Here is a 54,258-nt window from a genome sequence, read left to right as displayed (position 1 = left end):
CGACGAGCGGGGTGAACTCCTCGAAGATCGCCATCACCTGACGCGAGGCGCGACGGTATTTCTCGAAGGTGGGCGGCACGAGCACGAGCTGCGGGCAGAGTTGCTTGGCGCGCGCGACCGGCATCGCGGATCGCACGCCGAAGCGGCGGGCCTCGTAGCTCGCGCTGGAGACGACCGATCGACCCGTGTCGTGGGCCGCGGCGACCGGCAGGCCGCGCAGCTCGGGACGGTCGAGCAGTTCGACGGATACGAAGAACGAGTCCATGTCGACGTGCAGGATCGTGGCGCTGTCGCGCGTCTGCGATCCCGAATCGGCTGGCATGCCTCCATTGGACCACACCCCTCCGACACCGCGCGGCCCGCCCCGCTGGACGCGCGAGTCTTGTAGCGTGGAGGTGACCGAATCCGCGTGCGTCCACGGAAGGCAGGCCGGAGTGTCCGAGCAGCGAGCCACCACCCCGCAATCCACCCCGCGGCGGGCTGTCGCCCGCCTGCGCGACCGTCCCGAGGCGGATGTGCTCGTCATCGGCGGCGGCATCAACGGCATCGCGACCTTCCGCGAGCTGGCCCTGCAGGGCGTCGACGTCGCGCTCGTCGAGCGTGCCGACTACGTCTCCGGAGCCTCAGCGGCGTCGAGCCACATGGTGCACGGCGGCATCCGGTATCTCGAGAACGGCGAGTTCCGCCTGGTGCGCGAGGCCGTCCAGGAGCGCAACCGCCTGGTGCGCAACGCCCCGCACTACGTGAAGCCGCTGCTGACCACGATCCCGATCTTCTCGACCTTCTCCGGCGTGCTCACCGCGCCCCTGCGCCTGCTCGTCACCCACGGCCGCGGCAAGCCCCGCGAGCGCGGTGCGCTGCTCATCAAGATCGGCCTGCTGCTCTACGACACCTTCTCCCGGGGCGGCGGCAGGGTCCCCCGGCATCGCTTCCGGGCGCGGGATCGCTCGCTGCGCGAGCTGCCCCGGCTCAATCCGTCCCTCAAGTACACCGCCAGCTACTTCGATGCCTCGATGCACAGCCCCGAGCGGCTCGCGCTCGACGTGCTCTCCGACGGCCTCGCGGCCGGCGGGGAGCGGGCCCGGGCGGCCAACTACCTCGCCGCCGCCGGCGCGGGCGACGCGGGCGTGCGGCTGCGCGACGAGACGACGGGCGAGGAGTTCGACTTCGCAGCGCGCGTCATCATCAACGCGAGCGGCCCCTGGACCGACCTCACCAATGCGGATCTGGGCCGTCCGACGGCGTTCATGGGCGGCACGAAGGGCTCGCACATCGTGCTCGACCACCCAGAACTGCTGGCCGCCACCGGCGGGCGCGAGATCTTCTTCGAGCACTCCGACGGCCGGATCGTGCTGATCTACCCGCTCAAGGACCGGGTGCTCGTGGGGACGACCGACATCGACGCCGACCCGCGCGAGCCGAGCCGCTGCACCGACGAGGAGGTGGACTACTTCTTCGAGCTGATCCGGCACGTCTTCACCACCGTCGCGGTGGAGCGCTCGCAGATCGTCTACACCTTCTCGGGCATCCGGCCGCTCCCCCGTCACGACGACACGGCGCCGGGATTCGTCTCGCGCGACTACCGCATCGAGCACGGCTGGGCCGGGCGGGTCCGCACGCTCAGCCTCGTGGGCGGCAAGTGGACCACCTTCCGCGCGCTGGGCGAGCATCTGGCCGACGAGGCGCTCGCGCTGCTCGGCGTCGCACGCGTCGGCGACACCCGCACCACCCCCATCGGCGGCGGCGCAGGCTTCCCCACTGATCGCTCCTCGCGGCGCATCTGGCTCGCCCGGCACGGTGGCGGCCACGATCCCGAACTCGTCGAGCGCATGCTGGACCGCTACGGCACGAATGCCGCCGAGCTGCTCGCCGCGCTGCCGGACCATCCGACCGAGCTGGCGCTGCTCCCCGGAGTCCTTGCCGAGGAGCTCGCGTGGCTCGCGGAGCGGGAGGCCGTCGTGCACCTGGACGACCTGCTGCTGCGCCGGAGCTCGCTCGCCTTCGTGGGCGGGCTGAGCCGCGAAGCGCTGGCGGAAGCCGCCGAGGCCATCGCGCCCGTGCTGGGCTGGGACACGGAGCGGGTCACCGCGGAGGTGGGCCGCACCGCCGGGATCCTGCTCCGCGAGCACCGGGTGATGCTCGGCGAGCCGGGGCTCGCGCCTGGGGGTGCCGCGGGGGGCTACTGCGAGGACGGGCGGGCCCCCGCGGCGGCCGTGTCTGCCGCCGCGGGCGGTGGAGGCGAGCGGCGCCCCAGCAGATCCGCGGGGCGTCATCTCGCCACACCGCAGCCGACGCAGCAAAGGAGCACCGCATGGCCGAGCACGTCATCGCGATCGACCAGGGCACCACCTCGACCCGCGCGATCATCTTCGACCGGAGCGGCGCCCCCGTCGCCACCGGCCAGAAGGAGCACGCGCAGATCATGCCGAGGCCCGGCTGGGTCGAGCACGATCCGGTGGAGATCTGGCAGAACGTGCAGGAGGTGATCGGGATCGCGCTCGGCCGCGCCGATCTCACCCGGCATGATCTGGCCGCCGTGGGCATCACCAACCAGCGCGAGACGACGGTGATGTGGGATCGCCGCACGGGCCGGCCGGTGTGCAACGCGATCGTGTGGCAGGACACGCGCACACAGGGCATCGTCGACCGGCTCGCAGCCGAGGGCGGCGTGGACCGCTTCGCGGACGCCGTGGGCCTGCCGCTGGCCACGTACTTCGCCGGGACCAAGATCGCCTGGATCCTGGAGAACGTCGCCGGCGCGCGCGAGGACGCAGAGGCGGGGCACCTGCTCTTCGGGACGACCGACTGCTGGGTGCTGTGGAACCTCACCGGCGGCGTCGACGGCGGAGTGCACGTGACGGACGTCACCAACGCCTCGCGCACCATGTTCATGGACCTGGAGACGCTGCAGTGGCGCGAGGACATCCTCGCGGAGTTCGGGGTGCCGCGGTCGATGCTGCCCGAGATCCGCTCCTCCTCCGAGGTCTACGGCCGGGCCGAGAGCTCCTCCCTGCTGCGCGAGACCCCCATCGCCGGCATCCTCGGCGACCAGCAGGCAGCCACCTTCGGCCAGGCCGCATTCGAGGCCGGCGAGTCGAAGAACACCTACGGCACCGGCTGCTTCCTGATCTTCAACACCGGGCGCGAGATGGTGCGCTCGCAGAACGGTCTGCTCACCACCGTGGGCTACAAGCTCGGCGAGGCTCCGGCGCACTACGCGCTGGAGGGCTCGATCGCGGTGACCGGTTCGCTGATCCAGTGGCTGCGCGATCAGCTCGGGATCATCTCCTCCGCGGAGGAGGTGGAGGCACTGGCCGCCCAGGTGCCCGACACCGGGGGCGTGGCGATCGTTCCCGCATTCTCGGGGCTCTTCGCCCCCTACTGGCGGCCGGACGCGCGCGGTGCGATCGTGGGCCTGACCCGTTACTCGGATCGCAGGCACCTGGCGCGCGCCGCTCTGGAGGCGGTGGCGCTGCAAACGCGCGACGTGCTCGACGCGGTGAACGCGGACGTGGCCGCGGCGGACGGGGTGCCGCTGAGCGAGCTGCGCGTGGACGGGGGCATGGTGGTCAATGACACGCTGATGCAGTGCCAGGCCGATGTGCTCGGGGTGCCCGTGGTGCGGCCGCGCGTCACCGAGACGACCGCGCTCGGCGCCGCCTACGCCGCCGGGCTCGCCGTGGGGTTCTGGGAGGGGCTCGACGAACTGCGCGCGAACTGGGACGAGGATCGGCGCTGGGTGCCCGGCATCGGGCCGGAGGAGCGCGAGCGGCGGGTGCGCCGCTGGCGGAAGGCCGTGGAGAAGTCGATGGACTGGGTCGACGCGGATCTGCGCGAGTAGACCGCAGGATGCGGGTCCCGAGCCCGGATCCTCCTCCATTGCCCGCAGAAGTCCCCCGTTTCAGCCGCGGGCCGGAGCCGGTCGGGCCGCGGTCGGCTCCCCCTGCGCGACATCGGGGCCGCTCTCATCCGTACGTCCCTCCTGGTCCGGCGGCGCGGCGCATCACTGCAGCGGACGGATCATGCGCGCCCCCACCGACTCGCTGCGTTCGGCCGCCCACACGGCGACCTTCAGATCCACCAGCCCGGCGAATGTGAGCGGATCACGCCCGCTCAGTTCGTGGATCCGGCCGAGGCGGTGCCGTACCGTGTTCACGTGCACCCGGAGCCGCGAGGCGGCTGCCTGCAACTGCCGGTCGCAGTCGAGGAACGTGGTGAGCGTGCGTATCAATTCGCCACGGCCTTCCGCGTCGGCGTCGCGCAGCGGCCCGAGGAGCTGCTCCACGAAAGGGGCGAGTTGCTCAGCGCTCTGCTGCTCCAGGAGCGCGTCGAAGTGCACCAGATGCTGCGGTCCCGCTACGCCGCCGCGGGTTCGTGCGAGGCGCAGCGCAGAGTGCGACTCGTTGAGCGCACGTCGCAGCTCGCGCAGCCCCACCACCGCGCTGTACCCGCACACCAGTCCGAGGGTGCCGAACTCGGCGACGTCGCCGGGAACCCCGATGCTCACCACTCGGCGCGCGGTAGCTCCGGTCAGCGCCTGCGGCCACCGCCGAGCGACCGTCCGCTCGCTTCCGCTCGGCCAGCTCGATACGCGGAGGCGATCCGACGCCAGGCCCACGCTCTCGAGCTCGGGCAGGATCGCCGCCGGGTGCGCGAGCCCCGTGGCGATGAGCTCGATCAGCTCGCCGACGCGCGCGTGATGCTCGGCGCGTTGCCGATCCTGCTCAAGCGCGGAGATCTCCAATACGCTCTCTAGCTGCTCCAGGAACGCCTCGGAGGGGCGGCCCTCCGAATCCGGGCAGTCGAGTCGCCCGGCCGGCGCATCTGGTCTACGCCGGACCTCCACACCCAGGGTGCTGCGTACATCTTCGAGCAGCTCCGGCTCGGGAGCTCCGGTGCGAGCTCGCACAAGCAGCTGGGTGATGAGCGCGGTCTCGCGCTTGCGCGCCTCGCTTGCGATCTGGCTGCGCCGCCGCACCACAGCGTCGTTGACCGCAAGGAAAGGGACGCCGTGGTCCATGAGCAGCAGTGGCAGCTGTGCGCGACGGCACGCGTCCAGGAGCTCGATCGGCGGTTCCAGATGCACCTCGCCCAAGCCGAGCACGATCCCGGAGACCCCGGTGTCCGTGAGCGCGGCCACGAACGGCTCCGCGGTGCCCGGTCGCACCAGTGCGCTGCCGAGCGTGCACACCAGCTCGTACTCGCGCAGGTGCGGCCGAGGGTCCAGCTGCTCCGTGGCGTGCACCCAGGAGACGTGACGCTGGATCGCGGACGGCGGGAGCACCGCCGGCGTGAGCGATAGCGAGCGATCCGCGATGAGGTCGGCCAGCGTCACGGGGGCGTCGGGGTGCTCCGCGCGATCAGCCGCGAATGACGTCGATTTCTCCTCATCGCCATTATAGATTCCTACAATTCAGAACGGTCCTGATTGCTCATCCTCCGGGGAATCTCGCCCGACTACTGGATGAGTGCATAATAAAACGGGTCACAGCGCCATCGCCAAAGGAGGACCGATGACCACACGCGCCCCCGCCGCCAAAGGACACACCCTGCGACGCGAATTCAGCTTTGGGGCTGCCTTCGCTTTCGCGTTCGCCTTCATCTCGCCCATCGTCGCCCTGTACGGCATCTTCGGGCTTGCGATCATGGCCGCCGGCCCCTCCTTCTGGTGGGGGTTCCTCATCGTGTTCGCCGGGCAGTTGCTCGTCGCGCTGGTCTTCGCCATGCTCGTATCCCGGTGGCCCTTGGAGGGGTCCATATACCAGTGGGCCAATCGTCTGCTCGGCTCGGGTTACGGCTGGTTCGCCGGATGGTTCTACATCTGGACGCTCACCATCGCGATGGCCACTGTGGCGCTCGGCGCGGCCGGTTTCATCGCGAACATCATCGGCCTTCACGACGCCAGCGGCACCGTGGTCGCTGGCATCGCCTTCATCGTGCTGATCCTCGGCACCCTGGTGAACCTCGCGGGGCGCGGTGTGCTCAAGGTGTTCATGATGGCCAGCATCGTCGCCGAGGTCGTCGGCTCGATCGGTCTCGGAACCTGGCTGCTCATCGCCCATCGCGAGCAGGACCTCTCCATCCTGTTCGACGGCGGCGCGAGCATTGACGCCTCCGAGGGCTTCTTCTCGCTTGGCGGCCCTTTCCTGCTGGCCGTGGTCTTCATCGGCTTCAGCTTCGTCGGCTTCGAGAGCGCCGGATCCATCGCCGAGGAGGTGCACGAACCGCGCCGTGCCCTGCCCAAGGCCATGCTCTTCTCCATCTGCTTCATCGCGCTCGTGGTCATGTTCTCCAGCCTCGCCATCATCCTCGCCACCCCCGAGAACGCCGCCGACCTGCCCGACTACGACGTCGACCCGGTCTACGCCGTGCTCACCGCGCAGCTCGGCTCAGCGATCGCCATCCCGTTGCAGGTACTCTTCGCGATCGGCTTCATCGCCAGCTTCCTGGCCCTGCAGACTTCTGCCTCGCGCCTCATCTGGGCCAAGGCGCGCGACGGTGCGCTCCCCTTCTCCGCGCAGCTCAGCCGGCTCAGCGCCAAGCAGCGTCAGCCGGTCGGGCCTCTGCTCGTCACCGCCGCGATCGGCACCGCACTGTTCCTGCTGAGCAATGTCGCCGAGAATCTCTACCTGATGATGGTGAACTTCACTTCTGGCGGCTTCTACCTGAGCTTCCTCTTCCCCGTCGCAGCGTTCGCGGTCACCGTGCTGCGCCGCCGCTGGCAGCCGGGCCCCTTCAGCCTCCGCGGCTGGACCGCGCCCGTCGCGGTGATCGCCCTCGTGTGGGTGGTGGCAGAGCTCATCAACATCGCCTGGCCCCGACCGCTGAACGGTAATGCGTGGCTCGACTGGTCGGTGATCATCGGCGCCGTCGCCCTGGCGGTCGCGGGCGCCGCCGTCTACGCTCGCGTGCGCCACCGCATCGACAACGTCGCCACTGCCGCCATCATGCAGCATCTCGACGAGGCGGATGCCACGTCGACCGACCACGTTGAGGCCCGCTGATGCGCGCCGCCGTGGTGACCGGCTCGGCCGGGGGCATGGGCGCCGCCATCGCCCACCGGCTGCGCGCCGCAGGCATGCTCGTCGCCGGCTTCGACCGCTCCCCCTCCCCGGCCTGCGAGCTGTGGCTCGAGGTCGACGTCACCTCGGCAGACGCCGTGCACGCGGCTGTTGCGCGGGTGACCGACGAGCTCGCGCCGATCACCGCCTATGTGAGCGCGGCCGGCCACTACGAGAGCCGACCGTTCACCGAGGTCACCGCTGCGCAAGCGCGGCGGATGCTGCAGGTGCACCTGGGCGGGCTCATGAACGGGGCGCGCGCCGTGCTGCCCGGGATGATCGCCCAGGGCACGGGCGCGATCGTGGCCATCTCGAGCGAGCTCGCCATCGGCGGGGGCGCCGCCGACTCGCACTACGCAGCGGCGAAGGGAGCCATGCTCGGTTTCGTGCGCAGTCTCGCCGCCGAGGTGGCGCCCACCGGAGTGCGCGTGAACGCCGTCGCCCCGGGCCCCACGGACACTCCTCTGCTGCCTCTGGATTCCCCGTGGCGCGATTCGGACTATCTGGCGATGCTGCCCACCGGCCGGCTCGCCACGCCCGAGGACGTGGCCGCCTGCGTCGATTACCTCGTCACCTCGGGCACCTTCACCATCGGTGAGACACTGCACCCGAACTCCGGGGCGGTGATCTGATGCGCACCGACCTCACCGGCCGGGTCGCGCTCGTCACGGGCGCCACCGGCGGCCTTGGCGTCGCACAGGTCGAGGCACTGGCCGGCCGGGGCGCCCGGGTGGTGGCCCACGCCCGCTCGACGCGCCAGGAGCTCACAGCGCTCACCGCACGCACCGAGGCACTCGGACTGGTGAAAAACCTCGCCGATCCCGAGCAGTGCCGCGCACTCGTGCGCGAGACGGCGGATGCTGCAGGCCATCTCGACATCCTCGTGGCCAACCACGCCACCATGACCATGGCTCCCCTCGTGGATGCCGATCCGGCCGACTGGTGGCGCGTGGTCGAGACGAACCTGCTTGGAACGTACGCGCTCATCCAGGAGGCAGTGCGGGTCATGCGAGCGCAGGGTTCCGGGGGCAGAATCGTGGTCATCGCGAGCGAGTGGGGGGTCATCGGCTGGCCGGAGGCCACCGCTTACGCCGCGTCGAAAGCGGGACTGATCAGTGTCGTGAAGTGTCTGGGGCGCGAGCTGGCCGGCGAGGGGATCCTGGTCAACGCCATCGCCCCCGGCGTGGTCGACACCCCGCAACTCGCGGTGGACGCCGCCGCCGCCGATGTCACCCTCGACGCGATGCACACGCGTTATGCCGCGGGGATCCCGCTCGGCCGGATCGGGCAGCCGCACGAGATCGCGCAGGCCGTGCTGCTGCTGTGCGACCCGGAGCTGCGCGCCATGGCCGGCCAGACCGTGCAGGTCAACGGCGGGTCGACGCGTGGCCGCGCCTAGTCCGCCGCAGCGGACGAGCTCCGCGCCCCGCGCCCCGCTCGCAGTCTCGTCATACCCACCACCGCAAAGGAGTCTCCGATGAACACGCACCCGCCGGTCCCGCCGATCGACGGTCAGGTCTCACCGCGCTACGCGGGATTCACCACCTTCGCCCGGCTGCCCCGCCGCAGCGACGTACCCGACCACGACATTGCCGTGGTCGGCGTCCCCTTCGACACCGGAGTGACCTTCCGACCCGGCGCCCGCTTCGGCCCCGGCGCCATCCGCGAGGCTTCTCGACTCCTGCGCCCCTTCAATCCGGCGCTGGAGGTGGCCCCCTTCTCTCGCGTGCAGGTGGTCGACGCGGGAGATATCGACTGCTCGCCCTTCGACATCACCACAGCGCTCGACCAGATCGAGGCCGGTGTCTCGGAACTCGCCAGCGGCGGGCGGCCTGTGCTGCTGCTCGGCGGCGATCATACGATCGCCCTCGCCTCGCTGCGCGCCCTGCACCGCGAGCACGGGCCTCTCGCGCTCGTGCACTTCGACGCCCACCTCGACACCTGGGGGACCTACTTCGACACCCCTGTCACGCACGGCACGCCGTTCCGTCGCGCCATCGAGGAGGGGCTCCTGATCAAAGAGCACTCTGCGCATGTCGGCATCCGCGGCTCCCTCTACAGCGCGGACGACCTGCGCGACGATGCGGAGCTGGGGTTCACCATCGTGCACGCGCGGGAATTCCACACCACGCCCTTCCGCGACCTCATTCAGCGCATCCACGAGCGGGTGGGCGATGCCCCGCTCTACATTTCGATCGACATCGATGTGCTCGATCCCGCGCACGCGCCCGGGACCGGCACGCCGGAGGCCGGAGGGCTCACCAGCCGGGAGCTGCTGGAGCTGCTGCGCGGGCTGCGCGGCAAGCGGCTCGTCGGAGCGGACGTCGTGGAGGTCTCTCCGCCCTACGACCACGCGAGCATCACCGCGGTTGCTGCGGCCCACTGCGCCTACGACCTCGTATCGATCATGAGCGAGCAGCGGCGGTGATGCGAGGATGGCTGCACCCATGCTGAGCTGGCCGAACGGCGCGCGGTGCGCCGCCGCATTCTCCTTCGACGTCGATGGCGAGTCCGCTGCACTCGCCGCCGATCCCGCCACTGCGCGCAGCCTCAGCACCATGACCCACCAGGCCTACGGGCCGCGGGTGGGCGTGCGACGACTGCTCGAGGTACTCGACCACTGCGGGGTGCGCGGAACCTTCTTCGTGCCGGGGTACACCGCCGATCTGCACCCCGGGACCGTGCGAGACATCGCGGCGGCTGGGCACGAAGTCGCCCACCACGGCTACGACCACGTGAAACCGGCCGGTCTCACCCTCGCCGAGCAGGCGGATCAGCTCGATCGCGGAAGCGATGCCCTCGAGCGCCTCACCGGCGCACGGCCACTGGGGTATCGCGCACCGATGTGGGATCTGTCCTGGGAGATGCCCGCGCTGCTGGCGGAGCGCGGATTCCTCTACGACTCCAGCCTGATGGATGACGATCTCCCGTATCATCTCGACTGCACGGGTGGCGAAGAGGGCATCGACTCGGGCAGAGAGGCTGGGGAATCCGCCACCGGCCGACTCGTGGAGATCCCCATCCACTGGGCGCTCGACGATTGGGAGCAGTACTGCTTCATTCCCGGCGTCGCCGAGCTGGGGCCCATCCAGACCCCAGAGCATGCGGTCGCTCTGTGGCATGCGGAGCTCGAAGGCATGCGCCGCTTCGGAGGTTGCTGGGTGCTCACCAACCACCCGTTCCTCTCGGGGCGCCCCGGGCGCGCAGCCGCGTTGGAGACCCTCGTACGCCAGGTCACGGAGCTACCGGATGTGTGGGTCGCCGCGCTCGATGAGATCGCCACGCACACAATGCGAACCGGGCTGCCACCTCGCCCGATGCCCCGTATTCACCCCGGCTGAAGCTCCGCCGGCAAGGGGCGTCGCGGGCGGCTCTTTCCGCCGCTCTTCTGATCGGAGAGCTCCCTGCGATTCGGCGCCTCTCGCGGACCCCGGTCCGCGAGGCTTCCACGGGCAGGGCCCGGCTCGCGGGTGTCCGCGCGCCGGGCCCTGACCCCGGGGTGAGGCTCAGCCCTCGGCGGAGCCGGCCCGCTCGAGCACCAGCTCGCGCACGCGGGCGGCGTCCGCCTGGCCGCGCATGGCCTTCATCACCGCACCGATGATGGCGCCGGCGGCCTGCACCTTGCCGTCGCGGATCTTCGCGAGCACCTCGGGCTGCTCGGCGAGCGCCGCGTCGACGGCGGCGATGAGGGCGCCGTCGTCCGAGACGATCGCGAGGCCGCGGGCCTCCACGATCTCGGCCGCAGTGCCCTCACCGTCGATGATGCCTGCGATGACCTGGCGCGCGAGCTTGTCGTTGAGGGTGCCCGCGTCCACGAGCTCGACGACGGAGGCCACCTGGGCGGGGGTGATCAGCTCGGCGGGCGCCGCGGAGCGCTCGTTCGCGATGCGGGCGATCTCCCCCGTCCACCACTTGCGCGCCGTCTGCGGCGGCACGCCCTCGCCCACGGTCGCCTCGATGAGCTCGGTGAGGCCCGCGTTGACGACGTCCTGGAACTCCAGGGCCGAGAAGCCCCACTCCTCGCGCAGCCTGCGGCGGCGCAGGGTCGGGTGCTCGGGCAGCGCGGCGCGCAGCTCCTCGATGAGCTCCCGCGAGGGTGTGAGCGGGGCGAGGTCGGGCTCCGGGAAGTAGCGGTAGTCGTCGGCGTCGCTCTTGGGGCGGCCGGGCGAGGTCTCGCCGGTGTCCTCGTGCCAGTGCCGCGTCTCCTGGGTGATCGTGCCGCCGTCGGCGAGGATCTGCGCCTGGCGCTGGATCTCGAAGCGCACGGCGCGCTCGACCGAGCGCAGCGAGTTCACGTTCTTCGTCTCGGTGCGGGTGCCGAGCACGCTCATGCCGGCGTCCTCGTTGCCGCGGGGGCGCAGGGAGACGTTGGCGTCGCAGCGCAGATTGCCGCGCTCCATGCGCGCGTCGGAGATGCCGAGCGCGATGACGATGTCGCGGATGGTGGCGACGTAGGCGGCCGCGATCTCGGGGGTGTCGGCCTCGCCGCCGAAGACGGGGCGGGTGACGATCTCCACGAGCGGCACGCCGGCGCGGTTGTAGTCGACGAGGGAATACTCGGCGCCCTGGATGCGGCCCGTCGATCCGCCGACGTGGGTGAGCTTGCCCGCGTCCTCCTCCATGTGCGCGCGCTCGATCGGGACGTGCACGACGCGCCCCGAGGCGAGCTCCACTTCGACCGAGCCGTCGAAGGCGATGGGGTCGTCGTACTGCGAGATCTGGTAGTTCTTCGCCATGTCGGGGTAGAAGTAGTTCTTCCGCGCGAAGCCCGACACCTCGGCGATCTCGCAGCCGAGCGCGAGGCCGAGGCTGAGCGAGTAACGCACGGCCTGCTCGTTGACCACGGGCAGGGAGCCGGGCAGCCCGAGGCACACGGGCGTGAGGTTGGTGTTCGGCTCGGCGCCGAAGGTGTTGGGCGCCGAGGAGAACATCTTCGTCTTCGTGTTGAGCTCCACGTGCACCTCGAGCCCGATGACCGGTTCGAAGAGCTCGAGCGCTCGGTCGAAGTCCATCAGCTTCGTCTTGGCCATCAGTTCGTCGCCTCTCCGGTCGATGCACCTGCAAGGGAGGGGGCCTGCGCCCAGAACGGCTTGCCGTCGCGCGCCGTGATGAGGCTCTCGATCGCCGCGCCGGCGCGGTAGAGCCGGGCGTCCTCGAATGCGGGGGCCATGAGCTGCAGGCCGACGGGGAGCCCGTCCTCGCTCGCGGTGCCCACGGGAAGGCTGAGGCCGGGGATCCCGGCCAGGTTCGCGGGGATCGTGGTCGCATCGTTGAGGTAGTCGGTGAGGGGGTCGCCGCCGTGCGCACCGAGTTTCCAGGCGGTCGTCGGCTCGGTCGGCGAGGCGATCACGTCGACCTGCGCGAAGGCGGCCGCGAAGTCGCGCTGGATGAGCGTGCGGACCTTCTGGGCGCTGCCGTAGTAGGCGTCGTAGTAGCCGGCGGAGAGCGCGTAGGTGCCGAGGATGATGCGGCGCTTCACCTCGGCGCCGAAGCCCGCAGCGCGGGTCTCGCTCATGACGCCCTCGACGGTGCCACCACCCTCGGGGGTGACGCGCAGGCCGAAGCGCACCGAGTCGTACTTCGCGAGGTTGCTGGACGCCTCGGCGGGCAGGATCAGGTAGTAGGCGGCGACCGCGTACTCGAAGTGCGGCGCGTCGATCTCCACGATCTCGGCGCCCTGCGCGGTGAGCAGCGCGAGCGCCTCGTCGAAGCGAGCCTTGACCCCGGCCTGCAGCCCGTCGACCATGAGCTGCTTCACGACGCCGACGCGCAGACCCTTGAGGCTTGCGGGATCGACGCCGGCGCGTGCGGCCTCGGCCATCGAGGGCCAGGCGTGGTCGAGGGAGGTGGAGTCGTGCCGGTCGTGGCCCGCGATGACGTCGTGCAGCAGCGCCGTGTCGAGCACGGTGCGCGCGCAGGGGCCGATCTGGTCGAGCGAGGAGGCGAGCGCGATGGCGCCATAGCGACTGACGCCGCCGTAGGTGGGCTTCGCGCCGACCGTGCCCGTGAGACCCGCGGGCTGGCGGATCGAGCCGCCGGTGTCGCTGCCGAGGGCGAGCGGGGCCTCGAAGGCGGCGACGGCCGCGGCGGAGCCGCCGCCGGAGCCGCCGGGGACGCGGTCGGTCGCCCACGGGTTGCGGGTCGGGCCGTAGGCGGAGTTCTCGGTGGAGGAGCCCATCGCGAACTCGTCCATGTTGGTCTTGCCGATGTTCACGAGGCCGGCGGCACGAGCCTTCGCCACCGCGGTCGCGTCGTAGGGCGAGCGGTATCCCTCGAGGATCTTCGACCCCGAAGTGGAGGGCATGTCGGTGGTGACGAGCACGTCCTTGATCGCGAGCGGCACGCCCGCGAGCGCTCCGAGCTGCTCGCCGGCGGCGCGCCGGGCGTCGAGAGCGCGGGCTGCGGCCAGCGAGGCATCGGCGTCGGTGGCGAGGAAGGCGTTCAGCTCCTCGTCCACCGCTGCGATGCGGTCGAGGTGGGCGCGGGTGACCTCCTCGGAGGACACCTCTCCCGAGCTCAGCTTCGCGGCCAGCTCGGCCGCGGTGAGGCGGATCAGATCACTCATCTGCGCGGCCCCCTACTGCTCTTCGCCGAGGATCGAGGACACCCGGAACATGCCGTCCGACGCCTCCGGCGCGTTCGCCAGGGCTTCCTCGCGGGTGAGCACGTCGGCGACCTCATCGGGCCGGGTGACGTTGCTCAGCGGGATCGGGTGGCTCGTGGCGGGCACATCGGCTCCGGCGACCTCGCCCACCTTCGCGATGTTCGCGAGGATCGAGTCGAGTTCGGTGGTGAGCGACGTGAGCTCGGCGTCGCTCAGTGCGATCCGGGCGAGTCCGGCGAGATGCTGCACGGTCTCGACCGTGATCTCTCCGCTCGCCGCGGCGCGGTTCGCCGCAGGGGTGTCAGGCATGCTGCTCCATCAAGACGTCGGGAGTGGGAAAGTCGGCGCCGGCGACCGCTGTGCGGCCGCGGCGAACCCCACCATCCTATCGAGGGGCGAACGGCAGCGGCTGCGCGCTGCGGCTGCCGTCAGGGTTCCACAGGCCCGAGCAGCCGCGACGGTGGCTCCACACGTGGTGCGCGTCGGCGACACCGACGGCGGTCATGAGCGCGTACACCGTGGTGGGGCCCACGAATGCGAAGCCGCGGCGCTTCAGCTCCCTCGCGAGCGCCTGCGACTCGGGCGACACGGCGGGCACCTCCGCGTCGCTCCCCGGAGCGGGCGAGCGCTCGGGCATGAAGGACCAGATCAGCTCCGGCAGATCGGGGCCCGGCTCCTCCCGCAGCCGCAGCACCGCGCGCGCGTTGCCGATGGTCGCCTCGATCTTGCGGCGGTTGCGGATGATGCCGGGATCCGCGAGCAGCCGCTCGACGTCGTCCTCGTTGAAGGCGGCGACGAGCTCGGGATCGAAGCCGCGGAACGCCGACCGGAAGGCCTCGCGCTTGCGGAGCACCGTCAGCCACGACAGTCCCGACTGGAAGGCTTCGAGGCTCAGCCGCTCGAACAGCCCGGTTTCGTCGAAGACGGGCATCCCCCACTCCGTGTCGTAGTAGGCCGTGAGCAGCGGATCGCTCTCCGCCCACCCGGCACGCCGCGGAGCCGTGCTCACTCCGGCGCCGGCTCTGCGGCGGCGTCGCCCGCATCGGCGTCCGCGGCGGCTTCGTCCGCGTCCCCGCCCGCGTCGGCTTCACCGAGGCCGAGCGCGGACGGCCCCTCGGTGACGAGCACGGCGAACTGGGCGGCGTCGAGCACGGGGATCCCGAGTTCTTCGGCCTTCGCGAGCTTGGAGCCGGCGCCCGGGCCCGCCGCCACGTAGTCGGTCTTCTTGGACACGCTCGAAGCCGCCTTGCCACCGGCCTGGATGATCGCCTCCTTCGCGCTGTCGCGGGTGAAGCCCTCGAGCGAGCCGGTGGCCACGACGGTCAGCCCGGCGAGCACCCCGCCGGCGGCCTGCGCGGCGCCCGGTCCGGGGTGCCCGGGCGTCGACCACTGCACGCCCGCCGCCGCCCAGCGCTCCACGATCTCGCGGTGCCAATCCGCTTCGAACCACTCCCGGAGCGACTCGGCGATGGTGCTTCCCACGCCGTCCACCTCGGCCAGCTCCTCCAGCGAGGCCGCGCGGATCGCGTCAAGCGAGCCAAACCAGTCTGCGAGGGCGCGCGCGGCGACCGGACCGACGTGACGGATGTTCAGCGCGACGAGCAAGCGCCACAGCGGCTTCGTCTTCGCCTTCTCCAGCTCGGCAAGGAAGGTCTCGGCGTCCTTCGAGGGCAGGATCACGCGGTGGTCCTTGCGGAACCCCGCCTTGCGCCGCTCGGCAGGGCTCAGGCCCGCCGCCTCGGGCGGGTACTCCGACGTCACCCGCTGGAAGGGCGAGCGGCGGCGCGGCTCCCCCGTCTCCTCATCGATGAGCGGCTCGCCGGTCTCGCTGTCCCGCACGACCACGGTGATGGGCACGAGCTCGTCGAGCGTCAGCTCGAACAGGCCCGCCTCGGTTTCGAGCGGCGGGGCGGCCGGGAACTCGGGCTGGGTGAGCGCGGCGGCGGTGATCTCCCCCAGCACCTCGATGTCGAGCGCCCCGCGCGAGCCGATGTGCTCGACGCGGCCGCGCACCTGCGCCGGGCACGCCCGCGCGTTGGGGCATCGCAGGTCGATGTCGCCCTCCTTCATGGGGCGCAGCGGAGTCCCGCACTCCGGGCAGTGCTCGGGCATCTGCCACTCGGTCTCGCTGCCGTCGCGCAGTTCCACGACAGCGCCCAGCACCTCGGGGATCACGTCGCCGGCCTTGCGCAGCACCACCGTGTCTCCGATGAGCACGCCCTTGGCCTGCACGACCTGCTGGTTGTGCAGCGTCGCCTGGCGCACGGTCGAGCCCGCCACCTTCACGGGCTCCATCACCGCGTAGGGCGTGGCCCTGCCGGTGCGTCCCACGCCGACGCGGATGTCGAGCAGCTTCGTGTGCACCTCCTCCGGCGGGTACTTGTAGGCGATCGCCCAGCGGGGCGCGCGGCTCGTCTCGCCCAGCTCGGCGTGCAGGGCGAGCTCGTCGACCTTCACCACAATGCCGTCGATCTCGTGCTCGACGTCGTGCCGGTGCTCGCCACGGTCCTCGATGAAGGCGACGACTTCCTCGACCGAGTCGAACACCCGCGAGTGCGGCGACACGGGCAGCCCCCACTCGGCGAGCAGGCGGTAGGCGTCGCTCTGGTTCGCGAAGGCGGGGTGCGACCAGGCGCCGATGCCGTGCACGTAGAGCGACAGGCGTCCCAGCCGCTCGCGCATCAGCTCGAGCTCGGCAGCGCTCTTCTTCTCTGCCCGCTGGCGCAGGCTGCCCGCCGCGGTGTTGCGGGCGTTCGCGAACTCGGGGTAGCGGACGGGGATCTGATCCTCGGCGCGCCCCTTCGCGAGCTGCTCCGCGGCGAAGGCGGCCTGCAGCTCGTGCTGCCGTTCGTTGAGCGCCTCGAAGTCCTCCCCGCGCAGGAACACCTCGCCGCGCGCCTCGAAGAACTCCGGGATGCCCTCGCCCCTGAGGCGCCGCGGGATCACCGGGATGAGGTCCACATTCTCGGTGATGTCCTCCCCCACCCGCCCGTCGCCGCGGGTCGTCGCGGTCTCGAGCACGCCGTCGCGGTAGGCGAGGCTGATCGCGAGGCCGTCGATCTTCAGCTCGCTCAGCCAGTGCACCTCGCGCCCCGCTGCGGCGCGGGTCTTCTCGGCCCACTCGCGGAACTCCTCGACCGAGAACACGTTGTCGAGGCTCAGCATCCGCTCAGCGTGCTCGTGCTCGGGGAATCCCGCGGAGACGACCGCAGCTCCCACCTCGCGCGTGGGGCTGTCCTGCCCTGCGAGCTCGGGGAACGCCCGCTCGATCGCCTCCAGCCGGTGGAACATCGCGTCGTACTCGGCGTCGGAGACGAGGCTCACGGCCTCGGAGTAGTAGGAGCGGCGGAGGCGCTCGATCTCGGCGGTCAGCCGTTCGGCCTCCGCGCGGGCGTCATCGAACTCGGCGGGGATGTCGGCGTTCTCGTTCACAGGACACAGTCTAGGAGCGCCCGCCGACATTCACGCCGAAGCGCTGGCCTCCGCCCGCCGACGTCCCGGCGCCATGGACGCGCCGGCCCCCGGGCTCGGCGTCCTCCCGCCCGCTCCCGCTCACCGGCACCGCGCGGTCGATGGTGAACTGGCCGAGCACGCGGGTGCCGCGATAGATCACCGCGGTCTGCCCCGGTGCCACGCCCAGCAGCGGCTCGGCGTGGCCGAGGTCGACGTCGGCCACCACCTCGTGCGTAGCGCCCGCGCGATGCTGCTCGGTGCGATCCGCCTCGTCGATCGCTTCGAGCCGGGCCACCGCCGGCACGGGGTCGGCGTGGGCGCGGATCTGCACCTCGCAGTCGAAGGGCTCCGCGAGCTCGATCCCGGGATCCCCCGCCCAGCTGTACCGTCCGCCCGCGATGCGGCCGATGGCGAGGCTCTCGCGCGGACCCACCACCACCTGGTTCGAGACCGGACGGATCGACAGCACATAGCGCGGGCGGCCATCGGCCGCGGGCCGCCCGAGCTGCAGGCCGCGCCGCTGGCCGACGGTGTAGCCGTGTGCTCCGTCGTGCCGCCCCACCACGCCGCCCGACTCGTCGACGATGTCCCCCGGCTCGCGCGACACGCGCTCGGAGAGCCACCCGCGGGTGTCGCCGTCCGGGATGAAGCAGATGTCGTGACTGTCGGGCTTCCGGGCGATCTGCAGGCCCCGCTCCGCGGCCTCGGTCCGCACCAGCTCCTTCGACGGCGTGTCGCCGAGCGGAAAGTAGCAGTGCGCGAGCTGCCGCTCCGTGAGCACCCCCAGCACATAGGACTGGTCCTTGGCCCACGCGCTCGCCCGGTGCAGCTCGCGGCCGCGGGGCCCGTCCACCAGCGTCGCGTAGTGGCCCGTCGCGACGGCGTCGAAGCCGAGCGCGATCGCCTTGTCGAGCAGCGCCGCGAACTTGATCTTCTCGTTGCAGCGCATGCACGGATTGGGCGTGCGGCCGGCGGCGTACTCGGCGACGAAGTCGTCGACCACGTCCTCCGCGAAGCGCTCGCTGAGGTCCCACACGTAGAACGGGATCCCGAGCAGCCCGGCGGCCCGGCGCGCGTCCATCGCATCCTCGATGGTGCAGCAGCCGCGCGATCCGGTGCGCAGCGTGCCCGGCATGCGGCTCAGCGCGAGGTGCACGCCGACGACCTCGTGCCCGGCGTCGACCGCGCGCGCGGCAGCCACCGCCGAGTCGACGCCCCCGCTCATCGCCGCCAGAATCCTCATCCGGGACAGTTTACGCGAGTCCGGCGGCGCGGGCACGCTCGAGCGCCCCGGGCAGCGCCGCGAGCAGCGCATCGACGTCCGCTTCCCGGGTCTCCGGACCGAGCGTGAAGCGCAGCGCCCCCGCGGCCTCGCGTTCGGGGACGCCCATCGCCAGGAGCACATGCGAGACCTCCGCGACGCCGGCCTGGCAAGCCGATCCGACCGACACGGAGATCCCGGCCGCATCGAGCAGGAACACGAGCGAGTCGCCCTGGCATCCCGGGAAGGTGAAGTGCGCGTTGCCGGGGAGCCGAGCGGGCTGCGGGACGGGCTGCGCAGCGGCGCCGGGGGCGTCCGCGGCACCGGGATCGCGGCCTGCCGATCCCGGCTCCCGGCCTTCCGATCCCGAATCCCGGCCATCCGATCCCGGCTCCCGGCCTTCCGATCCCGGATCGGCACCCCGCAGCACGGCCGCCGGGTCGATCCCGCGCACCCCCTCGATCAGCCGGTCGCGCAGCCGCGCGAGGCGCCTGACCCGCACAGGATCCGGCCGCCCCGCCGCGTCGAGAGCCAGATCGAGCGCCGCGGCGAAGGCCACGGCCCCCGCCGCGTCCTGCGTGCCAGAGCGGGCCCGCTGCTGCGAGCCGCCGTGCAGCAGTGCCTCGGCAGCGGCACGCCTGCCGAGCAGCAGCGCGCCGACGCCCACGGGCCCGCCGACCTTGTGGGCGGAAACGCTCAGCGCATCGGCCCCGCTCGCGGCGAAGCCGACGGGGATCTGCCCCAGCGCCGAGACCGCGTCGACGTGGGTGGCGACTCCCGCAGTGCGCGCCACAGCGCAGAGCGCGGCGACATCGTTGACCGTGCCCACCTCGTTGTTCGCCCACAGGAAGGAGGCGAGCGCGACCCGCTCCGCGCCGGCCGATGAGATGGCCAGCGCGAGCGTCTCCGGATGCAGCCGCCCCTCCGCGTCGACCGGCAGCCACCGCAGCTCGGCGCCCTGCTCATCGCGCAGCCACTCAGCGGCCTCGACGGTCGCGTGGTGCTCCCCCTCCGCCACGAGCAGCACCGTGCGCTCGGCGCCCGCCGCAGCGCCAGCCCGCCGCGCGGCCCAGAACATCCCCTTCAGCGCAGCGTTGATGGACTCGGTGCCGCCGCCGGTCAGGATCAACTCGGCGCGGTCGCAGCCGAGCGCGCGGGCGAGACGCTCCCGGGCTCCCTCGAGCACCTCGCTCGCCCGCTGCCCGTGCCCGTGCGTCGAAGCCGGATTGCCGACCGTGCGCAGCGCCTCGGCGTATGCGGCGAGCACGGGCTCGGGCATCGGCGAGGTGGCGGCGTGATCGAGGTAGACGCGCCCTCCGGCGAGCCGCGCGCCCGCCGCCTCAGAGACCTCAGGCACCGCGCCCCCGATCCCCTCGCTCAGTACAGCAGATTCGCGAGCCGGGCACGAGCGGCGATGACGCGCGGGTCCGCGACCCCCACGACCTCGAACAGTTCGAGCAGTCGCTCGCGGACCGGCCCGCGCGCCTCCGCGTCGCTCGCCGCGAAGAGGTCGAGCAGTCGCAGGAAGGCGTCCTCGACGTGCCCGCCCGAAACGTCGAGATCGGCGACGCGCATCTGCGCCTCGGCATCGGCGGGATCGGCCGCAGCCGCCGCTCGGATCTCCTCGGCGGTGCGTCCCTGCAGCCGCTGCAGCAGCTTCACCTGCACCAGCGCCGCACGCGCCTCGGCATCGGCGGGAGCCTTGGCGAGCACCGCCTCCCACTCGGTGACGGCGGCGTCGTAGTCTCCGCGCTCGGCAGCCTCGACGGCGGCGAGGTGCGCGGGCGGGATCGCGGGCTCGGCGGGCGGCTCCGCCGGCCCCTCGCCCGCGCCGGGGGCCGAGACACGGCCCACCACGCCCTGCTGCTCGGCCAGCTGGACGAGCTGCCCGAAGACCTCGCGGACCTGCGCCTCGGGCACCGCGCCCTGGAAGAGCGGCACGGGACGGCCCCCCACGAGCGCGACCACCGTGGGGATCGACTGGGCCTGGAACGCCTGCGCGAGGCCCGGGTTCGCGTCGACGTCGACCTTGGCCAGCAGCACCCGCCCGCCGAAGTCGCGCGTCACCCGCTCAATCACGGGGCTCAGCGTCTTGCACGGCTGGCACCACTCCGCCCACAGATCGAACACGACCGGCACCACGGCCGAGAGCTGCGCGATCTGCTCGAAAGACGCGTCGGTGACGTCGAGCACCAGGTCCGGGACCTCGACCGTCTGACCCCCCGGCGCGGATGCGCCCGCAGCTGCGCCGGGTGCTCCGCCGGGCCCCGCCGGCTGACCCGCCTGAGCGGGCTGCCCCGACTGCGCACGCGCCGCCAGGTGACTCAGATCGACACCGCCGCCGGGAATCCTCCCGGGCATCTGCTGACTCATCCTCAGTTCCTCACTCCCACCAGCTCGCTCGTCACGCCGAGCAGCTGGATCTTCGATCCGTCCGACTTGCTGGGCACGAAGAAGAGCAGCTGGTGCGCGACCTCCTGCACCAGGCGATCCTGCTCCCCCTCCAGACCCGAGAGCGCCGTCACGGCGTCCTGCGCCTGCGGCTTGTAGCGTCCGCCCTCGACGATCTGCTCCTCGATGACGGTCGTGGCCACCAGCGCTCCGCCGACGCCCGTCGAGAGCGCCACGGGCGGCTCGTCCCCCTGACGCGCTGCGACGGAGAACTTGAGGTCCTGTCCGTCAGCGTCAGACTTCTGCTGCGCCTGTTCGGCGCGCGCCTTGCCGTAGTTCTCGACGAGCGACTCGTCGCTCAGCTCGAAGTCCTCGGCCTCCGGGCCGTCCACGCCGTTCTGCAGCACCGAGGCGAAGGCGGCGCCCACCTCGCCCGGGGGAAGCACGAGGGTTTCGAGGTCATTGGAGAGCAGCGCCGTCCCCTCCTCTGCCGGAGCCGCCTGCGGCATGGAGATCCCGCCGCGCAGCGCGATCACCCGGGACACGAGGTAGTTCTCCTGAGGCGACTGCTGCGTGAGGATCAGCGCGAGCGACGGCGACGCGGCAGCGGGCTCCGTCTCGCTGTCCTTGCCCTCCGTGGGTTCGGGATCGCCGGCGGCGTCGGTCGCGCCCGAGGTCGAGGCGACCGTCACGAACAGGGTGCGTGGCCACGACTCGGTGCTCTGCACGAGCTCGTAGTCGAGTCCCTCGTCGGTGAGCCGCGGCGGGACGATCCCGTAGTCCGGCTTCGCCGCCCTGATCTTGTAGTTGGCGCTGCGCTGCGCGAGCGCGTCGCCCGTGAACCGCTCCTCCAGCACAGCGGCATCCAGCTCGTCGTCGGCCTCGTTCGCGACGGCGGCGACCCGCTGCACGATGCGGTCGAGCTGCGCGTCCTTCACGGGCACCGGCGCCACCGAGGAGCTCGTGGGCGACGGCGCAGGCTCCTCCTCGGCCTGCTCGCCGAACTGCGGCCAGTAGCTCGCCGAGCAGCCGCTCAGGCCGAGCGCCACCACGATGCCGAGCGCGGGCAGGGCGGTGACCCGGGCGCGACCGCGCACGGAGGAGGCGCGAAGCGGGCGGCCGGCTCCGAGAGCTCGCATCTGCGTTCCCCCGCTCGCCGCCTCCGGGGCCTCCGGGACCACCGGGGCCTCCCCTTCACGAGCACCAGCGGCACCGCCGCGACGGCCGCGCGGCGTGAAGATGTTCCGGATGCCCTGCAGCGGGCCGCGACGGCCGCGACGCGGTCCGAGACCGCGACGGTCGTGATCCACCGCCAGCAGGTAGAGCACCGCACCCACCACGGCGAGGACGCCGCCGGCCGCGAGCAGCGGACCCGCCCAGGGCGTGTTCTGGTCCTGCACCCACACGAGCGTGACGTCCTTGGGCACCGGTGCCGCTCCGTCCGCCGCGATCAGCACCGATTCCCCCTCGGCGAGCGCAACGGGAACGCGGAGGGTGCCGGTCTCCGCGCCGCTGCCGGCGTCATCGATCGACCGCTCCTCGAGCCACAGATCGCTGCCCCGGGGATCGACCGGCTTCCGCTCCTGCGTCGCCCCGGCCGCGTCGCCGCCCTGGGCGGCTCCGCCCTCCTCGGCACCCGCGGTCCCGTCCTCCGCGCCGTTCCCGGCCTCGGACTCGTCGGGCGCGGCCGCCACGAGCGCGCTCAGCAAGCGCTGCTGCTTCGCGTCCACGGTGAGATCGGCGTGCAGGAACGGGGCGACCCAGCCGCGCACATCGCGCGTGGCGCCCGTCGCGACGAAGGCCTGCTCGCCGCGCACCACGACGTTCGCCTGACCGGTCACCTTCGCGAACTCGGAGCCGTCGATCACGGCGTAGCCGGCCTCAGACTTCGTGTCCACGGGGAAACTGATCTCCGAGGGTCCTGCGAGAAAAGTGCGCTGGCCGATGCCGAGCAGGAGCAGGACTCCGGAGAGCACCAGCACCGCGATCGCGAGCACATAACGCACGGGGGCTCCTTCTGGGTAGGGGTCGCGAGGGACAGAGACGCTGTCCACGCTACCCGAGCTTCCCGGAAGCCACATGAACGAGCCCGGATCGCCGAAGTCGATTGCGGTATCGTAGGTGTCATCCTCCTCGGCCGTTCGCGAACGAACCCGCCCGGCCGTGGCGAGCTCGTTCCGATTCCGGAGGCACAGTGTCCGAATCCCCTCAGCAGTTCTCCCCTGCCTTCCGCGGATACAACCGCGAAGAGGTCGACGAGCGCGTCGCCGCCCTCACCGGGCACATCGCCACGCTGCAGTCGCACCTGCAGTCCCTGCAGGCCGCGCACCAGCAGGCCGCCCAGACCGGCGAAGAGCAGCGCCGCCTCATCGACGATCTGCAGGAGCAGGTCGCGGAGCTCGGCGCCACCGGCTACTCGGGTCTCGGGCTGCGCGTCGAGAAGAGCCTGCAGCTCGCCGAGGACCATGCGCAACGCCTCATGGCCCAGGCCGATCTCGATGCGGAGAAGCTGCGACGCAGCTCGGAGGAGGAGGCGAAGCGCGTGCTCACGCGCGCGCAGCAGCGCGCCGACGAGATGCTGAGCACCGCCGCCGAGCAGTCCGAGGTCATGCTGACCGGGGCCCGCAACGACCTGGCGGCGCAGGCCGCGGCCGCCAACGCCGAGCGGGAACGCCTGCTCGAGGAGGCCAGGCGGATCGCCGCGCTCGAGCGCAGCTCCGCGGAGCGCGAGATCACGTCCGAGCGCGAGACCGCTCACCGCGAGGCCGAGGCGACCCTCGCCGAGGCGCGGGCCGCCGCCGCGCTCGCGCTCACGGAGGCTCAGGAGCAGGCCGCGCAGCTGCGCGCAGAGACCGAGCTGCACGCGGAGGCCTTCGCCCGCCAGAAGGCCGAGAGCGAGCGCGAGGCGGAGCTCGAGCGGGCCCGCCTCGTCCGCGAGGGCGAACGCGCTCGCGCCGAGTTCGAGGCGAAGCGCCAGCGCGAAGAGGCCGAGCTCGAAGAACGCTTCACCGAACGCTCCCGCGAGCTCGAAGCCGACTTCGCCGCGCGCAGCCGTGAGCTCACCACCGAGATCGAGACGCTCAGAGGGCGGATCGCTCAGGAGCGCGCAGAGCACGACGCGGCGCTGCAGAGCGAGCGCGAGCACCATGACCGCAGGATCGCGGCGGAGCAGCAGGCGCACGCCGACCGAATCGCGCAGGAACGCCGGGAGCACGAAGCGGCACTCGCCCGGGAACTCGAAGCGCAGCGGGCCGAGCTCGCAACGCTGGCCGAGCAGGGGGCGCGGGAGCGGGCCCGCGCCGACGCGGAGTCGGCCCGCGAGCGCGATGAGCTCCGCGAGCGCACCGAGACGGAGCTCGCGGCGCGGCGCGAACAGCAGGAGTCGGCCCTCCGCGCGCAGCTCGCCGAGCATGAGGAGAGGATCGCGCGCGAGCGCGACGAGCACGAGCAGCGGATCTCCGAGGAGCGTGGTGCGCACGACGAGGCGATCCGCGCCGAACGCGTCTCGCACGAGGCGCGGCTGAAGAACGAGCGCGACGAGCAGGAGTCGCGGCTCTCGACCGAGCTCGAAGCCCATGTCTCCCGCCTGGCCCGCGAGCGCGGCACGCACGAGGCCACGCTGGCGGCGGAACGCCAGGAGCACGACGCCACGCTCGCCGCCGAGCGCGAGGAGCACGACGGCAGGATCGCGCGGGAGCGGGCACGCCACGAGTCGAGCCTGGCGGCGGAGCGGGAGGAGCACGACGCTGCCCTCGCGGCGGAGCGCGCCCAGCACGAGGCCGGCATCGGGCAGGAGCGGGCGAAGCACGAGGCCGCCCTGGCCGAGGAGCGCGCCCAGCACGAGGCGCGGATCTCCGCCGAGCGCGAAGCGCACGAGACGCGCATCGGGAGCGAGCTCGCCGCTCACCAGGATCGGCTCATCGCCGAGTGGGACGAGCACCGCTCCCGGATCGAGACCGAGCGCCGCGCGCACGAGGAGGCGCTGCTCGCGGCGGCGAAGGACCACGAGGCGGCTCTCGCCAAGGAGCGGGCTGCGCACGAGGCCAGGATCTCCGACGAGTCGACGATGCACGAGCAGCGGCTCACGGCGCAGCGCGAGGAGCACGAGCGAGCCGTGGCGGAGCTGCGGGAGGCCGAAGAGGAGCGGCTGCGCATCCAGCGCGAGGAGGCCGCCGAGGCGCTCGGGCTGCAGCGCGAGGAGCTCGAGCTGCGCATGGAGCGCGAGCGCGCAAGGCTCGACGCCGACATCGCGCGGGAGCGCGCCGAGCACGAGCGCGCGATCGCGAGCGCGCGCGCCCAGCACGAGGACGAACTGCGCAGGGAGCGGGAGGCGCAGGCCGCGGCGCTTGCGCGCGAGGTCGAGGCCACGCGCGCCGCGGTCACCGAGGAGACGGACCTGCTCCGTGCGGACACCGTCGCAGAACTCGCCGAATACCGGGCAAGCGAGGAAGCCGAGCTCTCCCGGCTGCGGGCCGAAGCGGAGGATGCGGCGCGCGAGCTCAGGCGCCGGATCGAGGCGGAGACGGCGGAGTTCACCGCGAGTGCCGCTCAGCAGCGGGAGCAGCTCGAGCGCGAACTCGCGGATCGCCAGCGCGAAGCCTCTGAGGCCGCCAGCCGTGAGGTCGCGGCGACACGGGCCGAGCTCGATGAACTGCGCGGCCAGCTCGAGACGGCGCGCACCGAGTACGAGCGCATCACCACCGAGGCCGAGCAGGAGGCTCGTGAGACGCGCGCGGAGGCCGAACGGCAGGCCGCAGAGACCGTGCTCGAAGCCGAGCGGCGCGCGCAGGCGACCTTCGCAGCAGCCGAAGACCGCGCCACGAAGGTGCTCGCAGCTGCCGAGGACCGCATGACGCAGCTGAAGGTCGAGCGCGGGGCGGTGGCACGCTACTTCGAAAGCCTCGGCGAGGTCATCACGAACGCGCAGAAGATGAGCACCGTCGCCGGAAGGCTCGTCGAGCAGCCCGTGGCGGAGGGCCTCGAGTCGCAGCAGTCCGAGGGGGCCGGCACCGCGTAGTCCCCGCCGGCCGCGTCAGCGCTGGAGGCGCTCCTCGTCGACCTCGACGGGCAGCGGCGTGCCCGCGGTGCCAACGGCCGCGACGATCTCATCGAGCACGCGGCGTGTCTGCTTCTCCCCCACCCACAGGTGCTTGCCGCCCTCCACGGCGATGAGCTCGGCGCGGGGCACCACGGCGAAGCGCTCGCGCGCCTCGTCGGGCCGCAGATAGTCGTCGAGCTCGGGGATCAGCGCGACCAGTCTCGGCGTCGCTTCCTGCCAGGCGGCGAGCTCACGCTGGCTCGTGCGGTGCAGGGGCGGCGAGAGCAGGACCGCTCCCTCGATCGGGTGCTCCAGGCCGTACTTCAGGCTCAGCTCGGTGCCGAACGACCAGCCCACGAGCCAGGGCGCGGGCAGTCCGCGCTCCGCGACGAAGCGCATCGCGGCGGCGAGATCGAGGCGTTCCGTCTCCCCCTCGCCGAACGTGCCCTCGCTCGTGCCCCGCGGCGAGGAGGTGCCCCGGGTGTTGAACCGCAGCACCGCGAGATCGGCGAGCTCCGGAAGCCGGTTGGCGGCCTTGCGCAGGATGTGTGAGTCCATGTACCCGCCCGCGGTGGGCAGCGGGTGCAGGGTCACGAGGCTCGCCCGGGGCGGGCGCCCAGCGGGCACGGCGAGCTCGCCGACGAGGGTGAGCCCGTCCTCGGTGCGCAACTCGACGTCTTCCCGCTGCGCCCGCAGCACGGTTCCGCTCGAGATCTCCGTCATCGCTTCATTCCTCCTGGTTCGCGGCTCGGATCCACCCCGGCCGGCTCGGGTCGGCGAGGATCGGGCAATGCCATCCAGCTTAGAGCCCGCCCGGCCGGCGCGCGTGACCTGCCGCCCGCCGACTGCCCGCGGCGGGAGCGGGGGGGGCGCGGGCACGCGGATCGACGCGCCCGCCGCTCCCGCGGACGCCTCACCGCGGATGGCTCTGGCAGGATGGTACGCATGACTCTCACCGCTGCGGCAGACGGCTCCGCTCTCGGCAACCCCGGTCCCGCCGGCTGGGCGTGGGTGATCGACGATCAGCGCTGGCGGGCAGGCGGCTGGCCGCGAGCCACGAATAACCAGGGCGAGCTCATGGCCGTGCTCGATCTGCTGCACGCCACCGCCCACCGCGCGGGCGAACCGCTGCACGTGCTCTGCGACAGCCAGTACGTCATCAACTCGGTGACGCAGTGGATGCCGGGCTGGAAGCGCCGGGGCTGGCGCAAGGCCGACGGCAAGCCCGTGCTCAACCGGGAGCTGCTCGAACAGCTCGATGCCGCGCTCGCGGGGCGCCAGGTCACCTTCGAGTGGGTTCGAGGCCACGCCGGGCACCTGCTCAACGAGGCCGCCGATCTGCGCGCGCGCTCCGCCGCAACCGCCTTCCAGGCTGGCCGCGAGCCGGAGCGCGGTCCGGGTCTCGGCGAGGAACACGCCCCGGGTCCGGAGGGCGTGCTCGAGCAGCCCGCCGCTCCCCCGACCCTTTTCTGAGCGCCCGCCCGCGAGCGACCATTCTGAGCGCCCGCCCGCGAGCGGACCCAGCGCCCGCCCGCCAGCGGACCCAGCGCCCGCCCGCGAGCGACCCGCATCGGGACGCGGGCGGAGCGATCAGGATCGCCAGCAGTGAAGATGGTGATGCCTGCGATCCCGCACGGCAGCCTCGTCACCGAAGAGATGATCCGCGCGCCAGGCCACCACGTGCGCCTGACCGACCGGGATCTCGGATCCGCAGTCCGGGCAGCGGTACGGCTTTTCAGCGCGGTGGGCGGGGATGTCGCGCACGAACCACTCGCTGCCCCTGCGCAGCTCCTTGCGGGCACCGCCGTAGGCGAGGCGCGTCACGTCACCCGGCGGTGCCGCCGCCGCACGCTGGTACTTGTTCACCCCTCGGCGTCGCCCCACGGGCGGATCACCACCAGTGGTTCGCGGTCCAGAAATCGTATGCCGCAGCCCAGCTCCCGTACCGGCCCACGGCGTAGCCGCTGGCCCAGCGGAGATTGTCGACCGGATCGTAGCCGTTGCCGGGCACCTTGCTGCAGGGGAGCGCCTGGATCAGGCCGCAGGCGCCGGAGCTCGCGTTCGTGGCGTTGGGATTCCAGCCGCTCTCCCGAGAGGCGATGTAGTCGACGTATCCCCAGTCGCTCTCGGCGATGCCGGCGGCGGCCATCCACTCTGCCGGCGAGCCGCCGCCCGTGTACTTCGGCGGCGCACCGGCCGAGCCGGACTGCTGACCGCCCCCGGCGGCCTGCTCGGCCTCCTTCGCAGCCTTCTCGGCCTTCTCGGCCTTCGCGGCAGCCTCCTCCTCGGCCTTGATCCGATCGCGCTCCACCTGCGAGAGGTCGCCCGACACATCGGTGAAGACCAGATCGGCCTCATCGCTCGCGTTGGGCGTGAACTCCTGATTGATGCGCTGCTCGAAGGCGAGCGTCTCGGCGTCGGCCTCCGCGCTCGGCATCGCGAAGGGCGCGACGACCGCGACGCCGAGGAATCCGACGACGGCGAGTGCGGCGAGCGGGGAACGCAGACGAGACCAGCGGGACACGGAGGCGGGCTTCAGGGTAGACACAATGTAACGATCCTATCTCAGGCCCGCCGGTCGCTCAATGCGCACCCGGCGATTCATGGCATGATCACTGCCGCGTCGACAGGATGAGCTCCACGACGGCGTCCAGCAGCGCATCGACCTGATCCTCGTCGTAGCCGCGCCACTCCGAGTGGAACACCACGTCGCGCACCTCGGCCGGGGAAAGGCCGAGCTCACGGCGTTCGAACATCTCCGAGATGCGGTCGAGGAAGGCGTCGACCTGGGAGCGCCGGTATCCGGTGGCGAAGATCCCCCGCCGGCGGAAGCGGCGGCCCCGGGTGCGCTGCAGGCGGCCGCGCACCTCCGACAGCAGTTCGCGCGTCTCCGCCCACCAGGCATCCTCGCCCTCGGCGCGCAGCCGCGCCCGCCGCTCACGCTCGAAGAACACCTCCTCGAGCCGGTCCATCGCCGCGTCCACGTGCCGCGTGGAGTATCCGCCCCGCTTCACCGGGAACGCCGTCCGCCGCACCTCCGCGGAGGACATCGGCTCCCCCGTCTCCGCCCCCTCGTAGGCGGCACGCGCTCGCGCGAGGAACGCGTCGACGGGCTCCGGATGGTACCCCCGCTGCGAACCGGAGACGAGCGGGAAGGCGGGGCGCTGCTCGGTGGCGCGCTGTTCACCGGGGCTCTGCGCCGCGCCCCGATTCCGGAGCGGCCCGGGCATCACACCACCCCCAGCACGAGCGCGACGCCGTACACGCCGACCGCGGACGGCAGCAGCGAGTCGAGCCGGTCGAGGAACCCGCCATGGCCCGGTATCCAGGAACTCATGTCTTTCACTCCCAGGTTGCGCTTGATGAGCGATTCGGTCAGGTCACCGCCCGTGGCAGTGAGGAGCACGACGAGGCCGAGCACGACGCCGACCCACCACGGCTGGTGGAGGGCGAGCAGCGCGACCCCGACGCCCGCCGCCATCGCGACGACCGCGGCTCCCGCGAAACCCTCCCAGGTCTTGTTCGGGCTGATGCGGGGCGTCATCTTGTGCCGGCCCAGCGTGACGCCCGCCGCATACGCCCCGATGTCGACCGAGACGACGACGAGCACGAGCGCGAACACCCACCACTCGCCGCGGTCGCCCGCGAGCAGCAGCACCGCGAAGGAGGCGAGGAAGGCGACGTAGACGAGTGTGAACAGGCCCGAGAACACATCGCGGATGAGGGTGCGCCGCGGCGTCTCCCAGGCCGGCACCAGGCTCTCGACGAGCCGCCACACGGTGAGGAGCGCGGAGCCGGCGAAGAGCCCGAGCAGCATGCCCTCCGGCCCCCATACGAAGGCGCCGACGACGACGACGAGGCCGCCCAGCACGACGCCGACGCGCGGCACGCGCCGTCCCGACACCCGGAACGCCGCCGCGAGCTCGACGAGCGCGATCGAGACGAGCGCCGCGACGAGCGCCACGAAGAGCTGCTTGACGAGCAGCAGGCTCGCGAGGAAGACGACCGCGAATACGAGTCCGGAGAGCAGCGCGAAGAACAGATTGCGGCCGGCACGGGCCTCGATCTTCGCGTTCGTCGCTTCGAGCTGGGCACGCGTCGACTCGATCGCGTGCCGGATCTCGTCGCGTCGATCCGGGCCCGGCATCCGCCTAGACCTCCAGGAGTTCGGCCTCTTTGCGCTTCAGCGCATCATCGACCTGATCGATGAACTGCTTGGTGACCGCCTCGAGCTCCTTCTCGGCGCGCACGATCTCGTCCTCGCCGATCTCGCTCTTGAGCGCGTCGAGATCGTCCTTCCCCGCGCGGCGCACATTGCGGATCGCCACCCGGGCGTCCTCCGCGCGGCCCTTCACGATCTTCACGAACTCCTTGCGGCGCTCCTCGGTGAGCTCAGGCAGGGACACGCGGATCACGTTGCCGTCATTGCTGGGGTTTGCGCCGAGATTCGGCATGTCGCGGATGGCCTGCTCGATGTCCTTCATCGCGCCCTTGTCGTAGGGCGTCACGATCAGGCTGCGCGCGTCCTGGTTCTGCACCGAGGCGAGCTGGGCGAGCGGGGTCGGCGTCCCGTAGTAGTCGACCTGGAGATTCTGCAGCAGCGACGGGTTGGCGCGGCCGGTGCGCACCGTGGCGAAGCCCTCCTTGGCCGCTTCGACCGCCTTGGTCATGCGGTCCTTGACATCGACGAAGACGTCTTCGATCACGGTGTTCTCCTTCTGAGTGCTTCGGGTCTCGCGCGTGGTTCCAGCTTAGCGGGCGGTGACGCCTCTCAGCTGTGCACGAGAGTGCCGAGACCGTCGCCGCGAATCGCGGCGGTCACGTTGCCGGCGGGCTCCATGCCGAAGACGCGCATCGGCATGCCATTGTCCATGCAGAGGCTGAAGGCGGTCGAGTCGACCACCTTGAGGCCGCGCACCAGCGCGTCGCTGTAGCTGATCTTCTCGATGCGGGTGGCGTCGGGATCCTTGCGGGGATCCGCCGTGTATACGCCGTCGACGCCGTTCTTCGCCACGAGCACCTCGTCGGCGTGGATCTCGAGCGCGCGCTGCGCCGCCACGGTGTCGGTGGAGAAGTAGGGCAGGCCTGCGCCCGCACCGAAGATCACGACACGCCCCTTCTCGAGGTGACGGATGGCGCGCAGCGGGATGTAGGTCTCGGCGACCTGGGTCATGGTGATCGCCGACTGGACGCGGCTGTCCACGCCGGCCTGCTCCAGGAAGTCCTGCAGGGCGAGCGCGTTCATCACCGTGCCGAGCATCCCCATGTAATCGGCCCTCGCGCGGTCCATCCCGCGCTGGGAGAGCTCGGCGCCACGGAAGAAGTTCCCGCCGCCGACGACCACCGCCACCTCTGCCTGCTCGACAGCCGCGGCGATCTCACGAGCGATCTGACTCACCACGTCGGGATTGACTCCGAGCGTCCCCCCACCAAACGCCTCCCCCGAGAGCTTCAGCATCACTCGGCGCTTGCGGTCGACGGTTTCGGTCATGGGGACTCCTTCGCGGTTCGAGTGATTCAGTGGTGGGGCTGGGGCAATGATACCGGGCAGCAGAAGGGGCCCGGATCGGCGTGCGATCCGGGCCCCGCGCGACCTCTTAGGCGCCGACCTTGCTGCGGGCGAAGCCCGTGACGGTGATACCGGCGGCCTCGGCGACCTTCTTCACCTCGCGCTTGTCCGCGTCGAGAGCGTGCACCTGCTCGTTCAGCGCGACCTGCTTGAAGAACGCCGTGAGACGCCCCTCGACGATCTTCGGCAGGGCGGCCTCGGGCTTGCCCTCGTTCTTCGAGATCTCGGTGACGAGCGCGCGCTCCTTCTCCACGTCGGCCTCGGGCACGTCCTCGCGGCTCAGGTAGAGCGGGTCGGCGAAGGAGATGTGCCGGGCGATGCTCAGCGCGGCCTCCGCGTCGTCGCCCTCGTATCCCACGACCACGCCGATCTGCGGGGGCAGATCCTTCGAGGTCTGGTGCAGGTAGACGGCGGTGGCGGGAGCCTCGACGCGCGAGACCTTCCGCAGCTCGATGCGCTCGCCGATGATCGCGGCCTCATCGGTGATGACGTCGGCGACGGTCTTCCCCTCGGCGGGCGCTGCGAGCGCCTCCTCGAGGGTCTTGGCGTCGGCGGCGACGATCGCGTCGAGCACGCGATCGGCGAGCGCGATGAACTTCTCGTTCTTCGCGACGAAGTCGGTCTCGCAGACGAGCTCGATCATGGTGGCGGCGCCCTCGCTCTGCTTGACCGCGACGAGACCCTCGCTCGCCTCGCGGTCGCCGCGCTTCGCAACGCCCTTCAGCCCCTTGAGACGCAGGATCTCGATCGCCTTCTCGATGTCGCCCTCGGCTTCGACGAGTGCGTTCTTGCTGTCGACCATGCCGGCGCCCAGTCGGTCGCGCAGCTCCTTCACAGCGGCCATGCTCACTGCAGCCATGTGTGACTCCTTATTGCTGTCATCCCGCACGCGGCGGCGCGGGAACTCCGTTGTGGTGGGTGTGCTCCGATTACTCGGCGGTCGCCTCGGCAGCCGGGGTCTCCTCGGCGGCGGGGGCCTCAGCGGCGGGGGCCTCAGCGGCAGCCGGCTCCTCGGCGGTCTCGGCAGCGGGCGCCTCGGCGGTCTCTGCGGCGGGGGCGTCGGCGTTCTCTGCGGCGGGGGCGTCGGCGTTCAGCAGCTCGACCTCCCACTCGGCGAGGGGCTCGGCAGCGGCCTCAGCGCCCTCGGCAGGCTTCTGGTGGCGCTCCATGAGGCCCTCGGCGGCGGCGTCGGCGATCACGCGGGTGAGAAGCGCGACCGAGCGGATAGCGTCGTCGTTGCCGGGGATCGGGTAGGTGACCTCATCGGGGTCGCAGTTGGTGTCGAGGATGGCGATCACGGGGATCCCGAGCTTCTTCGCCTCGTCGATCGCGAGGTGCTCCTTCTTGGTGTCGACCACCCAGAGCGCCGAAGGGGTCTTGGTCATGTGGCGGATGCCGCCGAGCGACTTCTGCAGCTTCTCGAGCTCGCGCTTCTTGAGCAGCAGCTCCTTCTTGGTGAAGCCGCTGGTGGTGCCCTCGAAGTCGAGCTGCTCGAGCTCCTTCATGCGCTCCAGACGGCCGGTGACGGTCTGGAAGTTGGTGAGCAGGCCGCCGAGCCAGCGCTGGTTGACGTAGGGCTGGTTGACGCGCGTCGCCTGCTCCGCGATGGCCTCCTGGGCCTGCTTCTTGGTGCCGACGAAGAGGATGTTGCCGCCGCGGGCGACGGTGTTCTTCACGAAATCGTACGCAGCGTCGATGTACCCGAGCGACTGCTGCAGGTCGATGATGTAGATGCCCGAGCGCTCGGTGAAGATGAAGCGCTTCATCTTCGGGTTCCAGCGGCGGGTCTGGTGTCCGAAGTGGACGCCGCTGTCGAGCAGCTGGCGCATGGTAACGACGGCCATTGCCGTTCTCCTGTTCTGCGCACCCCGAGGGCGCGCGCTTGCGGTTGTCATCGGTCACGGTCGCGACCAGATCCTGGTGCCCTCGGATTCCGCCGCCCCGACGCAGATGATCGTGAGATCTCCGAGCCGGGGACCGGTGGCGGTGCGCCGATGAGCGGGCACGCGAAGTCACCCCATACGGGATGCAAGGTCTACTTTAGCAGCTCGCTCACTGTTCGCGGAGCAGGCGAGGACGCTGCGTCCCCTCCAGCCGAGCCACCGCGACCTTCACCTCGACCACCTCAGCGCTCACGGCATCGATCTTGGCGTTCAATCGCTGCTCGGCGGCGTCACCGCGGTGCACGAGCCAGCCGAAGCCGCCCGCGAGCGCCAGCAGCAGGCAGATCGCGGTGAATAGCGTCGTCATCGCCTCCGCAGACACGGGCGGCCTCCTCTCAGCTCGCGCATCACCGTCTTTCCTCACAGAATACGCACGGAAACGGCGGCGTCGCACGACGGCGGGCCCCGCCTTCGCGAAGACTCAGGAATCACACCCCCGGCTGTGGATGGTTCGGCCCCCTCCGCCCAGATCGGCGTCCGCCCGATCTCACACGGAGGAACTCCGCGAGAAGGCAACACCTTCGCTCACATTGACGGTTTCGAGGTGGGCCGGATCACTTGTCCACATCTTGTGGTTCCGGGCATTCACCGAAGACATGCGCGGCGGAGGATGGGCGGGAAACAGGAGGTGCCGCATGAACCCAACGGCAGAACACGCCCCGCACAACCAGACGCTCGGAGCCCGGGGCGAATCGATCGCTGCGCGCTACCTGGAAGGGCTCGGCTACCGGATCGTCGATCGCAACTGGAGAACGCGACAGGGGGAACTCGACATCGTCGCCTTCGACGACGGCACGCTCGTCGCGGTCGAGGTGAAGACCCGGGGCGGAGCCGGCTGCGGCCACCCGCTGGAGGCCATCACCGCGCGCAAGGCGGCACGCCTGCGCCGCTTGCTGCTCGACTGGGCGCGCACGCACGCGTCGCGGGGAATCGGACTGCGGATCGACGCCGTGGGCATCACCCTCCGCTGGGAGCAGAAACCGCGCATCGATCACCTGCGGGGCATTCTGTGAGTGCTCCGGTGTGCCGGGCCGCCTCGGTTGCGCTGACCGGCCTGCAGGGCACCGCGGTGATGGTCGAGACCGCGCTCTCCCAGCAACTCCCCGGCATGGCGATCATCGGCCTGCCTGACACCGCGCTGGCCGAGGCGAAGCTGCGGGTGCGCTCGGCGACCGCGCAGATCGGGCTGCCCCTGTCGAGCCGTTTCCTCACCATCAACCGGCGTTAACTCCCTGTGCCTGCTCGAGCACGATTGGTTCCCCGCCCCACTGTGGGAGCACCTCGATGAGGCCGTCGTCTCGGATCGTGATGGAGCGGACTACACCCCTGAGTACGGCCTGCTTGTCGGCGACCTGCAGGTCATCCCAGGAGTCCAGCGCGTCGGCGTGCGCGTCCAGGTAAGCCGACGGCGGAAGCATGGTCTGCAATGCGGCCTCTCGCTGTGCGGCTTGGAGGCGGTTGATCTCCGTGAGCAGCGAGTCACGGGTTCGCTCGTACGATGCCTTCGGGATGATGTCCTGCGCGAGCTGCAGCGTGAGGCGGTCCATAGTGCGTTCGGCGTCGAGGATCTCCCTCGCGATGGCATCGGCGTCGGCCTGGGCTGAGACAGGGGGTGCCGGGGCCGGCGAAACCTTGAAGCTTCGCAGCCATTCGACGACGGGGATCTCGACTCGCCATGCGGCCACAGACTTCGTGTGCTCGGTGGCGGCGGGGCACTTGTAGCTGTAGTAGCTGACGGTGCGTCCACTCTGGCGGCGCTCAGTGAGGGTGCTCCCGGCACGTTTGAGGCCGCAGTGACAGACCACGAGGGTGGACAACAGGTAGGTGCTGCGGCGCGGCTTCTTCGGGGTGCTGCGATCGTCGCGCATTCGTCGGTACTTCGCGTACTCGGCCTCGCTGATGATCCCCTCGTGGGCGCCCTTGCGGGTTTCGCCGAGATAGCTGACAAGGCCGGCGTGGATGGGCGAGTCGAGGCAGGATGTGACCGTAACGGGCCGCCAGTCCCCTCCGCGGGGCGCTGGGATTCCTTGGGCGTTCAGCCAGTAGGCGATGTACGCGGCGCCTCTCCCCTCACCGTAGAGCCGGTACATAGTGCGCACGATCGGCACTTGCTCGGGGATGCTCTCGATGTGCGTTTTCCTGCTCACCCACCCCCATGGAACCTTGCCCGCCGGGGGTAGGCCGAGGCTGAATCGGCGGGCCCGGACCTCTGCCCATTGCTCACCGATTTGCTCGGACTGGAAGGCGGCGTACTCGGTCATGACGCCGCGCGCAAACCGTCCCGATGCGGTGGCGGTGTCGATGGGTTCGGTTGCGGACTCGATGCGGCCACCGGCAACGTCGACGCGATCGGCTGCGACAGCCCAGTCCTTCCGGCTTCGGCTGAGGCGCGACCACTTCCAGAGCACGATGACGTCGGCTTCGCGGGACTCGATCATGTCTATGACGCGCTGCACAGCGGGACGCTTCGTCCATGTCCGGCCCGAGATGCCCTCGTCGATCTCCACCGCGACGACGTCATAACCGTGCTGCGCGCAGTAGTCACGCCCGGCGATCTCCTGCAGTTCGATCGAGATCGAGTCGTCGCGGGCGACGGACTGGCGCAGGTAGAGCACCGCCCGCGGCGGCGTGTCCGGTACAGGGCGTAGGCGGGCGACCATCAGGCGACCTCGCAGCGGAAGGCCCACTGCCCGGCGCCCATCTTGGGGTCGAGGTAAGTGACGTCTCCGAGGCGCAGCAGCAGCGACTGGTACACCTCAACGCATTCGAGGGCGACACCGAGGTCGTGTGCCATTGACGCGAGGTGCCCGTCGCGGAGCATTTCAGCTTCGCGGTACGCGTCGAGGTTGATGAGGCGGAGCGCAGCCCACTCGCTCGCGCGCCGCTCCATCTTCGCGCTTGCAGGCCCGAAATAGCTGGGCTGGTCCCCGAATGCGGCGTGCCCGAGCTCGTGCGCGAGAGTCCACCTGATGAGCCGCTCCGTCATGCCGTGACGAAGACGGATGCGCTTGAGGTCGTGCCGGTACTCACCGTTGCGCTTCTTGAGCGGCCACCACTCGATCGTCAGGCCCATGGCTGCGGCGAAGTCGTAGAGGTCCTGCACGATCACGCACCGTCGTAGAGAGAGTCGGGGTCCTCCTCCGTGATCGGGGAGGCGGCGGCCAGGTGGTCATCCTCGGCCGGCTCGCGAGTGAAATCCGGGCGGTGGACGATGGCGTCCGCGCGCTCGACAGCCTCGCTGATCGGAGCATCCCAGAGCATAGACGGCGCGACGTCGAGACGACGCGAGACCTCAAGCACGAGCTGCGCATCGGTAGCTGAGTGCAGAGCTCGCTCAACGCCCTCGATGCCGGCGTCGGACTCGGTGAGGTGGCCGAGGGCGATCAGGTCGGCGAGCACGGGGCGCTCGTACGCCCGGGCAACATCCCGGACAGTCTCAAAGGTCACCTGATTCTCATTGACCTGGCGGATGAGCTTGGCGGAGGTGATACCCGCTCGGCGTGCAGCCGCCCGCAGAGAATCTGTCCCTCGAACCTGGTCGATCCACTTCTGTGCGCCATTCATGACTCAAGAATAAGTCACTCGCGTATCGCGCGCAACCCATTTGCTCCATGTGCTTGACAGCGCGAATTGACGGCGTCACCATTGACTCATGAGCACAGCAACTGACACGGCGGCACAGCACCCCGCGGCGATCATTCGTCCTGGCCTGCTCGACCGCCTCAAGATCCACAACGGTATCCGCTCCGACGACGCACTCGCCCGCCTCATGGGCATCTCCCGCGGCACGCTGCAGCGCTACCGCAACGGGGAAGAGCCCTCGCTCGGCCCTGTGGTCCGGCTCGCCGACGCGTTCGGCATGGCGCTCGGGGAAATCGTCGTCAAGCCCGAACCCGTCGACGCCGACGAGCAGCACGAGGCGGCGGCATCGTGACCGTTCCACCCCCGTCGCGCGAAGAGGTGCTCAGGGGCATCGGCGAGACCGTCACGGCCGGCTTGATCCGGACTATGTCCATGGACCCGCACGAAGCGGCGCTCGGCGCCTACGTGCCCAACGTCACCCCCTCTGTCGAGGTTCTGGAAGCCCGCATCCGGGCCCGCCACGCAGAGGCAGAGCGCCGCTACAGGGCGAGCGCCTAGCCCTTCTGACCACCTGGTCGACCCGTCCCCTGCCGGATGGGCAGGCCGCTGCATACCCACTTCCCGGAAGGAAGCCCTCATGGAACTCGTCATTGGTGCCGTGCTCGCCGCTACCGGTGTCACGGCCTACGCGCTCAGCCGAAGAGCATTGCGCCTTGCGAATGCCCGGATGAAAGCCACCCGCGGCCTGCTTGAGCAAGCTGCCGAAGCGCTTGCCGCGTCAGCAGGCCTCAGCGTTCGTGCGGTCCCTGTCGATTCTCCGGAGGGGCGGGCGCTTTTGGACCGGCTTCGCTTGTCCTGCGAATGCCGGGACTGTGAGGAGGAGCGGCGCATCGCGCACGCCGAGCAGCAGCGGGGCGAGAAGTGAATGCGTCGGGACCGGACTGGATGGACGACTGCCGCCTGGCGGCTCCTGTGCCTGCTCACCGTCATGTCGGGGCTCGCCGCGGCGAGCGGCCTTCTCTGGACGCTCTCGCCCCTGTGCCAGGCCCTCGCCGTAGCGCCCGGGCTGCTCGTCGTCCTGCTCGTCTGCGTCGCCTCCTGGGCCGACTGGCAGCAGCGGCTCGGCGTGCGGCGGGAGCGCTGAGCGCAGGCCGGCCGTGAAGTTCAAGCCGCGCGCCGCGCTCGTGGTCAACGGCGAGCCGATCCCCAAGGGTCGACCGCGCGCGAAGGCCGGTCAGCGAGCGTTCACGCCGAAACGGACTGTGGACGCGGAGAAGCGCGTCGCCGCCGCGTTCGCCGCCACTCACCCCGGGTTCGCACCCCTGAAGGGCCGGCTGATGTTCATCGCCACCTTCTACCGCTCCACGCGGCACCGGGTGGACACCGACAACCTCGTGAAGCTCTGCACCGACGCGCTCAACGGCATCGCGTACGTCGACGACGAACAGATCGAGGAGATCCACGCCAAGCGCATCTACGGCGCGGGCGAACGCGCTCGAACGATCATCCGGATCTTCGAGCACACAGACTCCCCCGCCAAGCCGGCGGAGGACACCGAGAAGGAATGAGGAGAGCAGATGGTGCTCAAGTACACGGCCAAGCGGCCGGACGAAGAACTGGACGGGCTGCAGGCCCTCGAGGACCACTTCACGGCCGGGGCCCCTGACGACGTCGTGGTGGTCGGCATCGTGTCCCGGCACGCGGTCGCGAAGACTGACCCGTCCGACCAGTGGCAGGCGACGGTGCGGTTCAAGCACGTCGAGCAGGTGACGGGCGCAGACGCCGAGCAGGTGAAGCAGCTGCTCCGCGGACAGTACGAGAAGCGCACCGGGAACGCGACGCTGCCGCTCGACGGAGAGGACGAGGCGTAGACATGGCTGCGAAGAAGAAGGCCGCGGCGCCGGCGTCGGGATTCCGCAAGCGGAAGTACGGGCGCAATCACGCCTACTACCTCGGCGAGCGGAAGCTCGACGGCGTGACGACGCTGCTCGGGAACGGGCTGCCGAAGCCCGCACTCGTGAACTGGGCGGCGAACTCGACCGCGGAGTACGCCGTCGACCACTGGGACGAACTCGCGGAACTCTCGCACTCGAAGCGGCTCGAGACGTTGAAGAAGTCTCGGTACGCAATCTCGGACGAGGCGAAGCATCGCGGCACCGAGGTCCACGATCTCGCCGAGAAGCTCGCACTCGGCGAGGACGTCGAGGTGCCCGACGAGATCGCAGGTCATGTGTCTTCGGCGCTGCGCTTCCTCGACGAGTTCAAGGTCGAGACGATCCTCACCGAGGCGTCGGTCTACCACGAGAAGGCGCTCTACGGCGGCACCTTCGACCTGCTGCTCCGGTCGAAGCTCCCGGAGCACGCCGGGAAGGTGATCCTCGGGGACTGGAAGACGAACCGCACCGGCATCTACCCGGAGACGGCGCTGCAGCTGACGGCGTACGCGAAGGCGACGCACTACCTCGACCAGGAAGGAGTCGAGCGGCGCGTCGCCGAACTGGGAATCACGGACCTCTGGGCCATCTGGATCCGCTCCGACGGCTACGAGGTCTACCCGATGGAGTTCTCCGACCGCACCTGGCAGGCGTTCGGGAACGTCGTCTCGGTCGCTCGCGGCGCCGCGAACCGGGACGTGGCGGACGAGTGGAAGGGCCGGGCGCTGCGCGCCGGTGAGGCCGCATGAACGAAGGAAGAAACGAGGCGATGAGCACCGAGATCGAGCAGCACGAGGGCCGACCGACAGCCGAGCAGGAGGTCGTCCTCGCGAACGAGCACGGGTCAGTCGACCTGCTGCAGTTCACCCGCGACCTGCAGCTCTGCTACAACTTCGCGCGGTCGCTCGTCACGACGCCGTTCGTACCGCAGCAGTACCAGGGCAACCCGGGCCACGCGGCCGCGGCGATCATGACGGCGCGCGGCGTCGGAATCATGGACCCGATGGCGGCACTCCGGTCGCTCGACGTGATCCAGGGCACGCCGGCGTTCCGCGCGAACACGCTCCGGGCTCTCGCGCAGCGCGACGGGCACGAGATCTGGGTCGAGGAGGCCAACTCCCAGCGCGTGGTGATGCGCGGCCGGCGCCGCGGGGACGACCGCATCCAGGAGTCCATGTGGGACATGGACCGGGCCCGTGCGATGGGCCTGACGAACAAGGACAACTGGAAGAAGCAGCCGCAGGCGATGCTCACCGCTCGCGCGACGTCCGAGCTCGTGCGCCTGATCGCGGCCGACACGGTCGCGGGCCTCTACTCGGTGGAGGAGCTCGCCGACGGCGAGCAGCCCCCGGAGGCGCCCGCTGTCGAGGCGAAGCCGACGGCGAAGCGGACGATGCGACGTCGCCGTGTCGAGCCGAAGCGGGCCGAGGAGCCTGCACCGGCGCCCGCGGCCGAGGCGAAGGGAGAGCCCGAGCCGGAAGTCGCCGCGGCCGCACCGGAGGAGCCGAGCGAGGAGCCCTCGCCGGAGGCCGTCGAGACGAGCGAGGCGTTCGAGGGCGACCCGATGAAGCCGACGACGGAAGAGGCCGCCGAGTGGGGGCACATGCCGGAGGGCTTCGGTGACTGAGATGCCGAGCGCGGCCGACATTGAGGGCTGGGTGGCGTCGATGCGGCAGGAGCTCGCGATCGGCGCGCCCGCCCCCGGCGGGGTCCGCACCCCCGACCAGATCCTGCACGAGCTCGAGCGGGTCGACGGCGTAGCGGCGCAGGCGATCCGGGTGGTGAAGGAGGCCGACAAGGTGCGGGCCGCGACCTCGGAGGCGCTCGTGCTCGCCCGGGCGAAGACCACGGGACGGGTGCAGGGCGCGACCGCGGCTGAGCGGGCGGCGGCGCTCGATCTGGAAATCGCTGAGGAGCGCGTCGCGAACGCCGCTGCGCAGATCGCATACCGGTACGCGAAGGACCTCGCAGACCTGGTGGACAGCAGGAAGAGCAGCTTGCAGACACAAGCGAAGTTGGTGCTCGCCACATACCAGCTGGCGGGACTCCCGAGGAGGGGATGAGAGACATGGACGGCTACGAGAAGATGCGCTCGGGCGCCGAGCGACTGCAGCAGTTCGCAACGGGATATGCGATTGGTGTCGTCGCCGTGACGAACGCGCTCACGCGGCACTGCGAGGACGCGTTCGCCGACCTGGCGCCTGAGCCCCCACAGGAGCGCCCCGACTGGGCTGATGTTGCGCAGTTCGCTGACATCAGCGCCGAGTGCGAGCGGGCGCGCGCGACCGCGGTGCGGCTCGAGCAGGAGCTCGCGGAGAAGCAGCGCGAGCTCGACGATGCTCGAGCGAACCTCGTGAAGGGCGCCCTGATGTCGGTGCTCATGCAATCCCGCATGGCCCCCGGACAATCGGCCACATGGTGCGTTCGGCAGGCCGGCGAGAAGCTCGGGGTGACGCTGTGACGTTGCAGGAGATCCACGTCGGCGACGTCGTGCGCGTCGACGACGACCCGAAGCCGTACCGTGTCGACGGCCGGACCCGGGACGGCATACTGACGCTCGAGTCGCTGCATGCTTATCCCCGCGTGGTGTGGGACGGCGTGTACGAGTTCCGCGTCACGAAGTCGAGGACGTTCCAGTGAGGGCGACCACGAGCACGTGGCGCGACACCAAGGAGCGCGACGGGGACAGGTGCGCGGCATGCGGTGCCCGTGTTGGGCTGACGCATCAGCACCGGCGCGCGGTGGGCATGGGCGGCTCGAAGACCCCGCCGTCGATCGAGGACTCGCTCGCCCTGTGCGGGGACTGCAACGGGCGATGCGAGTCGGACCTGCAGAAGTACGCCCTCGTCTTCGGATGGAAGGTGCGGCGCTGGGTGAAGGACCCCTCTCGGGTCCCTGCGTTCTACCCGCACCTCTGGGGATGGGCGCGGCTCACGCCAGCGGGCGCGGCGCTCCCAATCCACGCCGCTGAGGCGGCGGCGATGATGCGCGACGTGTACGGCGAGGAGTGGAACGCATGGTGCAAGGAAGTCGGGGTTCAGACCCCAGAGAGGAGGTGATCGAGGTGGCGAAGATCCGAAGCCTGAAGCCTGAGTTCTTCAGCAGTGAGCAGATCGTGAGTGTCTCGATCCCGGCACGCTACCTGTTCGAGGGCATCTGGGTCTTCGGCGACGACGAGGGCCTCATCAAGCACTCCCCGATGTCGCTCAAGATGAAGGTCTTCCCCGGCGACTCCATCGAAGTGGAGCCGCTCGTCTGCGAGTTACTTCGCGAGGGTCTCGTGATCGAGGTCTCCTCAGACCAGGGCCCCCTTCTTTGGGCGCCTAACGTGCAGGTGCATCAGTCCCCCAAGCGGCCGACGCCGACGAAGTTCACGAGGGTCACTCCCCCATTCTCCGCACGCTATTCCGCGGCGGAGAGCGGAAATGTTCCCCCCGTGAGGGGAACACGCGGGGAACAAGGGACCGCCGAGGCCCCTCCCGAGCCCCCTCTTGTGGCCCTGGAGAGGAGTGGAGAGGAGAGGAAGGGAGAGGAGGGGAACACGTCGGAAGTCGCTGACGCGACCCGACCCGACGTTGAACGCCTCCTGGATCTTCTGGATGAGGAGCTGCAGAAGAACGGCGTGAAGAGGCTCCCGAAGCGGAACAAGGCGAACCGAGACGCGATGCGTCTTCTGCTCGACCGAGACGGACGCTCCGAGGAGCAGGTCGCGAACGCGATCCGGTGGGCGCAGTCGAACGAGTTCTGGCGGAGCAACATCCTCTCGGCCTCGAAGCTGCGGGAGAAGTACGAGACGCTCCGCGCGCAGGCCGCTCGTGGGCGCCGGGCGCCGGCGGTCGTCGAGAACATCTCGCTCGCCGAGCGCTACGAGGCCGAGGAGCGGAAGGAGCTGGGCGCATGAAGAAGTCAGAGGTTGCGAAGCTTCTCGCGATCGTGTCGGCGTTCGACCACCGGCGCGTCGCCGCGGAGCACGTCGAGGCGTGGGCGGCCGTGATCGGGCATCTGCCGTTCGGCGATGCCGAGGAGGCCGTGCGCCGGCATCTGCAGACCTCGCACGAGTGGCTGATGCCAGTGCATGTCGTGGAGGGTGTCGCCGCGCTGCGGAGAGAGCGCGCGTGGGAGCCGCCCGTGCTCACGCCGGAGGAGCGTCAGCTGTGCGCCGCGGCAGGGGTGCCCGCCGAGGAGTTCGTCGAGCGACGAGACGAGCCGGGATGGGTCGACCACCTCCGGGGGAAGTGGTTGGGGATCGAGCAGTGAACGACTTTAACCCCGCGACCGAGGACCCCTGGTCGAACTCCCAACAGGGACCGACCGAACGCACCGCGCCGCACGACCGTGTGGCCGAGCAGTCGGTGCTCGGCGCGATGATGCTCTCCGCTCGCGCGCTCTCCGAGGTGTCCGACGTGCTGTCGGGCCGCGACTTCTACGAGCCTGCACACGAGACTATTTTCGACGCGGCGCGGACGCTCGCCGGTGCCGGGCACCCCGTCGACGCGATCACCGTCGGCGACGAGCTCGCCCGCACCGGAAAGCTATCGGAGGTGCCGCAGGGCGCCGTCTACCTGCACGAGCTCGCTGCGGTGGTTCCCTCGGCGGCGAACGCTGTCTTCTACGCGGAGATTGTCCGCGAGAAGGCTGTCCACCGCCGCATGATCGAGTTCGGCGAGAAGACCGCGCGCGCCGGCTATCAGGGCGAGGGCGACCCGAGCGAACGCATCGAGGAGCTTCGCGCCGAGATGGAGGGCCTGCTCGGCGAGCGCACCGTCGCGGTGGAAGCGATCGGTGAGGGATGGGATGCCTGGGAAGCGACACTCGAAACACCCCCGGTGTACATCCCGACACCCTGGCACGAAATCAACGACCTCGTCGGAGGGTTTGAGCCGGGCGGTCTTTACGTCGTCGGCGCCCGTCCCGGCGGGGGTAAGTCGAACGCCGGCCTGCAAATCGCCGCCTTGCTGGCAGAGCACGGTCCAGTCGCGTTCTCCGCGCTCGAGATGAGCAAAGACCAGCTCCGCGAGAGGTTGGCGGCGCAAAGGGGGCAGATCCCCATGTCGTCGCTGAAGAGACACGACTTGTCCACGAGCGATAAGGCGCAGCTCGGTCTCGCACGAGCCGCGGTGAAGCGTCTACCGATCTTCGTTGACGACCGCTCAGGCGTGACCGTGCAGCAGGTGAAGGGCTTCGGGCGAGGGGTTGCTCGAAAGGGCGAGATCGCCGGGGTCGTCGTCGACTATCTGCAGCTGATCAGCTCTCACGACTCGCGGATGGCGGTGCACGAGATGGTGGGCGAGATCACGCGCCAGTTGAAGATCCTCGCCCGAGAACTCAACTGCCCGGTGATCGTGCTGTCGCAGCTTACGAGGGAGAGCGCGCAGGCCAAGGGCAAGGGTGGTCAGCCGTCCCAGCGGCCACCCACGCTCGCGGACCTCTCGGCATCGGACAAGATCGGCCACCACGCCGACGTCGTCCTGATGATGCAGCGCAAGCTCGAGGCCGACGGAGAGCCCGGGGACGTCTTGGAAATGTACGTGGTGAAGAACCGCCACGGCCGAGTGGGACGCCGACAGCTTCGGTGGGAGGGCCGCTTCGCGCGGGTCACCTCGCAGCCGATCGGCCTGTACTGAGGAAGGAACGGATCATGGCGATTCGGGAACACATCACCGTCGACATCGCGACGGTCGACATCAACGACGAGTACCGCGTCGAGTTGCGGCAGCGCCGAAAGCGGCAGGACTACTCCCCCGCGCAGGCGCGAGCCCTCGCGGCCGAACTCATCTACCAGGCACTCGCCGCGGAGAACGCGATCGACGAGGACATGCACGAGCGGCGTGGCCGCCTCGTCGAGGGCCAGATCCGCACCCTGTCCGGGGAGGTCGTGCTGTGAAGATCGGCCCTAGCACCTGCCACCTGGGAACCCGATCCACTATCAACAGTTACGGGGAAACCTGGTATCCGCTGCGGATCGCAACACGGTTCCAAGCACACATGACCGTGGCGACCCAGGTCACCGCTGACACCTTCTCTGCTGTGAGGGCGTCCTCGCTGTCCTCATCGCACACAGAATGTGACAGTCGCGCAACGTCTTCAGCGATCGACAGTGCCGCTACTTCCTCAGCAGAGAAATACTGCGACTCTCGCCAAGCGGGTAGAACAGCGAGACGATCAGCAGTCTCTCCGGCTCGCAGAGCGGCACGAGAGTGCAAACGACAACAGAACGCGCATCCATTGATCTGCGAAACGCGCAGCTTTACGAGCTCGATTAGCTTTCGATCTAACCCAGCGTCGAATGCTGCTCCCTCAGCAGCTCCGCTGAGAGTCGCGAGCTGCTCGTAGACGTCCGGGTGTTGCTTGCCGACGTTGATTCGAGTCATGTGGCGATCATCTCATGCTCCCCATCGTCGCTCGGCGTCCGGAGCTGCTGGCTGGCCTGCCATGCCCGAGAAACTCATCCTCCGCGCTCGAGTGTCCAGTCCCCGGCGCACCTTTCCACCGCCCGACCCCGACGGCACTACCTCGCAGGCATCGTCCCCCGACCCGAACGAGGACGAAACCCACCCCTTCTGAACGGAGACACCATGACCAAACCCAAGTCCCCAACGGCCTGCCTCGCGTCTCCGGTTTCGTGGCGGGCCTCGTACTGCGGCAGTACCCGCAACCCGATCGCGCCGCTCAGCGGCGACACATGCCCGAACTGTCTGGCCGCGTTCCGTGCAGACGAGCTCGCGAGCAAGACCCGAGAGGACCAGACACGATGAGCACATATGCAGCGAAGACCGACGTGACGAGCGACCGTTCACGGGGCGAGATCGAGAAGACGCTCTCCCGCTACGGCGCGACGCACTTCGCCTACATGACGGAGCCGGGCGCCGCCCGGATCGCGTTCCAAGCGTCCGGCCGGCAGGTGCGGTTCACTATCCCGCTGCCCGACCCCGCGGCGCGCGAGTTCACGCACCACTCCCGCGGCGTCCGCACAGCGTCGGCGCGGGAGGCAGCATACGAGCAGGCGACGCGGCAGCGGTGGCGGGCACTCGCGCTCGTCGTGAAGGCGAAACTCGAGGCGATTGAGTCCGGGATCGCGACGTTCGAGCAGGAGTTCTACGCGCACACCGTGCTCCCCTCAGGGCGGACCGTGTTCGAGGAGACCGGCGAGCAGGTCGCGCAGATGATCGCGACCGGAATGCCCGGCCGACTCATGCTCGAAGGTGGCACATGCTGAGCAGATTCGCCCCTCGGTTGCGGCATTCCCAACATTCTGGTCAGCCGACAGACTCTCAAGCTCCAGCAATCACCGCGGCAGAATCGAGCTCGACACTCGATGGGTCGCTTACCCACGCGTCGATGGTTGTAATCAATTGCTCAGCGAAGGCCCCGAGCCCGTCGCGATCTTTGGGCGCGGGCAGCTTGAAGACGAGCGAGGTCGCAACGAAGGATGCGAGGCGATCATGGGTTCTCTCGTCGGTTAGAGCACCGAGGCGGGCAACTTCGTTCTCAGCTGCACTGGTTCGACTGTGCCCGTTCGGTCGTCCGTGCGCTCTGTCGGCGATCGCTTCAATCACCCAGGCTTTCAGCGCAGCGCCGTACTCGGCCCGTCTCACCCGGCCTTCCTTTCGAAGGGTGTCAACTTGGAGACGATGCTGCTTCATCAACAGAAATACGTTAAGGAGAGCGATTGCGAGAGTTCCGGCTGCAGAGGCAACAGCAACGACCAGTGCTGCCTCTTCAATGGCGGATGGCTCACTGATGGCAGCTGCTATCTCATCGAGGTTGCAGGTGATCGTCGCGCATTCCATGAGACAGCAGCGTAGCGGTTGCAAGGTCGCCGCATGACCGCGATCGACCGTTCCCGCATTGACCACGCCGCGCTCCCGAGCACCCTCTCCCCGTCCGACATCGCCGTCCTCGCCCGGTTCGGCGTGCCGGCATCCGCTCTCACCCTGAAGGACAGGAGGACGTTGAAACTGAAGATCCAGCCGATCGGACTGCGCGCGGCGAACGCCTACGTCGAGCAGCATCACCGCCACCACAAGGCCAGCCGCGGGCACAAGTTCAGCGTGAGCGTCGTCGACGAGGCGGGACGGATCCGCGGGGTCGGGATCGCGGGGCGACCGGTGTCTCGGATGCTCGACCAGGACCAGCACCTCGAGGTGGTGAGGGTCTGCACGGACGGCACCCGGAACGCATGCAGCATGATCTACGGCGCGCTCCGCAGAGCCGGGATCGCGCTCGGCTATGAGCCGCACAAGATCATCACCTACACGCTCGCCACCGAGCCGGGCGGGTCGCTCCGCGCGGCCGGGTGGCACGACGACGGAATCGCCGGCGGCGGGGAGTGGGGGCGCGAGGACCCCCACCGTGAAGTCGTCGCCCCAACCGAGAAGAAGAGGCGGTGGCGTGCTGCGCTGTCGGCAGGAGGTGAGGGCGATGGGGAGTGACGACGACTTCAATATCGCAGACACCTGCTGTGGGAAATGCCCCGGCGCTACCTGCTACGTGGACTACCTGACAGGAGAACGAGAATGACCGCGATTACCGAGTACCTGGCCGAGCAGAAGCGCCTCGCAGGTGCCGCGACCGAAGGGCCGTGGGCTTTCGCCGCTGCGCCCGCAGAGGGTAGCGATGAGACCGCCGCCGAGTACCTGGAAGGCGCGCTGACGGGTGACGGGCCGCTGTTCGTCGTGTGGGTGCCCGAGACCCAGGGCGACCCTGGCGGGTATCGCCTTACCGCGGCGACCGGTGACGGCCCACATGCTTCGATGGACGCCGAATTCATCGCCGCAGCCCGGGAGTCGGTGCCGCGGATGGTCGCCGCGCTCGAAGCGGTGACGGCGCTGCATCAGCCCGTGGAGATCGAGCCAAGCGACACCATCTGCCGCGAGTGCTCCTTCCAACTGCCCAACGGGCGCTACTTCGGGATGTTGACGGAGTGGCCGTGCCCGACGATCCACGCCGTTGAGGCAGCGCTGGGAGGTGAGGGCGGTGGGGAGTGAACGCGAGATCAGCGAGGCACTTCGGCGACGGATTCGGGCTGCTGCGCATGCCGCGTCGGTGAACCGGTTCGAGGTCGAGTTCGACTGGCCCGAGTGCCACAAGCCGAGATGCCCTCACGAGCACGGCGAGCCGGAGCGCGCACTCGGCCTGATGCAGCAAGCCGTCATCGAGTCGATCGAGAACGAACTGCGATTCGAGACGGTGACCAGACCCGACCGTTCGTGCGACGACGACAGCCCCGAGGACACGGCGATGTACACACTCGCCTCGCTCCTGAATACCTACAACGTCCATCACGCGGGCACGTTCGTGAAGGCGGCCCGTCTTCTGCTCGACGCTTACCCGGCGCTCGTGCCCGCACTCGCTTCCATCGGAGGGAACTGACCATGACGAACACAGCTGAACGCGCACCGATCCCGGTAGCGATCCCGACCGTGCCTTTCGGGCCCGAGACGAGCACGCGAGACTCCGCGGACGCCGGCTACTACCGCGAGGCGGCGCGCAACATTCGGTATCAGGCGATGCGTGGGAACGCATTCTCAGGATCGCATGTCACGGAGGCTGTCGCGCAGCTCTGTGACGCTGTGGCCGATGCGCTGAGTTCGCCTGGTCTGCTCGTGGGCGCTCCCACCGAGGAGTTGCGCATCGATGACGACTTCCTCCACATCTACTGGCGCGACCCGGTCGAAGGCTGCTGGGTCGCATATCGGCGGGTGGACTGCGTGGGCGAGGAAGAGCTGCCAACGAATCGCCTCGCTGCTGCTGGTGTCGCCCCGCAGAAGCCGTCACCGGTCGCGTCGACTCCGACGGTAAGCGACGATAGCGGTCACGGCGGAGATGACGATCGCGGCGGCCGTGAAGATGGTCCAGAAGACGAGGGGCGCAGTCACCAGGCAACGGTAGCAGGCACCCCGCAGGAGCCGAGCGGATGCGCTGTGTGCCATCGCGCCGATGGGCACAAGATGGACTGCTCACTGCGTGCCACTCTGTCCCCCGACCGCGAGAAGCTGATCGCGGAGGCGCGAGAGGCCGCTATCGAGGTGGACTGGTATCACACCCGAGGTGCTGAGCTTTTGCGGGAAGCAGCGGACGCTCTCGCCGCTCCGCCCGAGGTAGATGAGGCGAAGCTGGCTGAGCTGCTGGCGTCGGCTGCCAACCACGAGGTGCTGTCGAGCGGGGGTACTCTCGGGGCCGGGGTGTCAGCGGAAGGCATGAGCCACCTTGCTCGCGACGTGGCCGAGTGGCTGCGAGGGGATGAGCTGTCGTGAATGATCGCGAGAAGCTGAGGAGTGACGCCGAAACGATGTCGCTCTACTGGCGGGACCGAGGCGAGACGAGAACCGCTGATCTCATCGACGCTCTCGCTGCTCAGCCCACGGTGGATGAGGCGAAGCTGGCTGAGGTGATCCGGGGATCCATGACCTACAAGCGCGAGTTCGAGGGCGGTCAGACCTCGCTCGGGTGGAACTCCTACCCAGAGGTCGCCCGCCTAGTCAACGAGCGTCGCGAGGAGTGGCTGCGATGTGGTGGGCGATGAGCGAGAAGTTCGTCCCGTCGACTGACATGGTCCGTAGCGGCTATGCGAACGACCCTGTCGGCGAGTACCACGACCCGGTCAACTCAGCATCGCGCGAACGGGCGCTCGGGCGGGCCTTCGATCGCTGGCTTGAGTCGGTGCGACGCCAGGCGAGCGAAGCCGCATGGGACGAAGGCGCACGCACCGGCTACCGCCTGTACGAGGAGCGACCGGCGGTCGTCCTCCGCCGCAACCCCTACCGAACCAAGGAGACCCCCGATGCAGGCTGAACGCTCCTGGTCCGAGCACTTCGAGTGGCACCTGCGCCAGGTCCCGTTCCAGCTCCTCCACATGCGCGAGCTCGCTGAGTCCGCGGTTGCCGCGCAGGACACAGCCGCTGTCAAGGTGTCGGGCGGCTCCGAGCAGGCGCGCCTCCCGTACCGGGTCGATCCCGCCGACGACGCGGACCTGGTCTACGCGACCATGATCATCTTCGGCCGCGAGGTCGCGGAGAAGGTCGGAGGTGCCTCCCCCCGCCCACTCCGCGAGCGCATGTGGCGGGGACGGGACGAACCCCAAGGGCTGCCCCTCTGCACTCCCAGTGAGGCGTTCGAGCTGTCCACTGAGATCGTGACCTGGCTGATCGCATGCACCCACCAGATCGCGCACGACGGAACACTCAACGACGCCCCGGACGATCTCATCGATCTCATCCGACAGATGCGCGGCCGCTACCCGCGCGCCGAGCCCAAGTTCAAGGCGTACCGACCCCGCCCCTGCCCGACCTGCGGCGAGCGCACCATCCGGCCGCTCTGGGGCCCCGACGGTCTCGCCGGCGCGATCTGCGACACCTGCCAACGCACATGGGAGAAGAAGCCCGCGTGATCGAGAACCGCCCCTGGTACACCTACCGGCAAGCCGCGAAGCGCACCGGGAAGCACGTCCAGACGATGAAGAAGTGGCGCCAGCGGTCTCCGGCTGGCTGGTCGTGGGACAACCAGGGGCGGCGCGTCGTCGAGCACCAGGCGCTCATGGCCTACTGGCGAGGCTGCATCGACCGCGACAACCGCAACCGCCACGTCGTCGAACTCACCCTCGAACAGCTCCTCGACTTTGATGAGACGACAGGCGACACGCCGTGACAAGGAATATTTCGCAGCGGAAGGGGGTACCGCTTAACTTAAGTATCGAGCAAGTGGGCCGGAACGCGAACATCGTGACTCCGGCCCTTTCTCATTCCACCTCGCGGGGGCGGGAACCACGACCACTCGCGGCACCCCGCCCCCACCGCTATCTTGGAGCTATGAAGCGCACCCTCGCCGCCGCGGCAATCGCCCTCCTCGCCCTCACCGGATGCTCCTCGTCCGACACCGACACCGACGCCGCACCGGCCTCCGAGGAGACCACCACCGAGGAACCAGCGACCCCCGCCGACCTCACCGGCTCCTGGAAGCAAACCAACTCCAACTCGCCGACGAACTACCAGCAGGCGACCATCACCGCGGAAACGATCTCGATCGACTGGGTGAACGAGGAGAACGACAGCACCTCGATCTACTGGGTCGGCACCTACACCGCCCCTACTGAAGCCGGCGACACATGGACCTGGACATCTACCCGCGACGCGGCCGCGACTGACACCGCGATGATGGCCTCCACCGACGACACCAAGGATTTCACCTACACCGACGGCGTCATCAGCTACGAGGTCACGGCGATGGGCACCACCGTCACCGTCGAACTCGAGAAGCAGTAGCCGCCCCACGACCCGCACCTGCAGAGCCCCGGAGCCCAACAGCTCCGGGGCTTCGTCGTTCCCGGGAGGAGAGACGGTGGGCACGCAGCAGATCCGCAACGGCGCCGGCCACCGCGCGTACCGCCGCAAGCAGGCCGCCCTCAAGCGACGCACCGCCCGAGAGGGCCTCCCCTGCGGATGGGGCAGCGACTACGGATGCGGCGAGCCCATCGACACGACGCTCCCCCACACCGATCCGATGTCGTTCACCGCGGACCACCCGAACGCGCTCGGGAACGGCGGCCACCTCGTCCGGCAGGACCTGCACCCGTTCCACCGCCGCTGCAACACGATGAAGGGCGACGCCGCTCAAGTTGAGATCTGGAAGGCCAGTTAGCAACCCGACCCAGCTACGCCGCGCGAGTACTCTATAACGCCGCTCCGCGCGGGGTAACGTCATCAACCGTGGGTGACGTCTTCCCCTGCCCGCCCCTGTAAAGGCGCCAAGCAGAGAAATCACCCGCGTCATCGCGGAAGGTCAGATACCAAGGGTGGTTACCTTGCCCTGAGGGACGCCATGCTCCGACGAGGTTCCCAACTGACCAACGACCTTCGTTTCGTTTGGGTGTTCCACCCTTCCTGTCGTTCTCTCGCCAACCGATGAGTAGGTCGGCGATGACATTGAGCGGAATCTCATCTATCGCTAGGTACCGCCCGTCACGGTCCCCGATCTTGATAATCTGACCTCTCCCCTCCGCGACGTCGCTGTCTGCTCGTGCGTCTTTTCCTTCTTCTTCCGATTCATCTACTTCGGAAGGCCCCTCCTGAATGAGCGCGCTCCTAAGGTAAGCGACACTCTCGCCGATCACATTGAGTTGTTGACCCTGAGCGCGCTCGGCATGGACTGTCCTCCGATGCTGCCGTTCGTATACCAGGAGAGTTGCGGCGACGCCTCCCAGGGAGACGGCGCAACTCAGGAGAGCAAGAGCGTTCCAACCGTCGTTCTCTGGGGGCCCGACCAGCGGCAGCGGCGTGAGGACACCCGCGATGATCGTTGCCATCACAAGCGCGAATCTCAGAGGCTTCACCCACCGCGGTGGCGTGGTGCCTCGGTCGTCGTATTCGACGGGTTCCCGACTGGGCACATGCGGCTGTGTCATGTGATCACACTAGGCCGTTAGGGGGAAACGCTTCAAAAGCGTCTCGACCCGTGACCCAAAAATCCAGCAACACAGACCAGCCGCCAACCTCCCGCGCGGCCGTGGCGGAAATCCCCCCGCGCGAATTGCTCGGGGGTGCGAATTGATCGGAGGGGTGCGATATGGCTCGTCCGAAGGCCCCATGCGGGACGTACGCGGCGTACCGGCGGCACCTGCGGGAGGGCACGGAGGTGTGTGAGGCGTGCCGGGAGGCGAAGCGGGAGAACTCGCGGGCCCGGTCACACTCGGCTAAGGCACGGCGCGAGAAGCAGGTCGATCGGCAGGCGGCGCGCGCTGCGGCTCAGGTGCGGCCGACACCGCGCACCGACGAGGGGCACGTCTCTCGTCTCGAGACGCTGCGGGACATGCTGCAGACCTCGCGCGAGCTCGTGGCCGAGCTCCGGGTGAGGGATCCGGCGCGCGCGTACCTGCAGATGCGGGAGCAGCGGGAGATCCTGCGCGAGATCGCTGAGATCCAGGGCAACGGCCAGTCGACGAAGGGGGTCACCCTTGAAGACCAGCTTGCTGCTGCCAGGGCAGAGCGGGAGCAGCGAGAAGCTGCTCGGAGTGCAGGAGCCTAGCCTCCTCCGCATCCCCGAGCGTGCCGGCTCGCGCGCGGGCGAGGCCCTCGACCTCGCGGCCGTGGCCGGCCTGCGGGAGGACCCGTGGCAGGAGCTCACGCTCGACGCGATCCTCTCGGTCGACGGCTCCGGGCGGTGGGTGTGCACCGAGTTCGGTGTGCTCGTGAGCCGGCAGAACGGCAAGGGCAACATCATCCTGCCGTACGAGCTCGCGCACCTCTTCCTGTGGCCGAAGGCCGACGGCGAGCCGAAGACGATCCTGCACTCGGCGCACGAGGTGAAGACCGCGGTCGAGGCGTTCCGGCGCCTGAAGCGCGTCATCACCTCGTCGCCGTTGCTGATGGGTGAGCTGCTCGGCGGCGAGCGGGGCATCAAGGACAACAACCAGTGGCGCGGCTTCGAGCTCGCGAACGGGAACCGGCTGATCTTCATGGCGCGCTCACGGAACGCGGGCGTCGGATTCACGGTCGACGTGCTCGTCGTCGACGAGGCGCAGGAGACGCCCCAGGCGGCGATGGACGCGCTCCTCCCAACGATGTCGGCGGTCGACAACACGCAGGTGCTGTTCACGGGGACCGTGCCGGATGAGCTGAACAACTCGGAATACTTCGAAGGTGTGCGCGACCGCGGGCGCTCGGGTACGGATCCGCGCACCGGCTGGGCGGAGTTCAATCCGAAGGGCTCGCAGGATCCTGATGTCGCGGCGAAGATCAACATCCGTGATCCCGAGGTATGGAAGCAGGGCAACCCCGGCCTGGGGTACCGGCCGGGCCTGACGCGCGCGACCATCGAGGACGAGCTCTCGAGGCTCGACCCCGAGGCCGTGAAGCGCCTGCGGTTCTCGATCTGGCCGAACCGCCGCGAGGAGGTGGCCGAGAAGCTCTCGGAGCTCGACCTCGAGGTGTGGAAGCGGCACGCAGGCGACTATCCGGTGCAGGGTGACGGCGGTGTCATCGCTATCGCGGTCGGCCGGGGCGGGGGCTACGCGACGATTTCGAAGGCTATCCGCCTCGACTCCGATCACATTGCCGTCGAGCACCACAAGACGGACCGCAAGGTGCGCTGGGTGGCCGACGAGGTGAAGGCCCTGAAGGCCGAGCTCGGGAACGCGCTCGTCGTCGTCGACCCGAAGAACGCCGCGATGATCCTCGCGGATCTCGACCGCGCCGGCGTGAAGTACCTCGCCATGAATCTCGACGAGCTCGCCGCCGCGCACTCGATCTTCATCGAGATGTCGAACGACGGCCTCCTGCTGCACCGTGACCAGGCCGAGGTGACGAAGTCGCTCGAGCTCGCGACGACCCGTGCGATCGGTCGCGCCGGGTTCACGTGGGAGCCGTCCGATCCGACGAAGCCGATCTCGCACGCTCAGTCAGTCACCTGGGCCGTGTGGGGCGTCATCA

General features: G+C 69.8%; 65 protein-coding genes and 1 pseudogene (1 of these 66 only partly in view). 40 read left to right on the top strand and 26 right to left on the bottom strand.

The window, feature by feature from the left end; all coding sequences use genetic code 11:
- Positions 1-322, bottom strand: partial view of a DNA polymerase IV gene (gene dinB / locus B4915_RS02425; RefSeq protein WP_105804264.1) — the 5' portion only. 905 nt of this gene lie to the left of the window's left edge; the window shows 322 of its 1,227 coding nt (coding positions 1-322); the start codon lies at positions 320-322; its stop codon lies beyond the left edge, outside the window.
- A gap of 112 nt (positions 323-434) precedes the next feature.
- On the opposite strand from dinB, the pseudogene B4915_RS02420 reads away from it, so the two are divergent.
- Positions 435-2,159: pseudogene (locus tag B4915_RS02420) on the top strand (glycerol-3-phosphate dehydrogenase/oxidase); the annotation flags it as partial.
- Positions 2,160-2,311: 152 nt separating this feature from the next.
- Positions 2,312-3,841, top strand: coding sequence for a glycerol kinase GlpK (glpK, locus tag B4915_RS02415; protein ID WP_105804263.1), 1,530 nt, complete (start codon positions 2,312-2,314; stop codon positions 3,839-3,841).
- Between the two features lie 162 nt (positions 3,842-4,003).
- Here glpK and B4915_RS02410 read toward each other — a convergent pair whose 3' ends face one another.
- Positions 4,004-5,335: a helix-turn-helix domain-containing protein gene (locus tag B4915_RS02410; protein ID WP_105804262.1), complete on the bottom strand. Its 1,332-nt coding sequence runs from the start codon at positions 5,333-5,335 to the stop codon at positions 4,004-4,006.
- Between the two features lie 178 nt (positions 5,336-5,513).
- On the opposite strand from B4915_RS02410, the gene B4915_RS02405 reads away from it, so the two are divergent.
- The 5 genes from B4915_RS02405 (at position 5,514) to B4915_RS02385 (ending at position 10,402) form a co-directional block, all read left to right on the top strand.
- Positions 5,514-7,004: an APC family permease gene (locus B4915_RS02405; RefSeq protein ID WP_105804261.1), complete on the top strand. Its 1,491-nt coding sequence runs from the start codon at positions 5,514-5,516 to the stop codon at positions 7,002-7,004.
- Positions 7,004-7,693 carry an SDR family NAD(P)-dependent oxidoreductase gene (locus B4915_RS02400; protein WP_105804260.1) on the top strand — a complete coding sequence of 230 codons (690 nt, stop codon included), beginning with the start codon at positions 7,004-7,006 and terminating at the stop codon, positions 7,691-7,693. The genes B4915_RS02405 and B4915_RS02400 overlap by 1 nt, the downstream gene beginning before the upstream one ends.
- On the top strand, positions 7,693-8,460 hold the full coding sequence (locus B4915_RS02395) for an SDR family NAD(P)-dependent oxidoreductase (RefSeq protein ID WP_105804259.1): 768 nt from the start codon (positions 7,693-7,695) through the stop codon (positions 8,458-8,460). Before B4915_RS02400 ends, B4915_RS02395 begins: the two co-directional genes overlap by 1 nt.
- A 78-nt stretch (positions 8,461-8,538) precedes the next feature.
- The gene (gene speB, locus B4915_RS02390; RefSeq protein WP_105804258.1) at positions 8,539-9,489 is read left to right on the top strand and encodes an agmatinase; all 951 of its coding nucleotides are present in this window, start codon (positions 8,539-8,541) and stop codon (positions 9,487-9,489) included.
- 7 nt (positions 9,490-9,496) lie between these two features.
- Positions 9,497-10,402: a polysaccharide deacetylase family protein gene (locus tag B4915_RS02385; protein WP_105804257.1), complete on the top strand. Its 906-nt coding sequence runs from the start codon at positions 9,497-9,499 to the stop codon at positions 10,400-10,402.
- A gap of 165 nt (positions 10,403-10,567) precedes the next feature.
- Here the strand turns inward: B4915_RS02385 and gatB are convergent, their stop codons facing one another.
- The 9 genes from gatB to B4915_RS02340 form a co-directional block, all read right to left on the bottom strand.
- Positions 10,568-12,091: an Asp-tRNA(Asn)/Glu-tRNA(Gln) amidotransferase subunit GatB gene (gatB, locus tag B4915_RS02380; protein ID WP_105804256.1), complete on the bottom strand. Its 1,524-nt coding sequence runs from the start codon at positions 12,089-12,091 to the stop codon at positions 10,568-10,570.
- Positions 12,091-13,626 (bottom strand): Asp-tRNA(Asn)/Glu-tRNA(Gln) amidotransferase subunit GatA, encoded by a 1,536-nt coding sequence (gene gatA / locus B4915_RS02375; RefSeq protein WP_105804255.1) that lies wholly within the window; start codon positions 13,624-13,626, stop codon positions 12,091-12,093. The genes gatB and gatA overlap by 1 nt, the downstream gene beginning before the upstream one ends.
- Before the next feature lie 12 nt (positions 13,627-13,638).
- On the bottom strand, positions 13,639-13,974 hold the full coding sequence (gatC, locus tag B4915_RS02370; protein WP_105804254.1) for an Asp-tRNA(Asn)/Glu-tRNA(Gln) amidotransferase subunit GatC: 336 nt from the start codon (positions 13,972-13,974) through the stop codon (positions 13,639-13,641).
- Between the two features lie 76 nt (positions 13,975-14,050).
- On the bottom strand, positions 14,051-14,674 hold the full coding sequence (locus B4915_RS02365) for a DNA-3-methyladenine glycosylase I (RefSeq protein ID WP_105804253.1): 624 nt from the start codon (positions 14,672-14,674) through the stop codon (positions 14,051-14,053).
- Positions 14,671-17,127, bottom strand: a complete 2,457-nt coding sequence (gene ligA / locus B4915_RS02360; protein ID WP_105804252.1) for an NAD-dependent DNA ligase LigA — start codon at positions 17,125-17,127, stop codon at positions 14,671-14,673. Before ligA ends, B4915_RS02365 begins: the two co-directional genes overlap by 4 nt.
- Positions 17,108-18,361 carry a tRNA 2-thiouridine(34) synthase MnmA gene (gene mnmA / locus B4915_RS02355; protein WP_105804569.1) on the bottom strand — a complete coding sequence of 418 codons (1,254 nt, stop codon included), beginning with the start codon at positions 18,359-18,361 and terminating at the stop codon, positions 17,108-17,110. Before mnmA ends, ligA begins: the two co-directional genes overlap by 20 nt.
- A gap of 10 nt (positions 18,362-18,371) precedes the next feature.
- A complete protein-coding gene (locus B4915_RS02350) occupies positions 18,372-19,736 on the bottom strand; it encodes a cysteine desulfurase family protein (RefSeq protein WP_245907302.1) in 1,365 nt (454 codons plus the stop codon).
- Positions 19,737-19,756: 20 nt separating this feature from the next.
- Positions 19,757-20,752, bottom strand: coding sequence for a tetratricopeptide repeat protein (locus B4915_RS02345; protein WP_105804251.1), 996 nt, complete (start codon positions 20,750-20,752; stop codon positions 19,757-19,759).
- A 2-nt stretch (positions 20,753-20,754) separates the two neighbouring features.
- Positions 20,755-22,776 carry a DUF8094 domain-containing protein gene (locus B4915_RS02340; RefSeq protein ID WP_105804250.1) on the bottom strand — a complete coding sequence of 674 codons (2,022 nt, stop codon included), beginning with the start codon at positions 22,774-22,776 and terminating at the stop codon, positions 20,755-20,757.
- A gap of 188 nt (positions 22,777-22,964) precedes the next feature.
- Here B4915_RS02340 and B4915_RS02335 point away from each other — a divergent pair, with 188 nt between their 5' ends.
- Positions 22,965-25,787 carry a hypothetical protein gene (locus B4915_RS02335; protein ID WP_105804249.1) on the top strand — a complete coding sequence of 941 codons (2,823 nt, stop codon included), beginning with the start codon at positions 22,965-22,967 and terminating at the stop codon, positions 25,785-25,787.
- Between the two features lie 15 nt (positions 25,788-25,802).
- Here B4915_RS02335 and B4915_RS02330 read toward each other — a convergent pair whose 3' ends face one another.
- Entirely contained in the window at positions 25,803-26,531 is a 729-nt protein-coding gene (locus B4915_RS02330) for an alpha/beta hydrolase (RefSeq protein ID WP_105804248.1), read from the bottom strand.
- A 222-nt stretch (positions 26,532-26,753) separates the two neighbouring features.
- On the opposite strand from B4915_RS02330, the gene B4915_RS02325 reads away from it, so the two are divergent.
- Positions 26,754-27,281 carry a ribonuclease H family protein gene (locus B4915_RS02325; RefSeq protein ID WP_105804247.1) on the top strand — a complete coding sequence of 176 codons (528 nt, stop codon included), beginning with the start codon at positions 26,754-26,756 and terminating at the stop codon, positions 27,279-27,281.
- A 117-nt stretch (positions 27,282-27,398) separates the two neighbouring features.
- On the opposite strand, the gene B4915_RS02320 is transcribed toward B4915_RS02325, so the two are convergent.
- The 9 genes from B4915_RS02320 to B4915_RS02280 all read right to left on the bottom strand — a co-directional run bounded on the left by B4915_RS02320 (position 27,399) and on the right by B4915_RS02280 (position 33,642).
- Positions 27,399-27,692, bottom strand: coding sequence for an ATP/GTP-binding protein (locus B4915_RS02320; protein ID WP_105804246.1), 294 nt, complete (start codon positions 27,690-27,692; stop codon positions 27,399-27,401).
- A 7-nt stretch (positions 27,693-27,699) separates the two neighbouring features.
- Positions 27,700-28,356 carry an aggregation-promoting factor C-terminal-like domain-containing protein gene (locus B4915_RS02315; RefSeq protein WP_245907301.1) on the bottom strand — a complete coding sequence of 219 codons (657 nt, stop codon included), beginning with the start codon at positions 28,354-28,356 and terminating at the stop codon, positions 27,700-27,702.
- A gap of 64 nt (positions 28,357-28,420) precedes the next feature.
- The gene (locus B4915_RS02310) at positions 28,421-29,038 is read right to left on the bottom strand and encodes a DivIVA domain-containing protein (RefSeq protein ID WP_105804244.1); all 618 of its coding nucleotides are present in this window, start codon (positions 29,036-29,038) and stop codon (positions 28,421-28,423) included.
- On the bottom strand, positions 29,038-29,955 hold the full coding sequence (locus tag B4915_RS02305) for a phosphatidate cytidylyltransferase (protein ID WP_105804243.1): 918 nt from the start codon (positions 29,953-29,955) through the stop codon (positions 29,038-29,040). The genes B4915_RS02310 and B4915_RS02305 overlap by 1 nt, the downstream gene beginning before the upstream one ends.
- 4 nt (positions 29,956-29,959) lie before the next feature.
- Positions 29,960-30,514: a ribosome recycling factor gene (gene frr, locus B4915_RS02300; protein WP_105804242.1), complete on the bottom strand. Its 555-nt coding sequence runs from the start codon at positions 30,512-30,514 to the stop codon at positions 29,960-29,962.
- Between the two features lie 65 nt (positions 30,515-30,579).
- Positions 30,580-31,299 (bottom strand): UMP kinase, encoded by a 720-nt coding sequence (pyrH, locus tag B4915_RS02295; protein ID WP_105804241.1) that lies wholly within the window; start codon positions 31,297-31,299, stop codon positions 30,580-30,582.
- Positions 31,300-31,405: 106 nt separating this feature from the next.
- Positions 31,406-32,236: a translation elongation factor Ts gene (gene tsf, locus B4915_RS02290; protein WP_105804240.1), complete on the bottom strand. Its 831-nt coding sequence runs from the start codon at positions 32,234-32,236 to the stop codon at positions 31,406-31,408.
- 70 nt (positions 32,237-32,306) lie between these two features.
- The gene (gene rpsB, locus B4915_RS02285) at positions 32,307-33,221 is read right to left on the bottom strand and encodes a 30S ribosomal protein S2 (RefSeq protein WP_105804239.1); all 915 of its coding nucleotides are present in this window, start codon (positions 33,219-33,221) and stop codon (positions 32,307-32,309) included.
- 208 nt (positions 33,222-33,429) lie between these two features.
- On the bottom strand, positions 33,430-33,642 hold the full coding sequence (locus B4915_RS02280; RefSeq protein WP_105804238.1) for a hypothetical protein: 213 nt from the start codon (positions 33,640-33,642) through the stop codon (positions 33,430-33,432).
- Positions 33,643-33,955: 313 nt separating this feature from the next.
- Between B4915_RS02280 and B4915_RS02275 the strand changes: the two genes are divergently transcribed.
- Positions 33,956-34,333, top strand: a complete 378-nt coding sequence (locus B4915_RS02275; protein WP_105804237.1) for a YraN family protein — start codon at positions 33,956-33,958, stop codon at positions 34,331-34,333.
- Complete coding sequence (locus B4915_RS02270; protein WP_146120009.1) at positions 34,330-34,548, top strand: magnesium chelatase domain-containing protein; 219 nt, start codon at positions 34,330-34,332, stop codon at positions 34,546-34,548. The genes B4915_RS02275 and B4915_RS02270 overlap by 4 nt, the downstream gene beginning before the upstream one ends.
- Here B4915_RS02270 and B4915_RS02265 read toward each other — a convergent pair.
- From B4915_RS02265 to B4915_RS02255, 3 genes are read right to left on the bottom strand one after another with little or no spacing between them, the layout of a single operon-like run.
- Positions 34,535-35,935 (bottom strand): recombinase family protein, encoded by a 1,401-nt coding sequence (locus B4915_RS02265; protein WP_181158434.1) that lies wholly within the window; start codon positions 35,933-35,935, stop codon positions 34,535-34,537. The genes B4915_RS02270 and B4915_RS02265 overlap by 14 nt on opposite strands.
- A 44-nt stretch (positions 35,936-35,979) precedes the next feature.
- A complete protein-coding gene (locus B4915_RS02260) occupies positions 35,980-36,429 on the bottom strand; it encodes an ImmA/IrrE family metallo-endopeptidase (protein WP_105804234.1) in 450 nt (149 codons plus the stop codon).
- Positions 36,426-36,884 (bottom strand): hypothetical protein, encoded by a 459-nt coding sequence (locus B4915_RS02255; RefSeq protein WP_146120007.1) that lies wholly within the window; start codon positions 36,882-36,884, stop codon positions 36,426-36,428. Before B4915_RS02255 ends, B4915_RS02260 begins: the two co-directional genes overlap by 4 nt.
- A gap of 88 nt (positions 36,885-36,972) precedes the next feature.
- Between B4915_RS02255 and B4915_RS02250 the strand changes: the two genes are divergently transcribed.
- The 16 genes from B4915_RS02250 to B4915_RS02175 all read left to right on the top strand — a co-directional run bounded on the left by B4915_RS02250 (position 36,973) and on the right by B4915_RS02175 (position 44,720).
- Positions 36,973-37,254, top strand: a complete 282-nt coding sequence (locus B4915_RS02250) for a helix-turn-helix domain-containing protein (protein WP_105804232.1) — start codon at positions 36,973-36,975, stop codon at positions 37,252-37,254.
- Positions 37,251-37,460 carry a hypothetical protein gene (locus tag B4915_RS02245; protein WP_146120006.1) on the top strand — a complete coding sequence of 70 codons (210 nt, stop codon included), beginning with the start codon at positions 37,251-37,253 and terminating at the stop codon, positions 37,458-37,460. Before B4915_RS02250 ends, B4915_RS02245 begins: the two co-directional genes overlap by 4 nt.
- Positions 37,461-37,539: 79 nt before the next feature.
- The gene (locus B4915_RS02240) at positions 37,540-37,827 is read left to right on the top strand and encodes a hypothetical protein (protein WP_105804230.1); all 288 of its coding nucleotides are present in this window, start codon (positions 37,540-37,542) and stop codon (positions 37,825-37,827) included.
- Complete coding sequence (locus B4915_RS02235) at positions 37,828-38,046, top strand: hypothetical protein (protein ID WP_105804229.1); 219 nt, start codon at positions 37,828-37,830, stop codon at positions 38,044-38,046.
- Between the two features lie 13 nt (positions 38,047-38,059).
- Positions 38,060-38,470, top strand: coding sequence for a RusA family crossover junction endodeoxyribonuclease (locus tag B4915_RS02230; RefSeq protein ID WP_105804228.1), 411 nt, complete (start codon positions 38,060-38,062; stop codon positions 38,468-38,470).
- 9 nt (positions 38,471-38,479) lie between these two features.
- Complete coding sequence (locus B4915_RS02225; RefSeq protein ID WP_105804227.1) at positions 38,480-38,773, top strand: hypothetical protein; 294 nt, start codon at positions 38,480-38,482, stop codon at positions 38,771-38,773.
- Positions 38,774-38,775: 2 nt separating this feature from the next.
- A complete protein-coding gene (locus B4915_RS02220) occupies positions 38,776-39,585 on the top strand; it encodes a hypothetical protein (protein WP_105804226.1) in 810 nt (269 codons plus the stop codon).
- Between the two features lie 20 nt (positions 39,586-39,605).
- Positions 39,606-40,463 carry a hypothetical protein gene (locus B4915_RS14610; protein WP_181158433.1) on the top strand — a complete coding sequence of 286 codons (858 nt, stop codon included), beginning with the start codon at positions 39,606-39,608 and terminating at the stop codon, positions 40,461-40,463.
- Positions 40,456-40,899 carry a hypothetical protein gene (locus B4915_RS02210; protein ID WP_105804225.1) on the top strand — a complete coding sequence of 148 codons (444 nt, stop codon included), beginning with the start codon at positions 40,456-40,458 and terminating at the stop codon, positions 40,897-40,899. The genes B4915_RS14610 and B4915_RS02210 overlap by 8 nt, the downstream gene beginning before the upstream one ends.
- On the top strand, positions 40,896-41,297 hold the full coding sequence (locus B4915_RS02205; protein ID WP_146120005.1) for a hypothetical protein: 402 nt from the start codon (positions 40,896-40,898) through the stop codon (positions 41,295-41,297). Before B4915_RS02210 ends, B4915_RS02205 begins: the two co-directional genes overlap by 4 nt.
- Positions 41,294-41,476, top strand: coding sequence for a hypothetical protein (locus tag B4915_RS02200; protein WP_105804223.1), 183 nt, complete (start codon positions 41,294-41,296; stop codon positions 41,474-41,476). The genes B4915_RS02205 and B4915_RS02200 overlap by 4 nt, the downstream gene beginning before the upstream one ends.
- A complete protein-coding gene (locus B4915_RS02195; RefSeq protein WP_105804222.1) occupies positions 41,473-41,895 on the top strand; it encodes a hypothetical protein in 423 nt (140 codons plus the stop codon). The genes B4915_RS02200 and B4915_RS02195 overlap by 4 nt, the downstream gene beginning before the upstream one ends.
- Before the next feature lie 5 nt (positions 41,896-41,900).
- A complete protein-coding gene (locus tag B4915_RS02190) occupies positions 41,901-42,737 on the top strand; it encodes a hypothetical protein (RefSeq protein WP_146120004.1) in 837 nt (278 codons plus the stop codon).
- Positions 42,734-43,093, top strand: a complete 360-nt coding sequence (locus tag B4915_RS02185; RefSeq protein WP_105804220.1) for a hypothetical protein — start codon at positions 42,734-42,736, stop codon at positions 43,091-43,093. Before B4915_RS02190 ends, B4915_RS02185 begins: the two co-directional genes overlap by 4 nt.
- On the top strand, positions 43,090-44,460 hold the full coding sequence (locus B4915_RS02180) for a replicative DNA helicase (protein WP_181158432.1): 1,371 nt from the start codon (positions 43,090-43,092) through the stop codon (positions 44,458-44,460). Before B4915_RS02185 ends, B4915_RS02180 begins: the two co-directional genes overlap by 4 nt.
- A 14-nt stretch (positions 44,461-44,474) precedes the next feature.
- Entirely contained in the window at positions 44,475-44,720 is a 246-nt protein-coding gene (locus B4915_RS02175; protein WP_105804218.1) for a hypothetical protein, read from the top strand.
- Positions 44,721-44,769: 49 nt separating this feature from the next.
- Here the strand turns inward: B4915_RS02175 and B4915_RS02170 are convergent, their stop codons facing one another.
- Positions 44,770-45,207 (bottom strand): carboxymuconolactone decarboxylase family protein, encoded by a 438-nt coding sequence (locus tag B4915_RS02170; RefSeq protein ID WP_105804217.1) that lies wholly within the window; start codon positions 45,205-45,207, stop codon positions 44,770-44,772.
- A gap of 380 nt (positions 45,208-45,587) precedes the next feature.
- On the opposite strand from B4915_RS02170, the gene B4915_RS02165 reads away from it, so the two are divergent.
- On the top strand, positions 45,588-46,052 hold the full coding sequence (locus tag B4915_RS02165) for a hypothetical protein (RefSeq protein ID WP_105804216.1): 465 nt from the start codon (positions 45,588-45,590) through the stop codon (positions 46,050-46,052).
- A 55-nt stretch (positions 46,053-46,107) separates the two neighbouring features.
- Here the strand turns inward: B4915_RS02165 and B4915_RS14350 are convergent, their stop codons facing one another.
- On the bottom strand, positions 46,108-46,626 hold the full coding sequence (locus B4915_RS14350) for a hypothetical protein (protein WP_146120003.1): 519 nt from the start codon (positions 46,624-46,626) through the stop codon (positions 46,108-46,110).
- 33 nt (positions 46,627-46,659) lie between these two features.
- Between B4915_RS14350 and B4915_RS02160 the strand changes: the two genes are divergently transcribed.
- The 12 genes from B4915_RS02160 to B4915_RS02105 all read left to right on the top strand — a co-directional run.
- Positions 46,660-47,268: an XF1762 family protein gene (locus B4915_RS02160; RefSeq protein WP_219845074.1), complete on the top strand. Its 609-nt coding sequence runs from the start codon at positions 46,660-46,662 to the stop codon at positions 47,266-47,268.
- Positions 47,269-47,352: 84 nt separating this feature from the next.
- Positions 47,353-47,823 (top strand): hypothetical protein, encoded by a 471-nt coding sequence (locus tag B4915_RS02155; protein WP_105804215.1) that lies wholly within the window; start codon positions 47,353-47,355, stop codon positions 47,821-47,823.
- Positions 47,813-48,208: a hypothetical protein gene (locus B4915_RS02150; protein WP_146120002.1), complete on the top strand. Its 396-nt coding sequence runs from the start codon at positions 47,813-47,815 to the stop codon at positions 48,206-48,208. Before B4915_RS02155 ends, B4915_RS02150 begins: the two co-directional genes overlap by 11 nt.
- 2 nt (positions 48,209-48,210) lie before the next feature.
- Positions 48,211-49,092: a hypothetical protein gene (locus B4915_RS02145; protein WP_105804213.1), complete on the top strand. Its 882-nt coding sequence runs from the start codon at positions 48,211-48,213 to the stop codon at positions 49,090-49,092.
- Positions 49,089-49,361: a hypothetical protein gene (locus B4915_RS02140; RefSeq protein WP_105804212.1), complete on the top strand. Its 273-nt coding sequence runs from the start codon at positions 49,089-49,091 to the stop codon at positions 49,359-49,361. The genes B4915_RS02145 and B4915_RS02140 overlap by 4 nt, the downstream gene beginning before the upstream one ends.
- Positions 49,358-49,630: a hypothetical protein gene (locus tag B4915_RS02135; RefSeq protein ID WP_146120001.1), complete on the top strand. Its 273-nt coding sequence runs from the start codon at positions 49,358-49,360 to the stop codon at positions 49,628-49,630. Before B4915_RS02140 ends, B4915_RS02135 begins: the two co-directional genes overlap by 4 nt.
- Positions 49,620-50,225 (top strand): hypothetical protein, encoded by a 606-nt coding sequence (locus B4915_RS02130; RefSeq protein WP_105804210.1) that lies wholly within the window; start codon positions 49,620-49,622, stop codon positions 50,223-50,225. The genes B4915_RS02135 and B4915_RS02130 overlap by 11 nt, the downstream gene beginning before the upstream one ends.
- The gene (locus tag B4915_RS02125; protein WP_105804209.1) at positions 50,222-50,482 is read left to right on the top strand and encodes a nucleoside triphosphate pyrophosphohydrolase family protein; all 261 of its coding nucleotides are present in this window, start codon (positions 50,222-50,224) and stop codon (positions 50,480-50,482) included. Before B4915_RS02130 ends, B4915_RS02125 begins: the two co-directional genes overlap by 4 nt.
- Positions 50,483-50,643: 161 nt before the next feature.
- Positions 50,644-51,096, top strand: a complete 453-nt coding sequence (locus tag B4915_RS02120) for a hypothetical protein (protein WP_105804208.1) — start codon at positions 50,644-50,646, stop codon at positions 51,094-51,096.
- 76 nt (positions 51,097-51,172) lie between these two features.
- Positions 51,173-51,472, top strand: coding sequence for an HNH endonuclease (locus tag B4915_RS02115; RefSeq protein WP_105804207.1), 300 nt, complete (start codon positions 51,173-51,175; stop codon positions 51,470-51,472).
- A gap of 924 nt (positions 51,473-52,396) precedes the next feature.
- On the top strand, positions 52,397-52,855 hold the full coding sequence (locus B4915_RS14605; protein ID WP_105804206.1) for a hypothetical protein: 459 nt from the start codon (positions 52,397-52,399) through the stop codon (positions 52,853-52,855).
- Positions 52,785-54,258 (top strand): hypothetical protein (locus tag B4915_RS02105; protein WP_181158431.1); only part of this gene is annotated, 1,474 nt, incomplete at its 3' end. The genes B4915_RS14605 and B4915_RS02105, both read left to right, overlap by 71 nt.

Source organism: Leucobacter massiliensis (genome assembly GCF_002982315.1).
Lineage (GTDB): Bacteria > Actinomycetota > Actinomycetes > Actinomycetales > Microbacteriaceae > Leucobacter > Leucobacter massiliensis.
This window is presented reverse-complemented; position numbering and strand designations above follow the sequence as displayed.

What these genes read in the sequence shown, in the direction of transcription:
- glpK (WP_105804263.1), top strand. Translation starts at nt 2,312, where the DNA reads ATGGCCGAGCACGTCATCGCGATCGACCAGGGCACCACCTCGACCCGC.
- B4915_RS02405 (WP_105804261.1), top strand. Translation starts at nt 5,514, where the DNA reads ATGACCACACGCGCCCCCGCCGCCAAAGGACACACCCTGCGACGCGAA.
- B4915_RS02400 (WP_105804260.1), top strand. Translation starts at nt 7,004, where the DNA reads ATGCGCGCCGCCGTGGTGACCGGCTCGGCCGGGGGCATGGGCGCCGCC.
- B4915_RS02395 (WP_105804259.1), top strand. Translation starts at nt 7,693, where the DNA reads ATGCGCACCGACCTCACCGGCCGGGTCGCGCTCGTCACGGGCGCCACC.
- speB (WP_105804258.1), top strand. Translation starts at nt 8,539, where the DNA reads ATGAACACGCACCCGCCGGTCCCGCCGATCGACGGTCAGGTCTCACCG.
- B4915_RS02385 (WP_105804257.1), top strand. Translation starts at nt 9,497, where the DNA reads ATGGCTGCACCCATGCTGAGCTGGCCGAACGGCGCGCGGTGCGCCGCC.
- gatB (WP_105804256.1), bottom strand. Translation starts at nt 12,091, where the DNA reads ATGGCCAAGACGAAGCTGATGGACTTCGACCGAGCGCTCGAGCTCTTC.
- gatA (WP_105804255.1), bottom strand. Translation starts at nt 13,626, where the DNA reads ATGAGTGATCTGATCCGCCTCACCGCGGCCGAGCTGGCCGCGAAGCTG.
- gatC (WP_105804254.1), bottom strand. Translation starts at nt 13,974, where the DNA reads ATGCCTGACACCCCTGCGGCGAACCGCGCCGCGGCGAGCGGAGAGATC.
- ligA (WP_105804252.1), bottom strand. Translation starts at nt 17,127, where the DNA reads ATGTCGGCGGGCGCTCCTAGACTGTGTCCTGTGAACGAGAACGCCGAC.
- mnmA (WP_105804569.1), bottom strand. Translation starts at nt 18,361, where the DNA reads ATGAGGATTCTGGCGGCGATGAGCGGGGGCGTCGACTCGGCGGTGGCT.
- B4915_RS02345 (WP_105804251.1), bottom strand. Translation starts at nt 20,752, where the DNA reads ATGAGTCAGCAGATGCCCGGGAGGATTCCCGGCGGCGGTGTCGATCTG.
- B4915_RS02330 (WP_105804248.1), bottom strand. Translation starts at nt 26,531, where the DNA reads ATGACGGAGATCTCGAGCGGAACCGTGCTGCGGGCGCAGCGGGAAGAC.
- B4915_RS02325 (WP_105804247.1), top strand. Translation starts at nt 26,754, where the DNA reads ATGACTCTCACCGCTGCGGCAGACGGCTCCGCTCTCGGCAACCCCGGT.
- B4915_RS02310 (WP_105804244.1), bottom strand. Translation starts at nt 29,038, where the DNA reads ATGCCCGGGCCGCTCCGGAATCGGGGCGCGGCGCAGAGCCCCGGTGAA.
- B4915_RS02305 (WP_105804243.1), bottom strand. Translation starts at nt 29,955, where the DNA reads ATGCCGGGCCCGGATCGACGCGACGAGATCCGGCACGCGATCGAGTCG.
- pyrH (WP_105804241.1), bottom strand. Translation starts at nt 31,299, where the DNA reads ATGACCGAAACCGTCGACCGCAAGCGCCGAGTGATGCTGAAGCTCTCG.
- tsf (WP_105804240.1), bottom strand. Translation starts at nt 32,236, where the DNA reads ATGGCTGCAGTGAGCATGGCCGCTGTGAAGGAGCTGCGCGACCGACTG.
- rpsB (WP_105804239.1), bottom strand. Translation starts at nt 33,221, where the DNA reads ATGGCCGTCGTTACCATGCGCCAGCTGCTCGACAGCGGCGTCCACTTC.
- B4915_RS02275 (WP_105804237.1), top strand. Translation starts at nt 33,956, where the DNA reads ATGAACCCAACGGCAGAACACGCCCCGCACAACCAGACGCTCGGAGCC.
- B4915_RS02255 (WP_146120007.1), bottom strand. Translation starts at nt 36,884, where the DNA reads ATGAATGGCGCACAGAAGTGGATCGACCAGGTTCGAGGGACAGATTCT.
- B4915_RS02250 (WP_105804232.1), top strand. Translation starts at nt 36,973, where the DNA reads ATGAGCACAGCAACTGACACGGCGGCACAGCACCCCGCGGCGATCATT.
- B4915_RS02240 (WP_105804230.1), top strand. Translation starts at nt 37,540, where the DNA reads ATGGAACTCGTCATTGGTGCCGTGCTCGCCGCTACCGGTGTCACGGCC.
- B4915_RS02235 (WP_105804229.1), top strand. Translation starts at nt 37,828, where the DNA reads ATGCGTCGGGACCGGACTGGATGGACGACTGCCGCCTGGCGGCTCCTG.
- B4915_RS02225 (WP_105804227.1), top strand. Translation starts at nt 38,480, where the DNA reads ATGGTGCTCAAGTACACGGCCAAGCGGCCGGACGAAGAACTGGACGGG.
- B4915_RS02220 (WP_105804226.1), top strand. Translation starts at nt 38,776, where the DNA reads ATGGCTGCGAAGAAGAAGGCCGCGGCGCCGGCGTCGGGATTCCGCAAG.
- B4915_RS14610 (WP_181158433.1), top strand. Translation starts at nt 39,606, where the DNA reads ATGAGCACCGAGATCGAGCAGCACGAGGGCCGACCGACAGCCGAGCAG.
- B4915_RS02205 (WP_146120005.1), top strand. Translation starts at nt 40,896, where the DNA reads ATGAGAGACATGGACGGCTACGAGAAGATGCGCTCGGGCGCCGAGCGA.
- B4915_RS02185 (WP_105804220.1), top strand. Translation starts at nt 42,734, where the DNA reads ATGAAGAAGTCAGAGGTTGCGAAGCTTCTCGCGATCGTGTCGGCGTTC.
- B4915_RS02175 (WP_105804218.1), top strand. Translation starts at nt 44,475, where the DNA reads ATGGCGATTCGGGAACACATCACCGTCGACATCGCGACGGTCGACATC.
- B4915_RS02170 (WP_105804217.1), bottom strand. Translation starts at nt 45,207, where the DNA reads ATGACTCGAATCAACGTCGGCAAGCAACACCCGGACGTCTACGAGCAG.
- B4915_RS02165 (WP_105804216.1), top strand. Translation starts at nt 45,588, where the DNA reads ATGAGCACATATGCAGCGAAGACCGACGTGACGAGCGACCGTTCACGG.
- B4915_RS14350 (WP_146120003.1), bottom strand. Translation starts at nt 46,626, where the DNA reads ATGGAATGCGCGACGATCACCTGCAACCTCGATGAGATAGCAGCTGCC.
- B4915_RS02160 (WP_219845074.1), top strand. Translation starts at nt 46,660, where the DNA reads ATGACCGCGATCGACCGTTCCCGCATTGACCACGCCGCGCTCCCGAGC.
- B4915_RS02155 (WP_105804215.1), top strand. Translation starts at nt 47,353, where the DNA reads ATGACCGCGATTACCGAGTACCTGGCCGAGCAGAAGCGCCTCGCAGGT.
- B4915_RS02145 (WP_105804213.1), top strand. Translation starts at nt 48,211, where the DNA reads ATGACGAACACAGCTGAACGCGCACCGATCCCGGTAGCGATCCCGACC.
- B4915_RS02135 (WP_146120001.1), top strand. Translation starts at nt 49,358, where the DNA reads ATGAGCGAGAAGTTCGTCCCGTCGACTGACATGGTCCGTAGCGGCTAT.
- B4915_RS02130 (WP_105804210.1), top strand. Translation starts at nt 49,620, where the DNA reads ATGCAGGCTGAACGCTCCTGGTCCGAGCACTTCGAGTGGCACCTGCGC.
- B4915_RS02120 (WP_105804208.1), top strand. Translation starts at nt 50,644, where the DNA reads ATGAAGCGCACCCTCGCCGCCGCGGCAATCGCCCTCCTCGCCCTCACC.
- B4915_RS14605 (WP_105804206.1), top strand. Translation starts at nt 52,397, where the DNA reads ATGGCTCGTCCGAAGGCCCCATGCGGGACGTACGCGGCGTACCGGCGG.